Here is a 57,671-nt window from a genome sequence, read left to right on the forward strand (position 1 = left end):
GGAAAGACTGCATCGACAATGCCCATCACTTCGGTGCAACCTGCGTTGCCGGTTTCACCGGCCGCCTGCGCGGAAAGCCGCTGCCTGAGAGCCTGCCCCGTTACAAGGAAATCTGGAGCGAGCTTGCCAAACGCGCAGCGGACAAGGGCGTGAAGATCGCCTTTGAAAATTGCGCCATGGACGGCAACTGGCAGACCGGCGACTGGAACATCGCCCATAATCCGGATGCGTGGGAACTGATGTTCAACGAAACGCCGGACGACAATATCGGCATCGAGTGGGAACCCTGCCACCAGATGGTTTATCTCATCGATCCGCTGCCGCAGATCCACAAATGGGCGGACAAGATTTTCCACGTGCACGGCAAGGATGCGACCATTCGCTGGGATGTCATCCGCGAGCATGGGATTTTCGGCAAGGAAAAATTCGTCTTCATGCGCACGCCGGGCTTCGGCGACAGCAACTGGACGGACATTATTTCGGAACTGCGCCTGGCCGGCTGGTCCGGCTCGATCGACATCGAAGGCTGGCATGACCCCGTCTATCGCGACGCGCTGGAAATGACGGGACAGGTACATGGCCTGAACTATCTGAAACATTGCCGGGGCGGCGATTTTGTCGTCGATCCCACCTGAGGAATGGAAGCCTTTGGGAGAAGGCTTCCAGTAATTGCAGAGACGATAACCAAGAGGAGGAGATTATTATGGGTATCGCGAAATGCATGATCGCCGGTGCGCTTGTTCTGGCAGGCGTATCCGCCGGTGCGATGGTGGCGAATGCGGAAGATGTGACCTTGACCCTGTGGTCGCTGGACAGGGACATCCAGCCGGCACCCAACCTCGTGAACGAGTTTAACAAGCTCAATAACGGCATTAAGATCGAATACCGGCAATTGCAGTTCGATGATGTGGTGAGCGAATCCATGCGCGCCTACTCGACCGGCAACGCGCCCGATATCATCGCCATCGACAACCCAAACCACGCCATGTTCGCCGCACGTGGCGCGTTTCTTGACGTGACGGATATGATTGCGAAGTCGGACGTCATCAAGACGGCAAACTATTTTCCGGGTCCGCTGAAATCCGTAACCTGGGACGGCAAATATTTCGGCGTTCCGAAGGCGACGAATACGATTGCGCTCTATTACAACAAAGACCTGTTCAAGGCAGCCGGTCTCGATGCGGCAAAACCGCCGCAGACCTGGGACGAGCTTGTGGAAGCTGCCCGCAAGCTGACCAACCCCGCCAAGAATGTTTACGGCATCAGCTTCAGCGCCAAGGCCAACGAGGAAGGCACCTTCCAGTTTCTGCCATGGGCGCAGATGGCCGGCGCCACCTACAAAAACATCAATACCGATGGCGCGGTGAAGGCGCTTGAAACATGGAAGACCCTTCTCAGTGAAAAGCTGGCCTCGCCGGATACGCTGACGCGCAGCCAGTGGGATTCCACCGCCACCTTCAACGCCGGCAACGCGGCCATGGCGATCTCCGGCCCGTGGGAAATCGACCGCATGCTCAAGGACGCCAAGTTCGACTGGGGCGTGACGCTACTGCCGGTTCCGACGCCGGACGCGCCGCGGTCTTCGGCCATGGGCGACTATAACTGGGCGATCTTCTCCAAGAGCAAACATCCCGCCGAAGCCTTCAAGGCCATCGAATTTTTCGCCTCGCAGGACAAGGACATGTTCAAGAACTTCGGGCAATTGCCGGCGCGTTCCGATATTCCCGTTCCGCCCACCGGCAACGCGCTGAAGGACGAAGCGCTCAAGACCTTTATCGAGCAGCTCAAATATGCGCAGCCGCGCGGTCCCTCGCCTGAATGGCCGAAGATTTCCAAGGCGATCCAGGACGCTATCCAGGGTGCCCTGTCGGGTCAGATGACGCCGAAGGCCGCGCTCGATCAGGCCGCTGAAAAGATAAAGCTGATCGAAAGCTGATCTGTCTGGGCGGGCGGCCGGGTTCACCCGGCCCCATCCAAGGGGTTCCTCCCGGTGGGGCTGCCTGCTGCTTTATGCAGCGGCGGCCCCGATCGGAGCTTGTGAGGATGTTTCATGAAAAAACTGTTTTCCAGCGTCAGCGACGGTCGTGGTTTCGACCTCATCCTTGTCGCTTTTCCTTTGGGCTTCCTGTTCGTCATGGCGGGCCTGCCGCTCATCTACAACATCGTCATGAGCTTTCAGGAAGTCGACATGTTCAGCCTGGGCACCTTCGTGCGCCCATTTGTCGGTTTCCGCAATTATGTCGATCTCTTCCGGCAGCCTGAAACCCTGCCGATCCTTTTCAACACCGTCACCTTTGTCGTCACCTCGATTGCCGGGCAATTCGCCATCGGCTTCGGTCTGGCGCTGTTCTTCTGGGTGAACTTTCCCGGCGCCACCTGGCTGCGCGGGCTGTTTCTCGTTTCCTGGGTCATGCCCGGCCTCGTCGTCGGCGCGATCTGGAACTGGATATTATCGGGCGATTTCGGCGTGCTGAATTTCTTCCTGCGGGAAAGCGGCATGATCTCAGGCAATATCTTCTGGCGATCGGACGCGAATTTTTCGCTCTGGGCCGTTGTCATCGCCAATATCTGGCTCGGCACCTCGTTCAACATGATCCTTCTTTCTGTCGGCCTCGCCTCCATCCCCGGCGATCTCTACGAAGCGGCGGAGCTGGATGGCGCGAACGCCTGGCAGCGTTTCTACACCATCACCCTGCCGATGATGCGTTCCACCATCGGCGCGATCATCTCGCTCGGCCTGATCTTCACGCTCCAGCAGTTCGATCTTTTCGCCGCCATAACCGATGGCGGGCCCAACAACAGTTCCAACGTGGCGCAATATTGGGCCTGGGATCTGTCGTTCCGGCAATATGATTTCGGCAAGGGCGCGACGATCTCCGTCATCATGATCGTTTTCGTCATGCTGGCTTCCGTCGTTTATGTGCGCTCGACACGGCATGAGGTGCGCGGATGAGTATCACGACCCGCAACCGGTTGATGCTGGCAATCGCCATCGTGCTTGCTGTCATCTATCTCTTTCCGCTCTACTGGATGTATCTGACCTCGCTGAAAAGCGGCTCGGAGATGTTTGCCAACCCACCGGGCTTCTGGCCGGCCGATCCGCAATGGCAGACCTATGCCTATGTCTGGGAAAGCCGCAATATGGGCCGTTATCTGTGGAATTCGGTGCTCATTGCTTCAAGTGCCGTGGCGCTCATCACCGTGCTTGGCGTTGGCTGCGCCTATGTCCTGGCGCGCTATCGCAACGTCTGGGTTGATATCGGCCTCTTCCTCATCCTCATGCTGCAGGTTCTGCCGGCATCCCTGATGATTACGCCGATCTTCGTCGGCTTCTCGCAAGTGGGTCTGCTGGATTATCCCCGCCTGTCGGTCATTCTCGCCATTGCGGCGAAAAGCATGCCCTTCTTCGTGGTGCTGGTGCGCGCAACCTTCATGGCGGTGCCGCAGGAGCTGGAAGAGGCCGCGCTTGTGGACGGCAATTCCCGCGTCGGCGCCTTCTTCAACATCGTGCTGCCGCTTGCCAGAAACGGCATTCTCGTCAGCGCCATTCTCATTTTCATGCAGGCATTCGGGGAATTCGTCTATTCGAAATCGATGATCCAGGCGGCTGAATTGCAGCCTGCCAGTGTCGGCCTCAATTCCTTCATGGGCCCCAACACCAGCGAATGGAACAACATCATGGCCTATGCAACCATGTATGTGACGCCCATTCTTGCCCTGTTCATTCTCTTGCAGCGCCGCATCGTTTCCGGCCTGACATCGGGAGCGTTAAAATGACCCTTCAGATCGAACTTTCCGGCGTAAACAAATATTACGGTGCCTTTCACGCGCTGAAGAACATCCATCTTTCCATCAAGAAGGGCACCTTCGTCGCCCTCGTCGGCCCGTCCGGTTGCGGAAAGTCCACCTTGCTGCGTTCGCTGGCGGGGCTGGAAACCATATCGAGTGGCGACATGCGCATTGCAGGCACTTTGATGAACGGTGTGCCGCCGCGCAAGCGCGATGTGGCGATGGTGTTCCAGTCCTATGCGCTCTACCCGCATATGACGGTGGAGGAGAACCTGACCTATTCGTTGCGCATGCGCGGCGTGGCAAAGGCAGAAGCCCGCAAGGCGGCAGAGGAGGTTGCAGCCACCACAGGCCTGTCAAAGCTGATGAAGCGCTATCCGCGCGAACTTTCCGGCGGGCAGCGCCAGCGTGTGGCGATGAGCCGCGCGATCATCCGCAACCCGCAGGCATTCCTGTTCGACGAACCGCTCTCCAATCTAGACGCGGCCCTGCGTGTGCACATGCGCAAGGAAATCCGAGCGTTGCACGACCGCCTGCACGCCACCTCGGTCTATGTCACCCATGACCAGATAGAGGCGATGACGATGGCGGATCACGTCGTCGTCATGCGCGACGGCGTGATCGAACAGCAGGGCACGCCACTGGAATTATACGACCGCCCGGTCAATCGTTTTGTTGCCGGCTTCATCGGTTCACCGGCAATGAATTTCATTCCGGCAACGGTCAGCCCGGACGGCGCGGCGCTTCAGCTGCGTTTCAGTGAAGGCGAGCCGCAGCAGTCCATCAAAAACCCGGCTCCCTTATCGCCCGGCAAGCGCGTCATCGTCGGTATCAGGCCGGAACACATCCGGCCGCGAACCGCAACCGGCGCGGCGCTGACGTTACCTGTCTCAGCCGTGGAAACCACAGGTTCGGCCACCTTCCTCACCCTTGGCACATCGACCGAAGTGGTCATCGCGATACAGGGACGCAGTGAGGTCAGGAGCGGCGAAGTCGTCGGCCTCGACATCAACCCGACAGACCTGCATTTGTTTGATGAAGAAACCGGAGCCGGCCTCGGAGGCCGGTGAAACGAACCATGGGGCCTATCCGGACCGGACGGCCCTTCGGGCTTTCCGATCCGCAACGAGGCGAAAGCTTCAGCGCCCCATGATAATGTCGAGGATGTTGCGGCGCGCGGTTGCGGAGGTGGCGGTGGCCCGGCCAACCTCGCGGGCGGCGATGGCGGGCGAACCGGAGCCTTCAATATCCACCCACCGACCGGCATGTTCCGTGGATTGACGCTTGAGATAGGTATAGGGCGTTTCGTCCCAGCGAAAGATCTTCGATTTCATATTGTCGAGAATGAAATCTCCGCGGTCCGTTCTCACCGTGAGGATGGCATGGCCATCGCCTTTTTCGTCCCGGACAACGGTGATCAGCAGATCGGAAACCGGGAAACCGGCATCCATAAGCCGTTTCCGTTTCTCCAGCGCGAGGTCCTCGCAGTCTCCCGCGCCGTTATAGGGATACTCCCAATAGTCCTCGTAACCCCACACTTCCATGTCGGAACGCTGGTCGATTTCGACGTTGACTGCGCTGTTGATCGAAACAAGGGTAGCCCAGACATCAGGGGTAAGACTGAGCGGCGGCATTTCCTTGACCGGCTGACATTCATCCGTATGCCGCTTGCAGAAATCGTAATGCCCGATGGGCTGCGACGTGAACTTGCCCGTCTGCATCGAAGGAGACGCCTGCACCGGCGCAGCGAAACCCGCGACGGCCAGAATGAAACATGCTTGCAGCAATTTGATGAGATGGGTCATGTTCGTCTCCTGACGACAGGACCTACCGGTGGCGATTTGAGTTCACATGAAACAAAATGCTCGACTTTTAACGAACCCGATAATTCCGCTCCCGATGGTCCCGACAAGGAGCGGCGTTGCCTGGGATCACGCCCCGGGGAGCCACGGCATCTGAACGGTCAGCAACGGTAAAGTGAGCAGCGGGAACTTGCCACGCCTGGGCGTCCTGCCTATGAAGAGGCCGTCACGCAATAATAATCCACATATTAGAGAACGCTGCATGAGCCTGTTTGCGAAGACCACCCGCGCGGCCGCTGTCATTCTGGCGCTGGCCTGCCTGCCCTCAAATGCCGCAGCGCAGCAGATGGTGGTCGTACCTCCCGGAAACCGCTCCGCCCAACAGCCGGAAATACCTCAGGCTTCGGCGATCAGGACCAGGGCGTTCTCCACGACCTATGAGGAAAAATTCCGCAAGACGGTCGATCTTCTAAACAGCGAACCCGGTCTCCTCGGCAAGATCAGGAAGGCGGGATCGGCCTATGGCATCGACCCGATCCATATCGTCGGCGCCATCGTAGGCGAACACACTTTCAACGTCACCGCCGTGGACCGCCTGCAGACATATTACGTCAAGGCCATTTCCTATGCGGAACTCGATATAAAATTCAGCTATCAGGGCGTTGCCCTGAAGACGTTTCTCGAGCGTCCGGAATTCCGCTCCTGCGCGACGCTTGCCACGACATCCGAGCAATGGAGCTGCCGCGATATCGTTTGGGATGCAAGTTTCCGCGGCAAGGTCGTTGATGGCGTGAGCTATGAAGCGATTTCGTTCCAGCGGGCCTTCTTCCAGCCCTTCTATGCCGGACAGACCTTTGGTCTTGGCCAGATCAGCCCGTTGACGGCGCTGCAGGTCACCGATCTCGTAAACAGAACCAGTGGTCTGCCGAAACTCTCCGCCGACAGGCCGAAAGAGATCTACCGCGACGTCATGGATCCTGACCGGAGCATCATCTACATCGCCGCTATCCTTCGAGATTCCATCGATGCCTACAGGGAAAAAGGCTTCGACATTTCCGGCAATCCCGGCATCACCGCCACCCTCTACAATGTCGGCCAACCCCGGCGTCGCGCCGAACGCCTGCGGACGGCCGTGGATGCAGGCGCAAAGAACCTGCTGCCGGTTGAAAACTACTATGGATGGCTTATCAACGAGCGCCTCGACGTTCTGAGAGGCATCCTCGATGGCAAGGCCATCGACAAGCGAACCACCTCGGATATCGGCGAAAAAACGCGATAACGCACCTGCCGGGAGGATTGCAAATCCGCCTCGCAAAGGATGATGCACGCAAAACGCTTTCCCGACCGCCCGGAATCTGCTACTGCCACGTGCACAAGAATTGACTGATAGTGGGATAATTCCGCGATATGCCTGACGAAGGCGACAGTACCGACGATAGTCGACACCGAACGAGGCTGGCTTGCGTAAAGCGAAGCCAGCCTCGTCCTTTCTTGTTTTCTTCAACGAAACGGGTTTCAACCTCGGATGTTCAGTCCGGGGCTTTTTGCGTTCGCGCCCGTTCCCATAAAGGCCCCTGACCATGGAATTCCTCGCAGATCCAAATATCTGGATCGGCCTCGTTACCCTTATCGTCCTCGAAGTCGTACTCGGCATCGACAACCTCGTTTTCATCGCGATCCTCGCCGACAAGCTGCCGCCGCATCAACGCCACAAGGCGCGGATCGTTGGTCTGTCGCTGGCGCTTGTCATGCGCATCCTGCTGCTGTTTTCGATTTCATGGATCGTGACGTTGACGCGACCGCTATTTCAGGTCGCGGACTTCTCCTTCTCCGGGCGCGACCTCATCCTCATTCTCGGTGGTGCGTTCCTGCTCGCCAAGGGAACGATGGAACTGCACGAACGGCTGGAGGGCGCGCATAAGCCGAAACAGGGCAAGGTCGTCCATGCCGTCTTCTGGCAGGTGATCGTGCAGATCGTCGTGCTTGATGCCGTGTTCTCGCTCGACAGCGTCATCACCGCCGTCGGCATGGTCAACAATCTCTGGGTGATGATTACGGCCGTCTGTGTGGCCATGGCCGTGATGATGGCAGCATCGAAGCCGCTGATGAGCTTCGTGTCGAAACACCCGACCGTGGTCATTCTCTGCCTTGGCTTCTTGTTGATGATCGGTTTCAGCCTGATCGTCGAAGGCTTCGGCTTCCACCTTCCCAAGGGTTATCTCTATGCCGCAATCGGCTTTTCCGTGCTCATCGAGGCGGCAAACCAGATTGGCAGGCGCAATCGCGAAAGACTTATCACCGCCGGTGATATGCGCGAGCGGACGTCCGATGCCATTCTGCGGCTTCTGGGCGGCCGTGTCGGCGAAGAACAGTCCCTTGGCGAGACAGCCGACGTCATCGCGGCACAGGCGGCACGAAGCGACCTGTTCAAATCCGAGGAAAAGGACATGATCCGCGGTGTCCTTACGCTTGCCGAGCGCCCCGTTGTCTCAATCATGACGCCGCGGACGGAAATCGACTGGCTCGATGTCGACGCCGATCACGATACGCTGAGGAACCGCCTGCTGGAACTCGACCATTCCCGCCTGATGCTCGCGCAGGGCAAGCTGGATTCGTTCCTCGGTGTCGCCGCCACGAGGGACTTGCTGCGAGATCTTCTGCATGACGGCAAATTGAACCTAGAGCGCTCGCTGCGCCAACCCCTCGTCGTGCATGAAAGCGCCACCGCGTTGCAGGTCATGGAGCAGCTGCGCAAATCCCCGCTCCAGATGGCCGTCATCGTCGACGAATACGGCACGCTTCAGGGAATAACGACGCCTACCGACATTCTCGAGGCTATCGCCGGCGAATTTCCGGATGAGGGCGAGGAATTGCAGATTTCGGAGCGGGCAGAGGACGGTTCCTGGCTGCTAGACGGCGCCGTCGACGTCAGACGCGTATCCTATCTGCTGGATATCGATCTGGTGGACGAGGACGATCGTTATTCCACCGTCGCCGGCTACATCCTCTGGCGCCTCAATCGCCTTCCCGAGATCGGCGAACGTGTTTCCGGCGACGGGTTCGAGTTCGAGATCGTTTCCTGCTCGGACAGAAACATTGAAAAGGTCCGGGTCTGGAACACCACGCTTCCCGAGGCGTGAGTTGGAAAATCCCGAACCCGCTTCGAAATGGCGACGTGACGTGCAAACTACGGCACGTCTCCACATTTGCATCACCAAGGAAGCGGCCCGACCGGTGAAAACCGTCCTCCGCTCTAGTGAGCGGCATCAATCATGGTAATCCAGCCAGCGGCGCGGCGGGCGGCATCCGCAAGCACAGGTTTCGGCGCCTTGTACCATTCGTTTTCCGGTAGCTCGCGCTTCACGCGCACGAAGCTGATGGCATCGTCGAGCGTCGGGAATTCCACCGGCAATGTCAGATGCAGAAAGAGCGCAACAACGGCGACGGAACGCGAACGGCCGCCGCGGCAATTGATCAGCACGCTGCCGCGCTCGCGCCGGGGATAGGACGGCTTGTCGGGCAGGATCTGTTCGAGCGCCGCCCGCAGGATGTAATGGGCCGCAACCATCTGGGTATCGGGATTTCCATCGCCGTCGATCAGGCCGATCTTGTAATAACGTATTTCGCCGGGTCCATAGACGCTGCCTTCATGATCGGAAACGATCTGCGGCTGCTCCACGAAGTTGAAGTCGAGATTGACGGCGCAATTGACGACGGTGGTGATGCCGTTTTCACGCAAAAGCTTCAGATCGCTGGCGCCTTCCTTACCTGAAATGAAGAGATCGACCCCATAAAGCGGGTGCTGCTCATAGATGCGGCTGAGCTTCGGCAATTCGCCGGTTTCCTGTACGCGGGATAGGGTCTTTTCCGGTTGCGGCATGTCTTGTCTCCATCGGCGCCGATGTGGCGGCCGTCATGTCCTTGCTTGTTCAGGCGTTTGCAGCCGTCTGGCTTGGCGGGATCGCTGCCCTGGCTATGCGGCTTGCGGATATGGATCGCGCCACCCGCTGCAATGTCTGGTAATTCGCCCCCTCGCCCGTGGCGATATAGCCGGGGCAGAGAAAATCGGCCGACCCCTCCGCCACCTTCCCCAAGGTCAGCGGCTCATATGTTCCCCCGGCATTCCTAAGAATGAGGATGGCTGCTGCAACATCCCAGGCGTTGACGCCGAAGCCCGCGGCAGCATCCGTCCAGCCAGCCGCCACATGCGCGATGCTGAGGGCGGCGCTGCCAGGCCGGCGCAGCGTCGAGAAGGTCTCGACAAGCGCACCGAAATTGGAAAGCGCCGCATCCCGCCCATCCAGCCGGAAATCGCGCGAGACCGGATAGCCCGTGATAAGCGTCGCCCGGGTTTCATCTGCAACGCTGCGGGAGCGCAGCCTGTCGCCGTTGAGATAAGAAGCCTCGAGGTCGGCGGAAAACATCTGGTCAGTCACGGGATCGTACACCACGCCGGCAACGGCTTCCCCGCCGATCACGGCGGCGATCGATACGCACCAGAAGGCAAGGCCACGGGCAAAATTTGCCGTGCCGTCAATCGGATCGACATACCATTGCACCTCGCCGTTGCCGATCTGGCCACCCTCTTCGCCCATGATCGCCGAATTCGGCTCCCGTTCGAGAATGACGGCGCGGATCGCGGCTTCGGCGCGTTTGTCGTGAATGGTGACGATGTCGTGGAGATCGACCTTGTAGTCCACGGCCATATCAGAGCGGAATGCCGCCAGCAGCGGATCGCGCACGGCACGCGCCGCCGCTTCGGCGATTTTCATCAGCCGCACCGAGCGGGAAAGCGCCTCCTCATTTCCAGATTTGTTTTCAGTAGAAGAAGGGCTTTGCATCGGCATATCCAGTCTGTTTTTTTCGCAAAGGAGGGACCGGCGCGGCAGGACCGCGCCAGCCGGGATTATTTCCTGTAGTTGACGCGCCAGACATCCTGCCATTCCTCGCGACGATCGAAATCGTTGAGGCCGGTGGCGGACTCGTAACCCATCAGCCTGTCGGCAACCTTCATCAGCCCCGACGGCTCGTCGGCCGGCATCTTGATGTCGATATTGGTCGGCAGCTTGCCGTCCTTCATCTGCGGTGCGATGCCCTCTTCCGTCAGGATATAGTGGACGAAGAGTTTCGCCATGTTCGGGCTTTTGGTCTTGGAGGCGATGAGCCCAAGCTTGATGTAGGTCCAGCCGACCCAGGGATCGAGACCAGTGCAGAGGCCGAGCTTGTAGCCCTTGTCGGCATTGTCGCGGAACTTGGCAGAGCTGAGCAGGCCGAAGAAGGGCTGCTTCTGGCCGGGTGCGCCGACGGCCTCTGCCACCGGGTCATCGCCATCGGTGGCAAGCGGGCCGTTCTGCGCCAGCGCCTTGATCCAGGCTGCGGCCGCATCCTTTTCGATATCCTTGCCAAAATGGGCCTTGTAGGCGGCCGCCACCTTCTCGTTGCCGTGGGCTTCGAGCTGGTTGAACCAGTCCGTATAGGTGCTCTTGCTCAAGGGATCGACCATGGCGACCTTGCCTTTCCATTTCGGCTCGGTCAGTTCCCAGATGTTGGTCACCGGGCATTTATCATAGGCTTCCGTATTGTAAGCCCAGACATTGGCGTTGGTGGAGATTGCCAGCGGGTTCTGGAACTGCGCCGGGATTTTCGCAACCATGTCGCCCGGCAGGTAATTCTCGACAAAACCCGCCGGCAGAAGCTGCGCGAGCGCCGATGGCGCATCGGTGATCAGCACCACGTCGCCCTGCACATTGCCGGACTGGCTTTCGCGGATGATCATTTCCAGCTGGCTGTTGGCGGAAACCTTCACGCCTGTCGCCTTTAACCCGTATTTGGCGCTGAACTTGTCGGCCATCTCCACGATCTTGCCGGTGCTGTCGTAGATATTGATCGGCTTCTCCTGCTTCGCCGCCGCCAAGATCGCATCGAGATCGAAGGTTTCTTCGGCTGCAGCCCCCATTGCGGATATGCCTGCAACGGCGATGGCTATCGCCGTCATCGGTAAAAATCTGCTTCTTCTCATCGTTCCCCTCCCAAGGAAAAGGCAAGGCAGGCTTGCGCCCGCCATGCCGTTATTTTTTGTAGTTCACACGCCAGAAATCCTGCCAGCCTTCGCGCTTGTCGAGGTCGTCGGCCGCCGTTGCGGCATCAAAGGCCATCAACTCGTCGAGATGATCGGCTACCCGCGATGGTTCGTCCGCCGGCAGACCGATTTTCGTGTTGCCGGAGATTTTGCCATCGACCGTCTGCGGCGCGATGCCCTCTTCCGTCATCAGATAGTGAAGGAAGAGCTTTGCAGCATTCGGGCTTTTGGTCTGCCCGGCAATCAGGCCGAAGCCGGGATAGAGGAAACCGGAAAACGGTTTGACGCCGCTGCAAAGACCGAGCTTCAGCCCCTTGGCCTCGTTATCGCGGTATTTCGCCGCCGAGGTGATGACGAAAAAGGGATCGGTCTGCCCCGGAGCGCCCGCCGCATCGGCAACCGTGCTCGAGTCCGTCAGCAGGGGAGCGTTCTCGGCAAAGGCCTTCACCCAGGCAGCCGTCGCGCTTTTTTCGCCCGTTTCCAGCTTCTTGCCGTAAAGCACCTCATAGGCCTTGGCGACATCGGCATCATGATGGGTTTCGATCTGGTTGAACCAGTCGGCATAAAGCGGCTTCTCGAAGAGATCGAGCATGGCAAGCTTGCCCTTCCAACGCGGCTCCGTCAGTTGCCAGATGTTGGTGACCGGGCATTTGTCGTACTTCTCGGTATTGTAGGTCCACACATGCGGATCCGAAACGACCACGAGCGGATCGCGCAGCTTTTGCGGAATATCGCTTTCCATATCCGGTGGCGACCAGCTGGTGGCAATGCCTTCCGGCAGAAGTTCCCCCATGGCGGAGGCGACATCCGTTGCGACGCTGACATCGCCGACGACATTGCCGGCGCGATGTTCGCGGATCATCAACTCGACCTGGGTTGCCTCGTTCACTTTCTTGCCACTTGCCTGCACGCCATATTTGGCGGTGAAGGCCTGCGCGGTGTCGACGATCTTGCCGGTCACCGCATAAACGGTGATCGGTTTTTCCTTCTTCGCGGCGTCGATGAGCGCATCGAGATTAAAGGCGTCCTGCGCGTGGGCAGCACCGCCAAGCGCCAGCGAGAAGACGAGGGAAAGGGCTGAAGCCGCCATCCGCCGCCGCCGCTCGCCACCACATCGGTTCTTGGTCATGATATTCACTGTGTCGGTCCCCCTTTATTTCTTGTAATTCACGCGCCAGAAGTCCTGCCAGGTTTCGCGCGCATCCCAGTCTTCAAGGCTGGTGGCCATGCTGTAGGGCAGAACGCGGTCGAGCACGGCGCCGATACCCGAAGGTTCGTCGGCGGGCAGTTTCACGTCTTTGTTGGTGGACATCTTGCCGTCGATCGCCTGCGGCGCGATGCCTTCAGCAGTCATGACGTAGTGAATGAAGAGCTTTGCAGCATTGGGGCTGTCCGTGCCCTTGGTGATCAGGCCGACACCTGGATAAAGCCAGCCGATCCACGGCTTCAGCTCCTTGCAGAGGCCAAGTTTCATACCCTTGTCGGCATTATCGCGAAACTTCGCCGAGCTGATGAGGCCCATGAAGGGCTGCTTCTGGCCGGGCGTGCCAACGGCTTCCGCCGCCGCTGCATCGGCATCTGTCAGCAGCGGCGCGTTGGCGGCAAGTGCCTTGACCCAGGCCGCTGTCGCGCTTGACTCCGCGGTCTCGAGGTCCTTGCCGTAAAGCGCCTTATAGGCCGCCTTCACCTCGCCATCGCCATGCTTAGCCATCTGGTTGAACCAGTCGACATAGGATGCCTTGCCGAGCGGATCCTGCATCGCCACCTTGCCCTTCCACTTCGGGTCGGTGAGTTCCCAGATGTTGGAAACGGGGCATTTGTCGAAAAGCTCGGTATTGTAGGCCCAGACATTGGCGCTGGTGACGACGGTCAGCGGATCCTGATATTCCGGCGGAATATTGCCGGCGAGATCCGGCGGCAACCAGCTTTCGACAAAGCCCATTGGAATAAGCTGTGCCATCGCCGCCGGGGCATCGCTGATGATCGAGACGTCACCCTGAATATTGTTGGCCCGCGCCTCGCGGATAACCATCTCCAGCTGCGCTGTTGCCTTTACCTTCGCACCCTCCGCGCCCACGCCATACTTCTTGGCGAAATTCTTCGCCATTTCCACGATCTTGCCCGTGCTGTCATAGACGGTGATCGGCTTTTCCTTTTTGGCAGCCTCGATCAGGGCGTTGAGGTCAAAAGGCTCCCCCGCCTTCGCCACGCCGCCAAACGTCGCTAGAATTGCCGTTGCACACAGGAGACGGCTAAGGCCGCCCGTCATTTTCCGCTTCATACTGCTCCTCCTTCAGCAAGCGATTGTCAGTCTTTTCGTCGTTTTCAGTTGTAGCTACTGCTCCTCAGCACGGCGTCCGCTTCCGTAATCCGTTGCCCCTTGGCGTCGAACACATGCAGGGCGTCGGGAGGCACGTGGAAAAACACACGGTCGCCACTATCGACGCGCGGCAGGGCATGGGTGGTCAGGAACAGCGTGTGGTTCTCGCTCCTCAATTCGAGAATCCAGCTGCCGCCCGTCGGAAGCACGCCGGTCACCGTCATTTCACCGAAGAGGCTGCCCTGCGGCACATCCTCAGACTTTGCCGTGTAACCCATCGCCTCCGGTCGCATGCCGACAGAGGCGATGCCGCGCAACTGCGGATAACGCGTTGCAAAATAGGCCTCCGCATTATCGGCGATATCAGACACGCCGGGCTGGCCGAAGGTCAGGATATTGATCGGCGGGCTGCCGACGAATTCGGCGACGAAGCGGTTGGCCGGACGGTCGTAGATATCGTTCGGCGTTCCCATCTGCTGGAGCGTGCCCTCGTTCATGACGGCGATGGTCGTTGCAAGCGTCATGGCCTCCCACTGGTCATGCGTCACGAAGACGATGGTGGTCTTGAACTCCTTGTGCAGCCGCTTCAGCTCGGCGCGCATTTCCAGCCGCAGCCGGGCATCGAGGTTGGACAGCGGCTCATCCAGAAGCAGCACACCGGGATTGACGGCAAGCATGCGGGCCAGCGCCACACGTTGCTGCTGCCCACCGGAAAGCTGTGACGGATAACGGTCGCGGTACTTGGCAATGTCGAGCGCCTGCATGACGCGCTCGACGCGTGCCTCCCGCTCGGCTTTCGGCAGCTTGCGCAGGCGCAGGCCGAAATCAGTGTTGCGCTCGATGGTCAGATGCGGCCAGAGCGCGTAGCTCTGGAAGACAAGCCCCATTTCGCGCTTTTCCGGCGGCACGAATATGCCGTCATTGACGGAGTCTATCACCCTGTCGCCGACGCGGATTTCACCGCCGGAGAGGTTTTCAAGGCCCGCGATCATGCGCAGCGTTGTGGTCTTGCCGCAGCCGGAAGGGCCGAGCAGGCACATGAATTCGCCGTCGCGGATTTCGAGATCGAGATCGGAAACCGCATTTGCGGAATTCACGCCGTAGTTCTTCTGCGCCCCGCGCAGGTTGATGGTAGGCATCAGCTTCCAAGTCCTTCTGCAAGATTTGTGCGGGTCAGCTTCTGGGCCAACAGGGTACCGAAATAGGCAATGCCTGCGATGATCAGCACCACGGCGTTTGCGGCCTGCGTATAGTGGTAGTCGACCAGCCGCAGCGAATAGGTGGTCAGAACATCCGTGCTCGGCACCGCGAGGATCACGAAAAGGCTCAAACCCTTGATGCCCGAGATGAAGGGCAGGAGAACCCCCGTCACCAGCGATCCCTTCTGGATCGGGATGACGATCGAGACCATGCGGCGGAACCATCCGGCACCAGCGATCTGTGCTGCCTCTTCCGGGTCCTTGCCAAGCTGTGTCATGGCCGAGATACCGGCGCGCGAGGCATAGGGCATCTGGTCGGCGATCAGTGCCAGGATAAGGATCGTCACCGTGCCGTAGAGCGCCGGCATCGGCCCGCGCGGAACCGCAAACAGCGAGAGATAGGCGGCGGCAAAGGCGATGCCGGGCACGAGATAGGGCAGGAACGTGACCTGACGCAGATAGACCGAAAGGGCGCGCACCGGCGTGCGGATGACGACATACCCGACCAGAAGGCCGAGGACGCCAGATGTGAGCGAGGCAAGACCAACGATCATCATCGTGTTCTTCGCGGCCGCCCACAGATCGGGGCTTAAAAGAACGCCGGTCTGCAAGGCCACCGTGTTGAGATTGCTGCCGATCCAGTAATCGAGCGTGAAATTGTCGAACGTGAATTTGGCCGGCATCTTCATGACGGTCGAGAGAGCGAGGGTAAGCAAAGGCAGGCCGACGCTGAGAATGAAGACAGCGGCCGCAAAGCCCGTTGCAGGAAGACGCATTTTGCCGAGGCGGCTTTGCCGGTTCATCGACCCCTTCGAGCCGATCGTCACGAAACGGCGGGCTTCGCGAACCAGGCGGGCATCGATCATCAGCGTGATGATGCCGATGAGCATGATCGAGGCCGCTACGACACCCGCAACACCGGTCTGGCGCGAGGCGATGCTGCGGAACAGCGATGTCGAGAGGACCTCGAACTTCACGGGAAGCCCGAGAACATAGGGTACGCCGAATTCGCCGAGGCACTTTGCAAAGATCAGCACCATGGAAGAGAGCAGCGCCGGGCGCATCAAGGGCAGGATCACCTGCAAAGCCACCTGATAACGATGAGCGCCGAGAATGCGGGCCGAATCCTCCAGCTGCGAGTCGAAGCGGCGCAGGGCCGAGCCGAACAGCAGGATGACGAAGGGTGTGTAATGCAGGGCAAGGATGATGGTGATCGGGAAGCGCCCATAGGCCACCCAGTCCGGCGGTGTCAGGCCCATCGCCTCGAACCAGCCGGGTTGGCCGCCAACGGTGCGGTTCTTGAACAGCGTCGTCCAGGCGAGAGCGAAGGTCCATGCGGGCAGCATGTAGGGCACGATCAGCGCGGTCGCGAACCAGCGGCGACCGAACATGTCCGTGCGGCTGATAAGCCAGGCAAGCACCGTGCCGATAACAAGCGAAAGCGCAATCGCCCCCAAAGCGACGGTGAGCGTATTGAAGAGCGGATGCCAGAAAAGATCCGTTGCGACGGGCGAGAAGAACGCCCTGTCGAGATAATAAAGCGTGAGGTCACCGACATCCTTGCCAAGACGCCGTTCGTGGCCGAACTGGACACGGACGGCATCCAGAACGATAGAGATGATCGGAACGACGATCAGATAGGTGAAAAGTAACGCCGTCAGCACGCCGATGAGCGTCGTCGGCTCCCTGAGCGCGACCTTGAGGCGATATCGCCAGGCCTGCCATGCCGAGGGCGCGGTCGCCGGGGGACGCCCCAGTGCCTCCGCCTTCGTTGATTCGCTTAAAAGAGCCATTATTCCTCCCCATATGGCCGCAACATCGCTCCGACACGCCGGCAAGCATCTGCCTGCGCGCAACCTGTGGAACAGGCGGCGCGTGCGTCGAACATGAGCAATGCGTCAATACTTCAGCAGCGGGCACATCAGGCCCGCGAGCAACGATGATCCAGCTCCTCCCGGAAACATCGCCGGCAAGCAAAACGTGGAATAAATATTCCATATAGCGCTTAACCTTGGAATGCATGATCCATCCTAAACGGCATTTTGTCAACGAAAAAATGCACACGTGATCATTGCTATATACCATTGTTTTTAAACTGTTTTATTGAACGTGTTTTGCAAATTTTTATATCGACGTACGAGCAATCATTTTTTCCCACAGAATGAGAATGGAAAGGGCGATATATTTGCCGGCGAAAGCGAGAACCGCCTTCCCTCAGCAAGAGCGCTTCGCACCTGAAATATTTCGATTGGAATAGTCGGCCCTTATGGCCTGTGATATCAGACATGAGGTTTTGCAACGGGGAAGTTGAATGGCGAGAGGGTTCGTGACGGCCGAAGAGGTGGCGAAAAAGGCCGGTGTCTCGCGCTCCGCCGTCTCGCGCACATTCACCCCCGGCGGCAGCGTATCGAAGGCCGTCCGGCGCAAGGTGTTGAAAGCAGCGCATGAGCTTGGCTACCGCGTCAACCGTCTGGCCCAGGGCCTCAACAATGACCGATCCAATCTCATCGGGGTAGTCGGTGCCAATCTCAGCTCGCCGTTTATTTCAAAGCAGCTCGACCTCCTCAGCATCGGCCTTCTGCGTCGCGGCTTGCAATGCCTGCTGCTGAATGCGGCCGATGCACGCAAGGATATCGCGCCGCTGATCGAACTGCTTTTCGAGTTTCGCGCCCAGGCCATCGTCGTACTCTCCGGCGAGCCGCCAGCCTCTATCGTCGACGAATGCATTGCCAATGGCGTGCGCCTCATCCTCATCAACCAGCGCCTCGACCGGACCGATACGAACATGGTGCTGAGCGACGATTCCCACGGCGCCGATCTCGCCGCCATGCGGCTTGTGGCGGCTAAATGCCGGAAGGTCGCGGTCGTTTCCAGCGGCAGCCAGACACCGGCACAGCTGCGCCGCGCCGGCGCTTTCACCCAGCGCATGAGCATCGAGGGTATCGAGGTCGTTCCGTGGTCGGGCGGTCCGACGAGTTATGACAGCGGCTATCAGGCAGGCTGCGAGTTGCTGACGGACAAGACGATAGACGGCGCCTTCTGCGTGACCGATCTGCTGGCACTCGGCTTCATGGACGCAGCAAGGCTGGAGATGGGTCGCCGAATTCCGGAAGACCTGTCGATTGTCGGTTTCGACGATATTCCGCAGGCGGGTTGGAAAAGCTATCAGTTGACGACCGTTGCCCAATCCTTTGACGCGCTGACCGAGAAGGTCCTGACCGCCCTTGACAGCGACGAGCCCGAGACCCGGCTTCAGGTCGTGCCCGTTGAGATGGTCGAGCGGATCACCGCGCGCTAGAAGCGCACTCCCGGGCAAAACCACAGCGTCTTTGCTGGAATGGCTTCAACCCGCCTGCTTGATCCGGCTTTCGATCAGGAGACCGCTTTCATCGAGGATCGGATGGGCGACGGCGGCGATATGGGCGTTGATGCGCTTCAGATCGCGCAGCATGTCGAGATGCACGGAGCTTGTCTGGATGCTGTCGGTCAGGCCGTCGCGCAGGCGCTGGAGATGTCGCTCCGATGACTGTTTTTCCAGCCGGCGCACGTCTTCCTTCACCTCCACCAGCCGACGGGCAAGGTCGGCATTGCGGGTGGCGAAAACGGATTGCGCCATGCGGATATTGTCGAGCGTGACGGAGAAAAGACGTTCCAGCTCGCTTTTGCCATCATCGGAAAATCTGAGGCCGAGATTGATCTTCTTGGCGATTTCCGGGCGGATGCCTTTCTCGATTATATCGCCGATATGTTCGAGATTGATGGCATATTCAACGATATCCATCGCACGTCGCTGATCCTTCTGGCACAAACCATCCTGGCCATCCTGGCCCACCTTCGAGACATAGACCTTGATGGCATGCTGGATACTATCCACCCGACCTTCCAGCGTGCTGATATCATTGAGTTTGGAAAGATCGCTGTCGCGCATGGCGTCATTCGCCTGACGCAGCATGCGCTCGATCAGGTCGCCAACCAACATGACCTCGCGGCTTGCACCGGCAAGCGCCGCAACCGGTTGACCCAGATCATGACTGTCGAGATAGCTACGGCGGCTTTCGGCTCCCTCTTTTTCCGGCAACAGCGCGGTCGTCATCCGCAGCAACAACGGTGATAGCGGCCATGCGATCGCGGCAACAGCAAGATTGAAAAGGAGATGCGCATCGACCGCTAGATTGGCGTGCGAGAAAGGCGACATGTCGAGCAGTGCCGCACCGTATCCGGCAAGAGGCAGGGCTGCGACACAGCCGGTCGTCCGGACGATGAGGTTGCCAAGCGCAACCCGGCGTGCCGCAACCGGCGCCTTCAACGTCGCCAGCACCGGCGGAACGGCGCCGCCGAGATTGGCGCCGAGCACCAGCACGATAACGAGGCTTGTTTCGATGCCGCCGCTTGCCGCAAGCGAGAGTATGAGGACGACGATGGCAAGGCTCGATGATGCCAGCACGGCCAGCACCGCGGAAAAGATCAACGCGACCGGCCAGGCATTGCCGAGCATGGAAATGAAGAGGTTCAGCGCCGGCGACTGCCGGATCGGATCCGTCGCCGCAGAAAGAAGATGCAGGGAAAGCAGCATCAGGCCGACACCGGCAAGGGCAGCACCGGCACCCTGCCGCTGCACAGACTTTCCACGCAAAAGGATGACACCGGCAAGGATCAACATGGGCGACAGCCAGCCAAGACCGAGCGCGACAATCCACGCGGTCGTTGCGGTGCCGACATTGGCGCCGAGCAGTACGATCTGCGCCATCGCCGGTGCGATGAGATCTTTTTCAACGAAGGAGGCAACCATCAGCGCCGTGGCTGTCGAACTCTGCAGTGCAATCGTCGCCACGAGGCCAGCGATGAAGGAGCGAAACCCACCCCGTGTACCGGCGGCAAGCCCGATGCGAAGCTTGGCGCCGAAGGCACGCGACATTCCGTCCTTGATCTGCCCAAGGCCGAAAAGCAGCAGCGCCACCGCGCCGAACAGATTGATGCTGACAACGACCGATTCCACTAGATCACCTCGCCTGTCCTGCTTGCCGCCACTCTTCCCCGAGGGGACGTTGATTTGCCCCGTTCACATCGCGGATTGCGTCGAAAAAACCTACGGATCACACCGCAACGGATTGGAGTTGCGGTGTGAGACGGAGCTCCAGATGCCGCAAACCGCCTTCTGCACGATCGAGAAACAGCCCAAGGGCACCGAAGAAGATTTCGATAAAACTCTTAACCGAACCGTCGTGATGATCGGGCTTGCGGCCAAAACACTCCGCCAGCGCCCGATAGAGGGAAAGCCGTTGCGGCTCGATATGCGCAAGCGCCAGGCCCGCGCCCTGACGCAGGCAATACCAGTCAGCAATAAGCTCGAACATCGGCAGATCGGAGGACAGCTCGGCATCATGCGAGGCAAGGCTTTTTTCACCAAGCAGGCCGATAACCTCGGATATGGTTTTATCCGCAATCGCCGCCACGATCCCGGCTGGCCACTCCTTGGTGAAATAACGATGCCTGATAAGCGCGCGTTTGTGGCCAAGCAGGAAATCACCATAATTGCCGGCCGCAAATGCGCGGTCCTCATCCTCGCCCGCAAGTGCCGTTTCCTGCGCATACCCCCGGCAAATGCGGCTGTTTATCGGCAGCGCGGCCATTTCCACCGTCTCGACGGAAATCTCGTGCTGCTGGGGATGCACAATCTTGAAGGCGGGCGGAAAGGCAACCAGAGACGGCACGGCGATATTGGTGAGCGAGGTTTCCACCTCCCCGCGCCGGGTTACGCCTTCCACATGCAGATGTCCGCTGAAATGGACTTGGAGCCCGGCCTCAACCAGCGCATCCTCAACCGCCTTGCGCGGCGTACGGCGCACGACGTTGGTTTCGCCGAACAGCGCACTTTCGGCGCCGCTTGCGCCATCAAAGGGATCGAGCGCCGGATAGTGCGAAAAGCCGAGCAAAGTCTTGCCGAGCGCCTGCGCCCTTTCGCGCACATCGGCAATCCAGTCGATGATGAAGGGCTTGCAGCGCAAAAGCGCATTCCAGCCGCCAGAGGTACTGTCGGTGAAAGCCGCTTCCTCACCCGTCTCGAAAGTGCCGTCGAGCGGTTCGAAAATATTGGCGTCGATCATGAGCAGCCAGAGGCCCGGCTCCGGCTCAACCAGATAGGACGCGTCCATTAGCCGGTAGATATTGGTGCCATCGGGGGAACACACCTCGTAGAGACGGTCTTCCGCCGCATCGGAAAGCCCGAACGGTGTTTCCCAATGCAGATAGTCCGGCTGGCGGAAATAGCCAAAGGCCGCCATCGGGCCAAGGCCCATCGGATAGCCTTCGCAATACATCCGGTCGCTGATCACGACCCGATTACCGGCCCGCCGCGCATCGCTTGAAACGGAAAGGCATTTGCCGTTCTCCGTCAGAAACTCCTTGGTATGATGCCGGCCACGCGGGCCGAAAATATCGTGGTTGCCGGGCAGCGCATAAAAGGCGGTGCCATGGGTATCACGATGACGCTCCAGAATACCCTTCAGCGTTTCGGATGTCGCGCGCTGGCCGTCGTCGGTATAGTCGCCAAGCAGCACCACATGGCGAATGCCCCGCTGCCGCACTTCTTCGAGTGCAGCATGCAGCGCATCGGCGCTTTCGTTGAAAACACGGGTGGATTCGCGTGTATCCGACCAGCTACGCATGGTGATGCGTTCCCCATCGACCTCTATGCCGGGAAAACCGAAATCGGCCGCCGTGTCATGGAAATGGGCGTCGGCAATGACGGCGACGGAAGGAAGCGTGCGTTTCAGCATGGTTGGACAGTCTTTCTGCCGTCGACCATATCGATCCAGTCGGAAGCGCGGCGGGCAGCAGCATAAAGCATCGGCTTCGGTGTCTCGAACCATTCGTCCGGCCGCAATTCCCGCTTCGTGCGGATCACAGCCAGTGCATCGTCAAGGGTAGGGTAAAGATGCGGCTGCTGCTTATGCAGGAAAAGCGCGACCAGCGAGACCGAGCGGCTGCGACCGCTGCGGCAATTGACGAGCACATTGCCGCCATCGGGAAACGGATAGGTTTCGCGCTTCGGCATGGTCTGCCGCAACGCGCCGTCGAGAATATAATAGGCCCCCAACATCATCGTGTCCGGACTGCCTTCGCCGTCGATAAGACCGAGCTTATAATAACGGATATCGCCATACCCCACCGCGCACCTGTCGCCATCTTCCGCCGCCGCTGGCACGAGATTGATATCCAGATTGACGGCGCAGTTGACCACGGTGGTAATGCCGTGCCGGTGAAGGAGCCCAAGGTCGCTCGCACCATCGCTGCCGCCGATATAGAGCGCAACGTTACGCGGGCCGAGCCCTTCCGCAATCAGGCTGATCGCAGGCCGGGCATAAACGGGTCCATCCATCTCATTCCTCCACATGCACCAAGCACCCTTCACGGACGGGCGCTCGTCTAAATTCAAGCCGATACGGCCCGCTGCCGATCTGACGGCTGCCGCTCTGTCAAAGGTATCTTCGATGCCTGGCTGACGCCGCTTGCAACACCGCTGGCTGCGGCCAGCACCGGCCCACCATCTTCAAGACTACCGATCTCCAGGAAAGGGCAGACGTCGCCGCCAGCTTCGCTGACGAGTAGCAGTCCCGCAAGACAATCCCATGAATTCATGTGCAATTCGAGATAGGCATCGGAGCGACCATCGGCCACATAGGCAAGCGCGAGCGCACCGGAACCGGCGCGGCGGACATTGGTACCCATATCGAGCAGGTTCTTGACGACATCGAGATAGGTGGCATTCGCGATACGCGTCGACCAGCCCATTTCGATTGAGGCCGCATCGAAACGTTCCGTCTGCGCAACCTGGATCGGCTGCCCGTTACGCGTCGCCCCCTCACCACGTCGGGCGAAATAAAGTTCATTCAGAGCCGGATTATAGATAGCGCCGATTTCGGTTTGCCCGTTTTCGACATAGGCGATGGAGATGCAGAAATGCGGAATGCCGCGGGCGAAATTTGCGGTGCCGTCCACGGGATCAACGACCCAGACGCGATCACCGATCACACCGCCGCCCTCCTCGCCGAAAAAACTGTCCTCGGGAAAGCAGGCCGAGATCGCGCCGCGAATATGCGCTTCGGAGGCTGCATCCGTCACCGTCAGAAAGTCCTGCGGGCCCTTCATCGAGAAGCTGCGTGTCGCCTCGCCCTGAAAGCCTTTCAGCACCAGTTCCCCGGCGGAAAGAATAACGCTGCGGCACAGTTCGGCACGGGCTGCCAACGTATCCGGATAAGGCATCAGGTCCATGCGAAATAACCATCTCTCAAAAGATTGAACACGCGTTCATATTGCACACGTGTTCAGTCTTTTCAAGCGTGATTTTGCGGCGGGCGGTCCGCTGGAGTTCATACCAGTCCCTCAAACGTCCAGACAACCGGTTTAGCCCAAAATCCCCCAGACGCGATGGAACGGTTTTGCACTGCGGGAGTTTCCATATCGCAACCCAAGCAGGAGGAAGAAAAATGGATCACGCCAATCACGTACGCCTCGTTGAAACCGAACTGACACCGTCGGTTCTGGAAGGTGCAACAGTTTACGGCGCAGATGATCACAAGGTCGGCAAGGTCGATCATGTCCATGGCGTCGGCGCGGCCAGCACCGCAATCATCGACGTCGGCGGCTTTCTCGGCATCGGCGCAAAGCCTGTCGCAGTACCGCTCAGCGATCTCGATTTCATGCGCGATGAAGACGGCGATGTCCACGCGGTCACCTCGTGGACCAAGGATCAGCTCAAGGAAATGCCTGAGCACCGCCACTAATCTTTAAAAGAACGCCCGGCTACCAGCCGGGCGTTCTTTTTTCTCCTGTCGTGCGACCCCGCCCATACCCCCATAAGATCGGCTAAGGCCCGATTGTTCTGCCGACCGATGGAACGCTTAAGCGTATCGAGCATTTTCATGGCGCTCAAAAAATTCGGGCGCAATGCAGTTCAGGGGGACAGTGATTGAACAACCAGATACAGGCCACTCCGCTGAGCATCGACGACGTCACCGTCATCGATGACGAGAAGGTCAAAAAAGCAGTTACAGCAGCCGCTCTCGGTAACGCGATGGAGTGGTTCGACTTCGGCGTATACGGCTTCGTCGCCTATGCCGTCGGCAAGGTCTTCTTCCCTGACGCGTCACCCGCCGTTCAAACGGTGGCGGCGCTCGCAACCTTCTCCGTCCCCTTCCTCATCCGCCCATTGGGGGGCGTATTTTTTGGCGCCATGGGCGACAAATTCGGGCGTCAAAAAGTCCTCTCCCTGACAATCATCATCATGGCCGCGAGCACCTTCTGTATCGGCCTCATCCCCGGTTATGCCACCATCGGCATATGGGCACCCATTCTGTTGCTGTTATGCAAGCTTGCCCAGGGGTTTTCCGTTGGCGGCGAATATACCGGTGCGGCCATTTTCGTGGCGGAATACGCGCCTGACCGGAAGCGCGGTTACCTTGGAAGCTGGCTCGACTTCGGCTCCATCGCCGGCTTCGTGCTTGGTGCGGGGCTTGTCGTGCTGCTCAGCACCGCGATGGGTGAAGCCAAGTTCCTCGACTGGGGCTGGCGCATTCCGTTCTTTCTGGCGGCACCCCTCGGGCTGATCGGACTTTATCTGCGCCACGCGGCAGAAGAAACACCAGCCTTCACCGAACGCCTGCAGCGCTCTGAAGAAGAAGACCGGCAGTCGTTGAAAGAGCGCCCCATGGTTCCCATCGCCGAGATTGTGAGCCAACATTCCCGCTCGCTGGCAATATGCATAGGCATGGTCCTCGTGACCAACGTGACCTATTACATGCTGCTCACTTACATGCCGACATATCTGTCGAAGACACTGAATTACAGCGAGGACCATGGCGTCCTCATCATCATCGCGGTGATGGTTGGCATGCTGTTCGTGCAGCCCGCAATCGGGCTTTTGAGCGACCGGATCGGACGCAGGCCGTTTCTGGCGGTTGGCAGCACGGCGATCCTGTTTCTTTCACTGCCGGCATTTCATCTCATCGCCAGCGGACAGGTTGTTCAGATTTTCTTCGGCCTGCTCATCCTGGCGGTCGCACTTAACTGCCTGATCGGGATCATGGCATCCACCCTGCCGGCCCTCTTCCCGGCCCGCATCCGCTACAGCGCGCTGGCTATCGCGTTTAATATCTCGATCATCGTTGCCGGGCTCACGCCGACACTCACCGCATGGTTGGTGGAGGTAACGGGAAATATCTATATGCCGGCCTACTATCTCATGGTCGCGGCCGTCTTCGGCATTGTGACGACATTTTTCCTCAAGGAAACCGCCAACCGGCCGCTTTATGGCGACACGCCGAATGCATCCAGCCGAAAGGAAGCGAAGTCGCTTCTTGCAGAGCAATATCTGCACATCGAGAAAAGCGTCGAGGAGATAGACGACGAACTGCTCAAACTTGAAGAACAGAAGGAAATTCTTCAGGCAAAACGCAACCAGCTGGTTGGCAGGCATCCGGATCTGACCTGAGCGGGATATCCAGTCCTGAGGCAGGATGCGCGGCGATGCATTTGCACCCCGCGCATCCCTCAAACGTCAGACGGCGAGGAACCCGCCATCGATGGGCAACACCGCGCCGGAAATCATGCTGCTATCATCTGACAGAAGCAGTGCGATGCTCTGTGCCACGTCTTCGGCCTCGGCAAAGCGCTGCAGCGGATGGCGAACCATCATTGGTGCGCTCTTGGCCGGATCGTTCCATGCTTCGGCAGCCAGTTCAGTGAGCGTGATTGTTGGTGCAACGGCGTTGACACGGATGCCGTGCGGCCCAAGTTCCTTGGCGAGAACGCGGGTTGCGCCCTCAAGCCCCGCTTTCGAGGCCGCGTAGCAGAGATGATCCTGAAAACCGCGATGACCGGCAATTGACGTGATGTTGACGATTGCGCCGCCGCCACCCTTTGCGACGCGAGCACGGGCGAATTCCTGGCAGGTGACGAGCGCGGCACGCAAATTGATGCCCAGCACAGCCTCATAACCTTCGTCGCTCATATCAAGCACGCTTTCGAGCACGTTGATGCCGGCGCTGTTGATGAGAAAATCGCAAGGACCCGCTTCGGCCATCGCGGCCCGCGTTGCAGCCACATCGGCGAGATCGACGCGGATTGAGCGGCCGCCGATTTCGCTTTTCAGGCTGTCCAGATCGGACTGGGTCCGGCTGATTGCCACGACCTCAGCACCGCGCGCGGCCATCAGGATAGCGCAGGCACGGCCGATGCCCTTGCCTGCGCCGGTGATGATGACGGATTTTCCGGAAAACTGCATGGAATCCTCTTTATTTTGCGGCCAGGACGGCCGGACGATGGAAGCGTGTGGCGCTTCAGGAATGGTTTGCGGAACGAATGGCGCGCGCCACATTCTGCAGTGCCAGAAACGCGTCGTAGCGTGACTGGTGCACTTGGCTGAATGCAGCGTCCGGTACCGAATATTTGGCAATACGCGACATGGCGGGCATTGCGGAAATCAGGTCGGGATAGGCCTTGGCGGCAACCGCGCCGAGCATCGCCGATCCGAGAAGCACCGGCTCCTCGCATTCAGTGAGTTCAACCGGAAGCCCCGTCGCATCCGCCAGCAATTGTCTGGCAAGCGGATGAGCGCCCGCGCCGCCGCTGACACTGATCGTTTCCACGGGAGCGCCATGACGCGCCTGCGTCTCGATGATCTGGCGAAGCCCGTAACCGAGGCCGAGAAGCCCCGCCACGTAAAGCGCGACAAGCGAATCCACCCCCGTCTCGGTGCCGTAACCGGCAATGACGGCACGGGCATGAGGATCGGCGAAGGGCGCACGGTTGCCGAGGAACTCCGGCACCACGTGAAAATTCTCGGCAAGCTTCACGGCAGCGGAAGCAGACGTGGCCAAAGCCAGTGCACGGTCGGCAAGCCATGCAGGTAGTGACTTGCCTTCTTTTTCGGAAAGCGCCTTTGCCTCTGAAAATGCCGGGTGCAATTGCACCAGATAATCAATGGCCGCACCGGCGGCGGATTGGCCGCCTTCATTGAGCCATGCGCCGGGAACCATGGCGGAATAATAGGGACCCCAAACACCCGGCACGAAAGCCGACTCCGAGGTGGTTGTCATGGTGCAGGAAGAGGTACCAAAGACGTAACCGAGGCACCGCGAAGCGTCGCCGCCCGCAGCCACCGTACCGACACCCCCGGCATGCGCATCGATCAGACCGGCGGCAACGGCGGTTCCAGCAACCAGCCCCATGGCTTTTGCGGCTTCATCGGTCAAACCAGTACCCAGCGCCGTGCCTGGATGAACCACGCTTTCACCGATACGGCGGAATCCCTGCTCCGCCAGATCGCCAAGCCCGATGCGGGTGAAATATTCCGCATCCCAACGTTCCTCATGGGCGAGATAAGTCCATTTGCAGGTAACCGTGCACGCGGAACGATCGAGCGCGCCTGAGGCTTTCCAGGTCAGGAAGTCCGTCAGGTCGAAGAAGTGCTCGGCGCGCGCATAGATATCCGGCCTGTTTTCGCGAAGCCAGAGCAGCTTGGGTGTCTGCATTTCCGGGGAAATCCGACCGCCGACATATTTCAGAACGGCATGTTCGCCCGCATTGATCCGCTCCGCCTGTTCGACGGCGCGGTGATCCATCCAGACGATGATATCGCGCTCGGGATGATCCGATGCACCGACCGGAAGGGTCTCATCCTCAGGCCCGCGCACCACGAGAGAGCAGGTGGCATCAAAACCGATGCCAACCACGGCTTCGGGATCTATGCCGGCGTGCGAGACACTTTCCCGCACGCTATCGCAAACGGCTTTCCAAACCTCACCACTCGATTGTTCGGCTATGCCGCCGTCTTCGCGATGCATCGTGATCGGGCGCTTGGCGGTAGCCAGAAGCCTGCCCGCCACATCAAAGACACCGGCACGGGCAGAGCCGGTACCGACATCGACGCCAATCAGGTAGGAAGCCATTTGCGATACTCCTTGGGAGTGTAGTTTAAACGCGGTCGAAGTTGGTGGGCAGCACCAGCATGTCGCGGATGGTAACGGTGCGCTTGCGGGTCAGCATGTAAACGACCGCATCGGCCACTTCACTCGCGTCGATGAGGCTACCCGATTCCTTGGCCTTGCGAAGATTTTCTTCCGGCCAGTCTGCCAGAAGGGCCGAGACGACCGGGCCGGGAGAGACCTGCGCGACGCGCACACCATGCGGGATCATCTGGCGACGCATGCCCTGCACGAAGCTGGTGATCGCCCATTTCGAACCCGAATAGACCGGCTCCCAATAGGTCGGGAAATGCCCGGCGATCGAGCAGGTGACGATGATGTCGCCGGTCTTGCGCTCCGACATGTGCGGCACGACGGCCTGTACATTCTTCATCACGGCATTGACGTTGAGGTTCAACATCTTGTCGATGGCTTCCGGCGTGGTTTCGGTGAGATCGCCACCGATATAGGTGCCTGCGTTGCAGTAGAGAATGTCGATGTGATCGACCTTCTCAAGGATTTCCGGGATCATGGCATTGCAGCTATCTGCATCCAGAAGGTTCGTGACCTGCGCGATGGCGCGCTTGCCGAGTTTGCCTACAAGTTCATTCAAGGCTTTCTCGTTCCAGTCGACCATGACGACGGTTGCACCGTTTTCCAGCAGCGCCTCGGTGGTGGCGAGGCCAATACCGGACGCGGCGCCGGTGATGACCGCGATCTTGCCTTGCAGCAATTCAGACATTTAATTCTCCTGCTTCTTTGAAGATATGACGTGTGGGCTCAACGCCAGTCGCGCCCGATATAGATGGCGAGCAGAATGATCGCGCCCTTGATGACATCCTGCAGATAAGGGTTGATACCCATGAGATTGAGGCCGTTATTCAGGATGCCGAGCAGCACCGCGCCGATAAGGGTACCAAGAATGAGCCCGCGTCCGCCGGCAATCGCCGTGCCGCCGAGAACCACGGCCGCAATGGCATCCAGCTCGAAACCGACACCCGCATTGGGCTGTCCGCTCATAAGCCGGCCGGTCAGAATGAGAGCTGCAAGCGCTGCCGTCACGCCTGAGATACCATAGACGGCAAGCTTGACGCGCCGGGTCTTGACGCCGGAGAGGCGCGCGGCCAACTCGTTGCCGCCGAGTGCATAGACGTGACGACCGAAAGCCGTACGCTGCAAAAGCACCCAGGCCACGGCGTAAATCACCACCATGATGATAACAGGCACCGGCACGACGCCAACGCGGCCGACGCCAAACCAGGAAATCCAGCTCGGAATGCCGCTGACGGGATAACCGCCGGAGTAAATGAGGCCGAGACCGCGCGCCATTCCCATCGTCGCAAGCGTGACGATGATGGCCGGCATCTTGCCCCAGGCGACAAGTGCTCCGTTGAAGATACCGATGCCAAGTCCGATGAACAGCCCGGCCGGCAAGGCGAGCGAGGCAGGCAGGCCGGTATTCACCATCAGGCCGGCAGACAGCGTGCCGACAAGCGCCATGACCGCGCCGACCGACAGGTCGATGCCGCCCGTGAGGATGACGAATGTCATGCCCACGGCCAGAATGCCGACGACTGAAACCTGTCGCAGCACGTTCATGATGTTGTTCACGCTGAAGAAATTGTCGCTCGCAAGACCCATCAGGATCGATACGACAATCAGGCCCGCCAGAGGCAGGGCGAGTGGCGAGCGCAGCATGCTGCCAAGGCCGAAACCGCTCGTCTTTTCGGCAATGCCGGTATTTGCATCAAGCGACATGTTCAACCCTCCCGGTGGTGGCGTTTGTCATTATTGTTTCTGAATTGATGTCTGCGCCCTCGACGGTGGCGACGATGCCCCCGGAGCGGAACACGCAGACGCGGTCCGACATGCCGATCACTTCCGGCAGCTCCGAAGAGATCATGATGATCGAATAGCCCTTGGCTGCGAATTCGCGCATCAGCGCATAGATTTCCGCCTTCGCGCCGACATCGATGCCGCGCGTCGGTTCGTCGAAGATCAGGACGCGCATGTCATGGTTCAGCCAGCGGGCGATAACGATCTTCTGCTGGTTTCCACCGGACAACGTGTCCACGCGGGCATAGGGTCCCTGTGCCTTGACCTGAACCTGCGCCATCGCCTTTTTCGTATGTTCCAGCTCTTTTTTCAGGTCGATAAACCAGTGAGCCTTCTGGTACTTGCGATAGTTGTTGAGGGAAATGTTCTGCAGGATGGAGAAACTGGTGATCAGACCCTCTTCCTTGCGGCTTTCCGGCAGCAGGCCAATGCCGCGCATCAGCGCCTCATCCGGGCCGGAAAAGCGGGTCTCGACGCCATCGACCTTGATCTTGCGGCGCGAAGCGGAATGAGCGCCAAGCATGGCCAGCACCGTTTCCGTGCGCCCGGAACCGACAAGCCCGGCAAAACCGAGTATCTCACCTTGCCGCAGGGTAAAGCGCGAGACCGGCCCGCCTTTTTTCAGTTGAAGCTCTTCGACCTCGATCACGTTGCGCGCAGCTGTATCGATCTTCGGTTTGGGTGGAAAATTGGCCTCGATGCGCCGGCCGACCATCATCTCCACCAGACGGTCATTATCGACGTCAGAGGTGAGGCAGGAGCCGATGAGTTCACCGTCACGCAGAACGGTGATGCGGTCGCAGATCTCGAATATTTCCTCGAGATGATGGGAAATGAAGATGATTGCGACACCCTGACGCCGCAGCTCGCGCATGACCTTGAAGAGATGCTCGGTCTCGGACGGGGTAAGCGTCGCAGTCGGCTCATCGAGAACGAGAATACGGGCATCGAGCGAAAGCGCCTTGGCAATTTCCACGAATTGCTGCTGGGCAACGGAAAGGCGGTGCACCGGCACATCGAGCGGAACGTCCACGGCCAGACGGCTCATGATTTCGGCGGCACGTTTACGCATCGCGCGCTTGTTGAGCAGGCGCAGCGGTCCGCGGATTTCGCGTGCCAGAAACATGTTTTCGACCGCATCGAGATAGGGGATCAGGCTGAATTCCTGAAACACGATGCCGATACCGGCGGCAATCGCCTCGTCGTAATTGGCGAAGCGGCGGTCCTTTCCGTCAATGCGAATCGTGCCCTCCGAGGGCTGCAAAATGCCGCACAGGATTTTCATCAATGTCGACTTGCCTGCGCCGTTCTCTCCCAGAAGCGCATGCACCTCGCCGGCGCGCGCCTGCAGGTCAACGCCGCGCAGGACCTCGATCTTGCCGAAGCTTTTTCTTATTCCATTCAGTTCCAGCATTTTACCCTCCTCGATGGTCGGGACATGTCCCGCCCCCACACGAGGCGGGGACGGGACCTGGGGAGGAATTCTTACCAGCTGAAGTCGCCGGCGTTCTTGCTGTCAACGACCATGACGTCGATCGGTACTTCCTTCGGAACGACGCGGGCGCCCCACTTCTGGGCAAGCGCCATGGCAAGGCCAACGCGCACCTGGTCACGCGGGAACTGCGCGGTCGTTTCGATAAAGGGCGTACCGTCAGCAATCGCCTTCACCGCTTCGGGAGCACCATCCACCGAGGTCAGCTTGATGTCCTTGCCGGAGCCCTGGATTGCGGCCAGCGCGCCCATGGCACCGCCATCATTCACCGAGAAGATACCGGCGAGGTTCGGACGGGACTGGATCATGTTTTCAACGACGCCGAGCGCAACGGAGCGGTCCTGACGACCATTCTGCGTGTCGACAAGCTTGATATCGGCAAATTCGGCAAGCGCTGCCTTGCAGCCTTCGACGCGCTGGAGGATCGGCACGACCGGAATACCGTCGAGGATTGCGACTTCACCCTTGCCGCCGAGCGCATCACCGAGATGCTTGCAAGACTTGTAGCCTGCGTCACGGTTCTTTGAGCCGACGAAGGTGTCGACCGGACCGTTTGCGTTGGCGTCGACAGCAACGACAATCACGCCGGCAGCTTTGGCAGCGTGCACGGCGGCTTCGATGCCGGCGCTGTCGGTCGGGTTCAGAAGCAGGATGTCGATCTTCTGCTGCAGCATATCTTCCACGTCGGAAATCTGCTTTGCCACATCGTGGCCGGCGTCGGTGACGACAACATCAGCGCCGATGCTTGCCGCGGCTTCCTTCAGCGCTTCCTGCATGGACACGAAATAGGGGTTATTCAGTTCCTGGAACGTCATGCCGATTTTCAGCTTGTCCTGGGCCAATGCCGGAGCGGCCATCATTGCAAGTGCGGCCGATGCCATCAGGAACTTGGATTTCATTCTCATAGTAACTTCCTCCCGTTTGGAAAATCTGGGCAATAAGAGCCCGTTTCCGGACAGCCCTCTGCCCGAATTGGTGAAAAATCCGCGATGTATCTTGGTTTAATCCGCCATGACCGCTGCCTTCTGGGCCGCGAATACCGTACGAAACCTCGATGGCGACATTCCCTTAAGCTTCAGGAAATGCCTGTTGAAATTCGAAAGGTTTGAAAAGCCCACGTCGTAGCAGACTTCCGCCACCTTCACGTCCTGATCCACCAGAAGCATCTGGCAGGCCAGATCGATGCGCAGCTGATTGCGATAGCGCACCAAAGTCGTTCCCGTATGTCGCTTGAAGGCACGGGAAAAGGCACTCTGGCTCTGGCCAACCATGTCGGCCAGATCGATTTCCTCGACCTGTTCGGTCAGGTGCTGGCGCAGATGCGACAAGGCGCGGTTGATGCCGCTATCGCCGATGCCCGTCAGGTCCAGCTCGTAACTCAGGCTCGCCAGCACCTCGGGCGCCGGCGCATTGACCAGCAGATCGAGAATTTCCCAAAAAATCGCAAGACGCTTCAACCCCTGCGCCTCGATCAAACGCAGTATCAGCGGGCGAACGCGATCGCTGGTCTCATCGTCGAACAGAATGCCGCGGCGGCTGCGGTCCAGAAGGGCGCGAACTACCTCCATCTCGGACATGGAAGCGCAGGCATCCTCGATAAAAGCCTCAGGAAACTGGATGACGAGAGAGCGCGTGGGAACAATCTCGTCCGGCTCGATCTCGCTGATCCAGTTTTGGGGGAGATTTGGGCCAGTCATGATTAGCTGGCCCGGGCCGAAGCGACCGACGAAATCGCCGATGTAAAACGTGCCGGACGTCGCCACGACCAGATGAATTTCATATTCGGGATGGTAATGCCAGCGCACGGTGCGGAACGGATAGCCATGCCGCCAGGCGGCGAAGGATTCGCCCTTGCGGATATGTACCAGTTCCAGATCGGGCTGCATCGATGTTTCCTCCCATCGGTCACGTCCGCCGTATTCGCGGAGCAAAGCCATTCCTCTTTATGGCTCGTCCCAGGCGTTGATGGGGAGCATATGGCCTGCGGCACATTTACTTCCACATCATACCGGGGAAATTACCGATACTTTTTTGACTGTTTTTTGTCAGAAATTGAAGAGTGCCGTACATAGGCTGACAACTAAGCCAGCGGTTGCGCCCATTTTTTCGCGCAGTTGCACGTCATACGCCCAGAAAATGCGCATCTTAAAGATCGATGTGATGAATTTTTAAAGCTCGACCCGCCGATCACCGGCAGGTCGAGCTTATACTTTTCCGAAGGGTTTTTGACGCCCCTGCATCGGCAGGCGGCTTGCCGGAAGGGATTATTGCGGCATCAGAATTTGCAGCTTCACGTCCGTTTCCCTTGCCTCCACCGCACGGTCAAAACCGGCAATGCTGTCTTCGAAGGGAATGGTTGCGGAGATCAGCGGCTTCAGATCGACCTTGCCGGACGCGATGAGAGCGACCGCACGGTCATACACATTGGCGTAGCGGAAAACCGTCTCCACCCGCAGCTCTTTTGCCTGCAAGCCAACGATATCGACCGGCACAGGATCGACCGGCATACCGACGAGGACGATGGCGCCGCCGGGACGTGCGAGTTTCGCCATGCCGAGCACGGCGGGTGCAGCGCCAGAGCATTCGAAAACGACATCGCAACCCCAGCCGTCCGTCGCATCAGCCACGGCCTGCGACAGGTCACGTTCGCGGATGTTGACGGTCTCGATGCCGTCATAGGCTGCGATGATATCCAGCTTCGGCTGGGCAAGATCGGCAACGATCACCTTTGCGCAACCGCCGGCGAGCGCCGCCAGCGCAACCATCATGCCGATCGGACCGGCACCCGTCACGATGGCAACATCGCCGGGCTGAATACGCGCCCTGAGCGCTGCCTGCATGCCAATGGCGAAGGGTTCCACCATGGCGCCTTCGGCAAAGGAAACGTTGTCGGGCAACTTGTATGTAAAGGCGGCGGGATGAATGACTTCCGGTGTCAGGCAACCGTGAACGGGTGGCGTTGCCCAGAAGCTGACCGCCGGATCAACATTGTAAATGCCAAGTTTGGAAGCGCGCGAGGTCGGATCGGGAATGCCCGGCTCCATGCAGACGCGATCACCCGCCTTCAGATGCGCAACCTCGGCACCGGTCTCGATTACCGTTCCGGAAGCTTCATGGCCCAGCACCATCGGCGCATGCACAACGAAATGGCCGATTTTGCCATGGGTATAATAATGGACGTCCGAGCCGCAAATCCCGACGGTATGGGTACGGATGCGCATATCCTTGGGTCCGAGCTTGCCGGGAATGTCGAACTCCCTGAGCGCGAGCTTTCCTTTTTCTTCCAGCACCAGTGCTTTCATCTCATCCTCCGTAGTTTGCGAAAGGCCTCACAGCGAATTCAAACAGCGTGATGCGGTGCAATTTCGACAAAAGTAAACAGAAATCCGCCGGATCGGCCGGTTTTTCTTCAAGGAGGAAAAACTGTATCGATGAGCCCGCAATTTCTTATCATCCCTGGCGCGTTAACGAGTCTACGGGGGAGAGAGACAGCACGATTCGCTCAGCGCGCTTCGGGGAATATCGCCGGCTCAAGGTTACCCACTCAGCCGGAACGAGATTGACCCTGATGTGTACGCAGGACCGACGACAAGCGGATCAGCGTGTGATCCTCAGCCCTTCCAGAAAGGTGCGGAAACTGTCGACGGCGCGTTTCGAGGTCGTTTCGGGGTGGTCGGAATTCGCTATCCACTGGGCTGCACTGCTGCTCGCCGCATTGATGAAACGCGCACAGGCCTCCGGATCAATGTCGACGATCGTCCCTTCCTGCTTCAGCGCATCGAGACTTCGCGCAACGGCCGAGATACAGCCATTGGCATTTGGCCAGCGTGAAGGGTCGCCGAGAACGGCTGGCCCATCACGGAACATGATCCGCTGGATTTCTGGCTCCAGGGCCATGAGAATGTAACCGACATTTTCCTCAACAAAACCCTCCCACCGCGTCGCGGCCCTAGACGAGATGTCACAGAGCCTTTTCGTCATCTCGGCGTCGATCTCACCCACAACCGCCTGCAGCAGGCCTTTCTTGTCGCCAAAATGGTGATAGAGCGCGCCGCGGGTCAGCCCTGCTTCGGCAGTGAAGTCGTCCATCGAAGCTTCGGCATAGCCGATGCTACCAAATGCCTTGCGGCCAGCGACCAGAAGCTTCGCCCGCGTCTCGGCAATCATTTCACTGCGAGGTTTGCGCATTTTTTCTCCGAATTCTACATACGTCGCGTATACTAGTTGACATACGCGACGTATGCAATTATTTCATTTGCATACGCCACGTATGTTTGTGGTGGGTATTCCCTAAACAAGGTGCATCCCGATGTCTAATCCATATAGAGAAATTTTCCGGGCTCCGGGCGCCAAAGGCTTTTCCGCCGCAGGCTTCTTTGCCCGTCTTCCGATTGCGATGGCACCGATCGGCATCGTCGCCATGCTTTCCCAGACCCATGGTGAATATTGGCTTGCCGGCGCGGTCTCGGCAACCTTCGCGCTGACCAATGCCGCCGTTGCGCCGCAGATTTCCCGATTGGTGGACCGCAAGGGCCAGAGCAGCGTCCTTGTCCCGGCCACCATCATATCGGTCATCGCCTTTGCTATCCTGATTATCGCGACCAACCAGAGATGGCCTGCCTGGACGCTCTTTCTTTCGGCCTTCCTCGCCGCGGCCATGCCGAGCATTCCCGCGATGATGCGCGCCCGCTGGACGGAAATCTTCCGTGACCGGCCCGAACTGAACACTGCTTTTGCATTTGAATCCGCCGCCGACGAACTTGTCTACATCGCCGGCGCCTCGCTCTCCGTCGGTCTCGCGGTCTCACTCTTTCCGGAAGCAGGTATGATGATCAGCACCGCCTCGCTCGCGCTCGGTACCTTTGCCTTCCTGTTGCAACGATCGACCGAACCCAAGGTACGCGCGGTTGAAAGCGGCAGCAGGCAACATTCGGCTATCCGGCTGCGTTCGGTCCAGATCATCACGGTCGCCCTGATCTTCGTCGGCTCGACTTTCGCCACAGCTGAGGTAAGTGCCGTTGCCATCACCAAAGAACTCGGTCAACCGGAAGCTGCCAGCCTCGTGATCGGCGTCTATGCCATAGGCTCGTTTGTCGTCGGCCTGCTTCTGGGCGCGATCAACCCCAAAATGCCGCTGCAACGGCAATTGCTGATCGCCGTCAGTGTCCTTGCGCTCACCGCGCTGCCGCTCCTCTTTGCAAGCACGACAGTTGCCCTGCTTGCCTTCGCCGTATTCCTCAGCGGCGTTGCAATTTCTCCCATCTTCATCACTGCATTTGGCCTGATCGAGCGCCGCGTGCCGGAATCGATGCTGACGGAAGGCGTGACCTGGGTGATGACCGGCATCGGTATCGGCATGGCGCTCGGCGCCTTCATTTCCGGCTGGGTGATCGATAATTTCGGCCCGAGCAACGGCTTCTGGGTATCGATTGCCGCCACCCTTTCGACAGTCACCATTATCAGCCTCGGTCAGCGCAGCCTTTCTGGAGAGACCAACCGCTCTGCGACGACAAACGCAGCGCAGCCTGCCGAGTAAAGCACAGGAGCATGAAGCGCGCGCCGGCGCGCTTCATGGCATATCCGGCCGACGCAAGGCACAATCGGCATGAAAAGCTGCGCGCTATGTCGCCAAATAAAACAGTCTGGCATTGCGGTGGCCGATCGATGCCTGCTCGTCGGGCGAGAGCGTCGAAAGAAGCTCACTCGTCATACCGATCCATTCCGGTAGACCCGAGCCGAGATCGACCACCGGCCAATCGCCGCCCCAGACCATTCTCTCAGGTCCGAACAGGTTGAGCACGGTTTCCACATAGGGTGTCACGCTTTCCAGCGTCGCGCATCCCGGTGCACAATAGGCGGTGATGCCGGAGAGTTTGACGAAGAGATTGGGCAACGTCGCCAAGTCGGCCATACGCTCGCTCCACTCCCGAAAATCGTTTCCGGCAATGTCCGGCGTGCCGCAATGGTCGAGCATGAAGCGCACATCAGGGCAGGCCCCGACAAGTTCGGCGGCAATGGCAAGCTGGCGGGAATGAAAACACAGATCGACCGGCCATCCGGCCTTTCCAATCGTGCGCACGTTTCGTCGGTAATTTTCCTCGCGGCTGAGGTCATCGGGCATGATGTGGAGAATGCGCCGGAAACCGACCACGTTGAGGTGGCGGCACTCCTCCAGCCAGGCTTCGAAACCATTATCCGTTTCCGGTCGGCAACTGGCGATCTGGCCGAACATCGGCAAGACACCCTCGCCGATCATGCTGGCGATGAGGCGAGCCTCGGCCTGATAGTCGCCGTCATCCACCCCGCTTTCCATGAAGATCGTGCCGACGACGCCACATCCCTCGACAAGCGCTGCGTAATCAGCCCGGGTGAAGCTTCCCGCAAGGCTGGGCTCCCCTCGTGTCCAGACATAACCGAGCTTGCCTCGCAAGATCAGATGCTGGTGAGTATCGATCAGATCCATGGCGTCCTCCTCCCTGTCGTTGCGGTCCATTTTCGAGGGCGAGCGCGTCGAAACCCGCCCAGGCGGCGTCCGGCACAGCCGTTTCGAAAATAGACAGGTTGCGCAAAAGGCTGTCCGGTTTTGCCGTGCCTATCAGGACACTTGCAACATCGGCATTTTGCAGCGGAAAATGCAGGGCAGCGGCCGCAAGTGCAACCCCGTGCCCGGCAGCGTGGGCCTCCATGGCGCGCACCCGCTCCATGACATCGGCTGCTGCTTCACTATAGTTGAAAGTCGCACCCGGCCTTGCACCCGTCGCAAGAATGCCAGAGTTGAAGACGCCGCCGATGACGAGCGAGGTGCCGGTTTCCGCACAACGCCCCAGCAGCTTTGCTGCAGCCGACCGGTCGAGCAGCGTATAACGACCCGCCAGAAGAATGCAGTCGATCTCGTCTATCTCCATGAGATTCAGGCAGGCCGGAACCTCATTCACGCCAAGACCGAACGCGCCGATCCGGCCTTTCGCCTTCAACTCGTGCAGGGCCTCGATGCCGCTTTCGGTGAATATCCTGAAATGATGGCGATAGGCCTCTTCCCCAAGCGTGGTCTCCTCCAGATCGTGGACATAGAGAATATCCACTGAACCGAGACCAAGCCGGGCGAGGCTCTGCTCATGCGATCGCATGATGCCATCATAGCTGTAGTCGTATTCCACCACGAAAGGCAGCGCTTCGACGAAACCGTAATCAGGCGTAACACCGTCTTCAGCCGGCTTCAGCAGCCGCCCGACCTTGGTCGAAAGCACAAAGGAGCTGCGCTCCTTTGTCTGGAGAAAATCGCCGAGGCGGCGTTCGGAAAGGCCCTGCCCGTAATAGGGTGCGGTATCGAAATAGCGGATACCGGCGTTCCAGGCGGCTTGCAGCGTCGCCATCGCTTCTTCGCGGCTGACGCTGCGATAGAGATTACCGATACCGGCCGCGCCGAAGGAAAGTTCGCTCAGCGACAGCGCCGTGCGACCAAGTTTGCGGGTTTTCATGCGGCACCCTCCTCGCGGCGAAGCTGGCGCTCAATGGTGCGGATGACGCCGCGGAGTTCGCCGAGCCCCTTCATGCGGCCAATGTAGGAATATCCGGGATTGGTCTTTTTGGTGATGTCATCACCCAGCAGATGGCCGTGGTCAGGCCGCATTGGAATATTGGTGCGGCGGCCAGCCTTGGCGGCGGCCCGCTCCTCGCGCAACAATTCCTCGATGACTCCAATCATGTCCGTTCCGCCATCCAGATGATCGTCCTCAAAGAAGGAACCATCCGCTTCAACGGTCACATTCCGAAGATGGGCGAAATTGATGCGGGGCGCGAACTCCCGTGCCATCGCCACAAGATCGTTGTCGCTGCGGGCGCCGTAGGAGCCGGTACAAAGGGTGATGCCATTGTTCGGGCTTTCAACGGCCGAGAGGATGGCGCGGATATCGGCAGGTGTCGAGACCACGCGCGGCAGGCCGAACAGGGAGAACGGTGGATCATCAGGGTGGATGCCGAGATGCACGCCCACCTCTTCCGCCACCGGCACGACCTCTCTCAGAAAGGCCAGAAGATTGCCCTGCATGGTCGCGCTGTCGATGCCATCGAACGAAGCAATCAGTGCGGCGATGGATTCGCGCGTCTGCACCAGCGCGCCGCCCGGCAGGCCGGCGATGATGTTACGCTCGAGAAGCGACTGGTCATCTTCGCTCATTTGCGCAAAACGCTCTTCGGCTCGGGCCACGAGTGCAGGATCGTAATTTTCAGCAGCACGAACACGCTTCAGGATGAAGACGTCATAGGCGACGAAATCCGCCATTTCGAAGCGCAGCGCCAATCCGGTCTTGCGTGCCTGCCAGCGCAGGTTCGTGCGTGTCCAGTCCACCACCGGCATGAAATTGTAGCAGACGACGGGAACGCCCGCGCGGCCGAGACGGGAGAGCGTATCTTTCCAGCGCGCTATCGCCTTCGGCGCATCGGCGTCGCCGCGCTTGATGGACTGTTCCATCGGAATGGATTCGCAGACACTCCATTCCAGGCCGGCCGCCTCGATCATCGCCTTGCGTTTGGCGATCTCTTCGGCCGGCCAGGCCGTGCCGTCGGGGATCTGGTGCAGCGCCGTTACAACGCCGCTGGCGCCGGTCTGCCGCACATGCTGCAAGGTGATGGGGTCCGATTCACCGAACCAGCGCCAGGTTTCCTTCATATTCTACTCCTCCGAAAAATGCCGTTCGATGGCGCCGAGCGCGCCGTATTGGACGATGTCGCGATAGGCCGCCCGAAGCGCCGTTACGAATGCCTCATCCGCCTGCCATTCAGGCCCGAAGACGCGACGGAATGTTAAAAACCGGTCGATGACCGCGTCCTGCTCTTCGCCGTTGCCGGTGGGTGCACTCCATTCGGAAAATGCCGGATCTGCCATGACAATTGCTTCTCCCCGCTCGTTCAGCGCTGCGCAGGACCGTATCCACATGGCAACCGCAAAAAGAGCAGCCGTATTCGGCGCGCCTGCGGCACGCAGCTCCGCAAGCGGCGCGAGAATGCGTTGCGGCACTTTCTGTGAAGCGTCAGAGGCGATCTGGGCGGCGCGATGACGAAGAGCGGGGTTGGCGAAACGCTGGCGCAGACCGGCAACATAGTCCGGGCCACTGACGGCCGGGCTCAATGTCGAACCAACCTCCCGCCAGTAACGGTCGACGTAACCGCGTACACGCGCATCGGCATAGATATCGGCGATCGTCTCAAGCCCGCTGCATTGGCCGATTGCGGCCATGGCGGTGTGAGCGCCATTCAGCATCCTGAGCTTCATATGCTCATACGGCTCGACCTCATCAACGATTTCGGCACCTGACAGCTCGATGCCGGGGCGACCGTGCGGAAAGCGATCCTCGATTACCCAGCGGAAGTAGGGTTCCGCAATTACCGGCCAGGCATCCTCGCAGCCGAGACGCGCCGTCACACGCTCGCGGTCGGTTGCGGTGGTGGCGGGCACGATGCGGTCCACCATGACGCAGGGGCAGGAGAGATTTTCCGCGATGAACGCAGCGAGTTCATTGTCGGTGAGATCAGCCATCTCCACCAGAAGACGGTGCAGGATGCGACCGTTGGACGGAAGATTGTCGCAGGAGAGCAAAGTCAGCGGCACAGCCCCGGCGGCCCGCCGGCGTCTTGTCGCTTCCAGCAGAAAACCGAGCGCGGAGCGCGGCTTTTGCGGATGCGCCAGATCATGAACGACATCGGGATGGTCACGAAGAAGCGTGCTCGCCGACAAATCGGCGAGGTAACCCTTTTCCGTCACCGTCAAAGTGACGATTCTGACCCGCGGATCGGTCATGGCTTGCAGCAGCCGCTCCGGATCCTCAGGGGCGACGATGGTCTCGAGGATTGAACCGACGATCCGCAGCGTTTCGTTTTCACCGTCACGCAGGCAGAATGTATAGAGATTGTCCTGCGGCGCGATGGCATCGCGCGTATCGGGGCTGCGCAGCGAGGCAGCGACTATGCCCCAGCCGGTTTCGCCACGCGCCAGGCAATCATCGATGAAGACGGCCTGATGGGCGCGGTGAAAAGCGCCAACGCCGAGATGCACAATGCCCGGTGTCACCGCTTTGCGGTCATAGGCGGGCAAAAGGACGTCTTTTGGCAGATGCGGCAACGCAAGGGACGAGAGGCGTTCTGTCATGGTCATTTATCTCCGTATCTCAGCCGAATTGCAGGCCGCCATTCATGTCAACGACAGTGCCGGTCATGAAGCCGGACAGCGGCGAGGCGAGGAAACGTACGGTATGGGCCACCTCTTCCGGCTGGCAGAACCGCCCGACGGGAATGGCCGCAAGCTGGCGCTGGCGATCTTCCTCTGACAGTTGCTCCATGATCATCGGCGAAACCACATAGGCCGGCGCGACTGCATTGGCGGTGACGCCGAAAGGGGCAAGTTCGCGAGCGGACGAATAAGTGAGGCCCACCAGCGCCGATTTCGAGACCGAATAGGCCGTGCCCGCCGTCAGGCCGCCGGACTTCCAGGCATAGGACGAGATGTTGATCAGCCGCCCCCAGCGGTTTTCCTTCATGGCGGGAACGACGGCCTGCGTCAGCAGCAGGGCGGCATCGAGATTGACGGCCATTAGCCTGTGCCAATCATCAAGCGTGGTCGCTCCCAGCTTGTGCGGCGACAGCACGCCGGCATTGTTGACGAGAATGTCGATGACCTCGAAACGGTTGGCGACATCCTTCATGACGGCCTGCAGCGCCGTCGCATCGCCGAGATCGACGGCGACGGGATCACAAGCACCGCCGAACCCCTCCGCGAGCGCCGCAACAGCCTCGATGTCGCGATCGAAGGCGACCACCCTCGCCCCTTGCGCGACCAGCGCCGCAACCACGGCACGGCCGATGCCGCCACAAGCGCCCGTCACGAGCGCCGTCTTGTGTTTCAGTTCCATTCTGTCTCCTCCACGTCCACTATCAAATGGACAAATGCTTGCGCTCTTCTTCAGGCAACTGTTCGTAGATCACGAAAACCATATCCAGATGCGTCACCAGCGCCTTTTCCGCACCTTCGGCATCGCCACGGTCGAGAGCATCCACGACTGCCAGATGCTCTTCGATGACGGCGGGCAATCGTTCCGGCTTTGCCCAATAGCGATGGAACCGCGACAGGGTCACCTTGGCGGCAAGGATCGCCTGCCAGACGCCTTCGCGACCGGAAAACGTGCCGAGCAGGCGGTGAAACGCCTCGTCGGCATGAAAGAAGCCGGATGCGTCGTTGGCGGCAATCACTCTTTCCTGCTCGGCGATGACGTCGCGCATCGTACGGCTCATTTCTTTCGTCCATTTCGGCGCGACTTCGCGCAGCAAAGCCACTTCGAGTGAACGGCGGATAAAATGGCTGTCCTGAATTTCGCCAAGCCTGATCGGCGCAACAAAGCTGCCGAGTTGCGGATAGACGTCCACAAGCCCCTCTTCCGACAGGCGCTGGATCGCGGCACGCACCGGGGTGCGCGATACCGAAAACTGACGGCAGATCGAGTTTTCACTGATCGGCGCACCGGGTGCGAGGCGGACCTCGACGATCGCCTGACGCAACGCCGCATGAACCTGATCGGCAACCGAGCCATAACGATTGACCACAAGCTCCACGCTTTCGATTCCGGAGCCGGGGGCCTCTTGATGAGCGCCGCGCCCAGTGAAACCGGCAGTGGTGTTTTTCGTCATGAACGCTCCCCTTCAAAAGGCCGTCGTGAAAATCTCATTGCTACTTGGATACAAGTATACTAGTGTCCATGGTGCTTACGCAAGTCGGCTGTTGGGAGAAAGAGCGATTAAGGGAGGTTCCAGTCGCTTTTTTTAAGGAGCAGGCCGTTTCATGGAGGAGAAAAACATGACGTATTTCATGCGCAGCCTCGTCGCTGCCGCAATCATCGGCGCGGGAGCGTGCGGTGTCGCGCAGGCGGCGGACGCCAGCAAGATCGCCCTCGTTCCGGGCGGTCCGCACCCTTATTTCGCCGCCTGGGAACAGGCCGGCAAGGACGCGGCCAAGGACTTCGGCCTGGCTGGCGCCGACTATAAGGTGCCGCAGAAATGGGAACTGGCACAGCAGAACCAGCTTCTCGAAAGCCTTCTGAGCCAGGGTTATAACGGCTTCCTGATTTTCCCCGGCGATCCCGTCGGCGCGGTCTCGACAGCAGAGGAACTGACCGGCAACGGCGCGAATGTGATTGCTGGCGCCGGCTGCTTCAAGGACCCCTCGCCCGCCGCCTTCTGCCTTGGTACCGACACCGGTAATTCCGCTTATCTCGGCACCAAGGAGCTGATCAAGGCGATGGGAACGGGCAAAAAACGCATCGCCCATTTCACCGGCTTCCTTGTGGACCCCAACACCCAGCTTCGTATCGATGCCGTGAAAAAGGCCGCTGACGAAGCCGGCGCCGAGGTCGTTCAGGTCATCGCCGATATCGACGCGCCGGAACCGGCGGAAGAAAAGATCAGCGCCTACCTGGCCGCCCACGCTTCCGAAGTGGACGGCATCGTGACCACGGCCTGGGTTCCGGCGGTCGTTGCCTCCAACGCACTGCGCAAGATCGGCGACAAGCGGATCCACATGGTCGGCATCGACCACGACGAAGTCGTGCTGAAAGCGATCAAGGACGGTTTCGTCGACGGCACGATGCTTCAGAACCCCTATGGCCAGGGTTATATCGGCGCGTTTGCACTGAGCAAATTTCAGGCCGGCTGCAAGGTGAAGGAAGATGCGCCGTTCAAATCCAATGCGCTGACGACCAAGTTCATCGATTCCGGCACCGCCTATGTCGATGCCGCCAAGGTGGACAACTACATCGATGCCATGCGCGCCGAGACCAAAAAGCTGCTCACCAACTTCGATACGACCTATCTGAGCTGCAACTAATCATGCCTTGAGCGATTGCCGGGCGGCAAACGACCGCGCCCGGCAATCTGCCCCGCCAGAAAATATTCTTTCAGGCCGCAGCGCAATGACCAGGCGACCCGCGCAGGCGCTTCGGGCGCACCAATACCGGGACAGTTTCATGACCGTGAACGATACTTTGCTCACAAAGGGCTCGCAGGAGGGCGACAGACGAATGGGGTCCAGCCTTTCGCAAGGCCGCTTTTTTCTGACCAATGAATTCGGCCTCATTCTGCTGATCGTCGTCTTCGCCGTCATTTTCGGCGTCGCGGCCAGCGGCTTCCTTTCGCCTTTCAATCTGTTCACGCTTGGCCGCAGTGCCGCGATCAACATCATGATCGGCCTGTCGATGATGGCGGTGATCGTGACCGGGGGCCTCAATCTTGCCGTTGGAGCGATCGGCGTCTCGGCGGCCATGGCCTGCGGTTATCTGATCGAGGTGCTTGGCGTGCCGTGGCCGCTCGCCCTCATTGGCGGTCTCGCCACCGGCGCGGCGCTCGGTTTCGTCAATGGCTGGACCGTGATCCGCACGGGGCTGCACAGCTTCATCATCACGCTTGCCACCATGAGCATCTTTTTCGGCGTGATGATCTTCCTGACGCGCGCCGAGGCCTACCGTGGCCTACCGCCGATCTTCGCAGCCTTCGGAAAAATGAAGCTCGCGACCTATTTCTCGCCGCTGCTTCTCGTCACGCTCGCAACTGCTCTTGCCCTGTCCTTTCTATACCGGCGCACCGTTCTTGGCCGCGAAATGCTGGCGGCAGGCGCACGCCCGGAAGCGGCGGAACTTTCCGGCATTCGGGTCGACCGTATCTTCATTGCCTGTCACATGCTGTCGGGCCTGCTTGCAGCACTGGCCGCCCTGATGCTGGTGACGCGCACGGGCGCCGCCATCCCTTCCATGGCAGGCCAGCTTGGGCAGGACTGGCTTCTGCCAGCTTTTCTCGGCCCGGTTCTCGGTGGCACGCTTTTGCAGGGCGGCAAGGTTTCGGTGCTCGGAACCTGTCTTGGCGCACTTTTGGTCACCATGCTCACCAGTGGCCTGCTGCTGCTTCAGCTCGGTGAATTCTGGGTCCAGACATTTCTCGGCCTGCTGCTGTTGCTCGCGGTTTTGATGGACAAGGCGCGGCGAAGCTATCTCGCCCGACGCAACCTGGCTTGAGGACTGGACGATGACGACCGACAACACCCTTCTACGCCTTGCCCGAACCGACTGGTTCGGCCCCCTATTGGTCACGGTGCTGGCAATCGCGCTTATCCGCGGCTTCAGCCCCAACTTCCTCTCTTCCTTCAACATCCAGATTCTGCTTCTTGCAATCGCGGTCAATGCGCTCATCGCCTTTTCCCAGATGATCATCATTGCCATTGGCCAGATGAACCTGTCCGTGGGCGCAATCGGCGGACTGGCTGCAATCTCCTTTGCGGGACTGATGCAGGTCTGGGGGCTTCCGGCACCGGTGGCCGCCATTGCCGCGGTGCTGATCGGTGTTCTCTGCGGCATGCTCAGCGGTCTGCTGATTGCCATCACCGGCATTTCCGCCTTCGTCATCACACTGGCGACGCTGTCGATCTACAAGGGTATCAACCTTGGCATCACCCGGGCGGAGCCGTTCTACGGCGTGCCGGAATCGGTAAAAGCCTTCGGCTCGGCGCTGCTCGTCGGCCCGGTTCCGTGGCTCGCAGCACCCACCATCATCATTGCATTCGCGCTGTGGTTCATGCTGCGCCGCCGGCCGATAGGCCGCTTCATCCTTGCCATTGGCGGCAACAGCCATGCGGCAGAGCTTTCCGGCATTTCGATCCGCACGACAATGATTGTGGCGCACGGCATTTCCGGCCTTCTGGCGTCGGTCGCCGGCATTCTGCTCGTGTCCCGCCTGCAGATCGGCCAGCCTTCCATTGGTGACGACTGGCTCATCCTGTCCTTTGCCGCACCCGTTATCGGCGGCGCCGTACTGGCTGGCGGGCATGTCAGCGTGGGGGCGACCCTGCTCGGCGTCGTCATCGTCGCCATCATCACGCAGGCACTGGTGCTGTTCTCCATCGATCCGTTCCTCGTGCAGGTGATGCTCGGCGCAATGATCCTCGCCGCCGTTGGCATCAACCGCCTGCGCGAAACGCATCTCGGCAAAAAGACAGGAAAGGCCTGACATCATGGACAAGCAACCTGTTTTTCAGGCGCGCAACATCGAGAAAGTGTTTCCCGGCGTTCGGGCGCTCAAGGGCGTCAATCTCTCGCTGGAGCCGGGATCGATCCACGCATTGCTCGGTGAAAATGGCGCCGGAAAATCGACGTTGATCAAGGTCATTACCGGCGTCCACCATCAGAGCAGCGGCCAGATCCTTGTCGATGGGCAGGAAGTGCGCTTCGGCAACCCGCGCGAGGCCATTGCCCGCGGCATCGGTGTCGTCCATCAGGAACGCAACCTCATCCCGCGTTTCTCGATTGCCGAGAATATCCACATGGAAAAGCTCGGGGCGCACTATCTCAAACCCATCGACTACGCCGCGCTGAACCGCGACGCACGCCGCTGGCTGCAGGCTCTCAATCTGGAAGTCGATCCGGCGATGCCGGTATCCGAGCTTTCCGTTGCGCAAATGCAGCTCGTGGAAATTGCCAAGGCGCTTTCCCTGCAAAGCCGGGTTCTTTTGCTCGACGAACCCACGACATCGCTGACCCCGAGCGAAACGGACAACCTCTTCCGCATTCTGCGCCGCCTGCGCGATGATGGCGCAAGCCTCGTCTTCGTCAGCCACAAGCTGGAGGAGGTTCTCGACATTTGCGACCGGGTGACGGTGCTGCGGGATGGCGAAAACGCCTGCGAAAGCCGGTCGATGGAAGGTCTCGGACGCCAGGACCTGGTGCGCCTGATGATTGGCCGTGCCGAAGGCGGCGGTGGCTGGCGCAAACGCGCGGTCGAGCACAATCCGTTGGTGCTTGAACTCAAAGGTGTTTCTACCGCAATCGGCCATCGCGATATCAGTCTTTCCGTGCGCAAGGGTGAAATCGTCGGCCTTTACGGGCTGGTGGGCGCTGGGCGCACCGAATTGGCAAAATCGATCATGGGCAAATTCGCCGTCACGGAAGGCGAAGTCCGGATCGAAGATCGCCCGGCCCGCATCCGCTCCGTTGCCGAAGCCATCCACGAATACGGCGTTGGTTATGTCAGCGAGGACCGCAAGGGTGACGGCCTCATTCTCCAGCATTCCGTTCTCGCCAATGCGGGCGTTCCCATCTGGCGCAAGCTCTCAAACGCATTCGGCGTGCTTTCCGACAGCCGCATCCGTGCGGCGGTCACCCCTTTCCTGCAGAAACTTGAGGTGAAGACGCCGAGCCTAAACCAGACCGTGGGCAATCTTTCCGGTGGCAACCAGCAGAAGATCAGTGTCGCCAAGTGGCTTGCCGCCGACGTCAAGCTGCTGATTGTAGACGAACCTTCTGTTGGCATCGACATCAAGACCAAGGCCTATCTGCATGATCTGCTGCGCGAGCTTGCAGACGGCGGCACCGCCATTCTCGTCATTACCAGCGACATGCCGGAAATGGTGGCACTTGCCGACCGAATCGTCGTCATGGACCGCTATAGAGTTAAAGGCGCGGTCGAAAACAATGGCGTCTATGCCGATATGAGCGAGAGTATCATGGGCTTGATCCATGATGCGGAGCGCGAAACGGCCCTTTCACGTCAGGCATGACGCACGGCCTGCCGAAGTGTCATCGCAAAAACCGCGCGCTGTTCCGGTAGGGCGTCAGGTACCATCGGACGGCTGCTCGAAATCTCTCCCGGCACGACGCCTTCTGCTGGGCGGGACGGCGTATTTCTGGGTGTAGCAACGGGTGAAATGGGCAGCGGTCGAGAACCCTGTCAGCAAGGCCACGTCAACGATCGAAAGCGAGGTCTGCTGCAGCAGCTCATCCGCCTTTGCCAGCCGAAGACCGCGGTAAAAATACATCATGGACTGGTCGAAATGGCTGGAAAACAGGCGGTGGAGCTGGCGAATACTGCTGCCGCACAATTGCGCCAGCTGCTCCGGCGACAGGGGATCCGCAACATGGGTCGTCATGAGTTCAATGGCAGCTTCGAGTACTGGGTGGTGGACGTTGAAACGTTGCCCGGCGCGGCCCAACTGAGGCTCATCGGCCGGTCTCAAACGCGGATGTATGAACCATTCGCTGACATCACGCGCGAAGGCAGAACCATGGTCTTTCGCAATAAAAGCTCCCATCATGTCAATGGCGGCAACGCCGCCCGCGCAAGTGTAGCGATCGCGATCGATGACGTAGAGCGCACGCTCGATCAGGAGATCGCTGGCATATTCACTAAGCGGATCGATGTGGGTCCAGTGAACGGTAAAACGTCTGCCCGTCATCAGACCGGATTTGGCAAGGATCGCCGCGCCGCCGGAAATGCCTCCTAGCTTCACACCCCGCTGGTTGAGCGTACGCAGGTTGCGCACAAGTGCCGGATCTTCATAAAGCATGGGATTTCCGCCCGCGACGATGAAGACCAGATCCAGCTTCTCCGACAAAGCCTGCGAAACGGGCGCGGTGTCGAAACCTCCGCCTGACGTGGATGCGCCAAACCCGCCATTCGCCGAGTAAAACCGGCAATGGTAGAGCGTTTTGCCGGCAAGGTGATTGGCCGCGCGCAGCGGCTCAACCGCCGCAGCCAACGACATCAGCGCATAACCCTCAATGAGTATGAACCCGATCGACATCGAACCTTCGGCGTGCATGACCTGCTCCAAGACAATCCCCAGGGCAGCTTAGCCGACTTGGCCAAATTGGACAATAATGCGTCCGTCACGGATAAAAAAATCGTGCGGTATCGCGCTATAAAATTGTACAACCGCCCTGTTTTCGAGGAACACAGATTTGCGCTATTCGGCTCTCCAGGTTTTCAAACAGGCCCTGACCGGCCACAAGGGCTGGCGCCCTCTGTGGCGGAACCCCGATCCGCAGCCTCATTACGACTTCATCATCGTCGGCGGTGGCGGACATGGGCTTGCAACGGCCTATTATCTAGCCAAAACGTTCTCCAAGTCCCGGATCGCCGTTCTGGAAAAAGGCTGGCTGGGATCGGGAAACATCGGGCGCAACACCACGATCATCCGGTCAAACTATCTGCTGCCCGGAAACGAGCCATTCTACGAGTTTTCGATGAAACTCTGGGAAGGGCTTGAACAGGAGTTCAATTTCAATGCGATGGTAAGCCAGCGCGGCATTGTGAACCTGTTCCACACCGACGCCCAGCGCGACGCCTACCGCCGTCGCGGCAACGCCATGCTGCTGGCCGGTGCGGATGCCCAGTTGCTGGCACAAGACGATCTCCGCGCCATGATCCCGTTTCTCAATTTCGACAATGCACGCTTTCCGATCAAGGGCGGTCTTTACCAGCGCCGCGCTGGAACTGCCCGCCACGATGGCGTTGCCTGGGGTTATGCGCGTGGCGCCGATCTGGCAGGGGTCGATCTTATCCAGAACTGCGAAGTCCAGGGATTTCGCATCGAGGATGGAACGATCAAGGGCGTGGAAACCAGCCGTGGCTACATCGGTGCCGGAAAGGTCGGCGTCGCCGTGGCGGGATCGACCGGCCGTGTTATGGCCATGGCGAGCATGCGTCTGCCGATTGAAAGCCATGTGCTGCAAGCCTTCGTTTCGGAAGGGCTGAAGCCGACCATACCCGGCGTCATAACCTTCGGAGCAGGCCATTTCTACGTCAGCCAGTCCGACAAGGGTGGCCTGGTCTTCGGTGGCGATATCGACGGCTATAATTCCTATGCCCAGCGCGGCAATCTGCCCGTGATCGAAGATGTCGCCGAGGGCGGCATGGCGCTGATGCCGATGATCGGCCGGGCGCGCCTGCTGCGCATCTGGGGCGGCATCATGGATATGTCGATGGACGGTTCACCGATCATCGACCACACGCCGGTGAAGGGCCTCTATCTCAATGCCGGCTGGTGTTACGGCGGCTTCAAGGCGACGCCGGCCAGCGGCTATGCATTCGCGCATCTGCTGGCCACCGATACCCCGCATGATACGGCCAAGGCCTACCGCCTCGACCGGTTTGAAAAGGGCTATGTCATCGACGAAAAGGGCGCCGGTGCCCAACCGAACCTTCACTGAGGCTTGAACAATGCTGATCCCTCACCCACTGCTCGGGCCGCGCGACGCTCAGGAATTCACCTATCTCGGCGATGCCGCCCTGTTGCGTCGCCCGGACGGAATGGCCGAGAGCGCTGCGAAAGACTTCAACGATTATGTCTATCTGCGCGACAATCCCGCCGGCCTGCATCGGGAACTGTGGTTTCACGAACAGGGTGATCGCAGCTGGCTCGTGGTCACGCGAAACACCGTCACCCATGAAATCCTCGGAGCGGAACTCGCAAACGAGGTAGCGCTCCGTCAGAAGGCAGATGAAGCATGAGACTGAAGGACGGCTTGATCGACCGCAGCAAGGTGCTGCATTTCACCTTCGATGGAAAGAATTATCAGGGGCATCCTGGCGACACGCTCGCCTCTGCACTTCTGGCAAACGATGTCCGCCTGATGGGGCGCAGCTTCAAATATCATCGCCCCAGAGGCGTGATCTCTGCCGGCTCAGAAGAGCCGAATGCGCTGGTCGAATTGCGCACAGGATCGCGGCTGGAGCCTAATACCCGCGCCACGACGGTCGAACTGTTCGACGGGCTGGAGGCGAAAAGCCAGAACCGCTGGCCGTCCCTGTCTTTCGATGCCCTTGCGATCAATGACCTGTTTGCCGATTTCCTGACCGCAGGCTTTTACTACAAGACGTTCATGTGGCCGAAGGCGTTCTGGGAAAAGCTCTATGAGCCCGCCATTCGCAAGGCTGCGGGACTTGGAAGCCTGTCGATGAAACCGGACCCCGACAGTTACGACAAGGGGTTCCTTCACTGCGATCTTCTGGTCATCGGCGCCGGAGCGGCCGGTTTGGCTGCTGCCCTGACCGCGGCGCGTGCCGGTGCCAAGGTTATTCTGGCGGACGAGGACAATCGCCTCGGAGGTCGCCTGCTTGCAGAGAGCCACCTGCTCGACGGCGCCCCTGCAACCGACTGGATCGCGACGCTCGAGGCGGAGTTTTCAACCCTGCCGAACCTGCGCGTCATGCGCCGCACCACGGTTTTCGGCTCATTCGACCATGGCATATTCGGTGCGGTCGAGCGGGTTTCCGACCATCTTGCCGCACCCAAGGGCGTACGCCAGTCCCTCTGGCGCATCACTGCAAAGCGCACGATGCTTGCCGCCGGGGCAACAGAGAGGCATATCCCGTTTAAAAATAACGACCGGCCGGGGATCATGCTTGCCGGTTCGCTGCGTGCCTATGCCAACCGCTGGGCTGTCAGTCCGGCAGGCAGGGTCGTAATCTTCACCAATAACGATGACGGCCATCGGACCGCTGTCGACCTGGCTGCGAAAGGCGTCGAGATCGCCGCAGTCATCGATCCGCGCCCTGATGCGCGGGCGCTTGCGGAATACCGCCTGATTGCAGGGGCGACAGTTACCGGCAGCAAAGGCAGGCTGGGGCTGGTTTCCATCGATGTCCGCAAGGGTGGCTATGACGAAACCATCGATTGCGGTGCGCTTGGTATCTCCGGGGGCTGGAACCCCAATGTTCATCTTACCTCGCATCAGCGCGGTCGCCCGTTCTGGGATGACGGGCTACAGGCATTCCTGCCCGGCGACGTACCCTCGCATATGCTCGTTGCGGGGGCGGCGGCCGGTAAAGGCAGCACGGGGGCGGCGTTGATCTCCGGTGCATCCGCTGCCATAACGGCTCTGGAGCAAATAGGGATTGCCGCATCCAGGCCAGCCCTGCCGGAGGCCGAGGATGCGGAAATCGGCATCAAGCCCCTGTGGCATGTGCCGGGGAAAGGGCGAGCCTGGGTCGATTTCCAGAACGATGTCACAGTCAAGGACATCAAGCTCGCCCATCAGGAAAACATGCGGCCCATCGAGCATCTCAAGCGCTGGACGACGCTTGGTATGGCAACTGACCAGGGCAAGACATCCAATGCCACCGCTTTAGCAATCATGTCCGAACTGACGGGCAAATCGATACCGGATACGGGTACGACGATTTTTCGCCCCCCCTATACACCGGTTTCAATGGCGGTACTTGGCGGCGGCGACACCGGCGCACATTTCCGTCCGCGCCGCCTGACACCCAGCCATGCCTGGGCTGAAGCGCATGGCGCTGTTTTCGTCGAAGTCGGTCAATGGATGCGTGCCCAATATTTCCCTCAAGCCGGGGAGACCCATTGGCGGCAATCCGTCGACCGCGAGGTCCTGGCCACCCGAAAAGGCGTCGGCATCTGCGATGTGACGACGCTTGGCAAGGTGGATGTTCAGGGCGCCGATGCGGCTGAATTTCTCGATCGTCTCTACTGCAATGCAATGAAGAGCCTCAAGGTCGGCATGGTCCGTTACGGCCTGATGCTGCGGGAAGACGGCCATGCCTATGATGACGGCACCTGTGCACGTCTGGGTGAGGATCATTATATCGTCACCACGACCACGGCCCAGGCCGGCCCGGTCTATCGTCACATGGAATTCGCCCGCCAATGCCTGTGGCCGGAATTGGATGTGCAATTGATCTCGGCAACGGATGCCTGGGCACAGCTCGCAGTCGCCGGTCCGAACGCCCGCCGCCTTATCGAACGCATTGTCGATGGTTTCGACCTTTCCAAGACAGCCTTTCCCTTCATGGCCTGCGCCGAACTGACGGTTTGCGCGGGATTGCGAGCACGGCTGTTCCGGATCTCGTTTTCAGGGGAACTTGCTTACGAGATTGCAGTCCCCGCCCGCTACGGTAATGCCCTGATGTCCCGGCTGATGGAGATCGGCGCGGATCTTGGAGCCACCGCCTACGGGACGGAAGCGCTTGGTGTCATGCGTATCGAAAAAGGCCATGCTGCCGGAAACGAGTTGAACGGCCAGACGACGGCGCAGATGCTGGGCATGGGCAGGATGGTTTCGGCCAAGAAAGACGCGATTGGTACCGTCATGACTCGCCGCGAAGGGCTTGTCGGCGAAAGCCGGGTGCTCGTCGGCCTGCAGCCGCTTGCGGCAACGGACCCTGTGGTGTCAGGTTCACATCTGTTTACCCGCGGCGCCAGCCAGAATACTGAGACCGATCAAGGCTGGATCACATCCGCCTGCTATTCGCCTAACCTCGGTTTCAGCATCGGTCTTGGTTTCCTTGCCGATGGTGCAAACCGTATCGGAGAGATCATCGTCGCGGCCAACCCCTTGCAGGGACAGTCGGTCGAATTGCGTGTGGTCTCGCCCCATTTCATCGACCCTGAGGGAGAGAGACTCCGTGCCTGATTTGAAGCCGACAACCGCACTCGGCGCGCAAACTTCGCGGCGCGCCCGCCATGGCACGCTGCGACTTGAGGAAAATTCGGGGCTTGCCCTCGCATCGCTCAGCCTGCGCCGCAACGTCAAAGAACCGGTGCCCTTTGACCTCACCTTGCCGGGTCCCGGAAAATGGGTCCAGCAAGGCCCGGTTTCAGCTTTTTGGACGGGGCCGGGCCAATGGCTGATTGAGGCCGCAGACCGGGCCGAAACGGATTTCGCCGCAGAACTCACGAGCCTTTGCCCTTCCTGTTCCGTGACGGAACAGACCGATGGCTTCGTCGCCTTCGAAATCGAGAGCGACGCAGGCGAGGCGCCGATTGTCGCGCTCATGCAGAAGCTGGTGAACCTCGATCCCTCGGCATTCGGGCAAGGGGCCGCCACGCGCACAGGCATGGAACATATGAGCGTTTTCGTCATCCGGCGCGCGCCGGACCGCCTTGCCATCCTCGGCATGCGCTCCGCTGCGGAAACACTGTGGCATGTGATCGAGACTGCGATCCGTCGTCAGGCGGAACTTCTTGGCGCTGCCGCATAAAGCGGGACTGCAACGCGACCAGGCCAGACTGCCGTGAATCGGCCTGGCTAGCGACAAACAGAGTATTTTCATTCCCGCTATGGAAATACCGTCTTCCGCCCCGCTTTCCTTGCGGTTGGATGACGAGTTTTGTTCTGGCGAGCTGGGGAAAAAGCTTCGTGGATATCGACAGGGCGTAAATTATGGTGCTCCAAGGAATGGCAAAGCCTGACGCAATCTCTTCAAACGGACGACAGGCAAATTCTAAGGGACGCCAATGTTTGCATTCACACCTTTCCTTCGCGGCACCGTCGTAATGTCCGTAGCCATTACTGCGCTTCATGCCGGTAGCGCTTTGGCTGCCGAAATCGATCCCGCATTCTATGATGCGGCCCTGTGCAATCCGCCCTATTCGATGACATCGGCGACCGAAATTTATAATGCCGCCGAAAAGCTTGCAAAGGCCGATACATCGTCTTTGGGTGCGGCTATCTACAAGCTTCCGAGCCAGATCGGCCGCGATGGGTTTGAAAGTGACGAAGTCTTCTTCGCCAACGGTGCAGTCGGTGTTTTGATCAAGGGCCAGCGTGCCGATGCTCTGGCAGCGAAATATGATTTGAAACCGGAAACCTCAGACCTGATGGGTACATCGAGCAAGGGTTATGCCCGGCAGCTTCCGCAAGACCAGCAGCCGCCTGAAGGTCTGGCTGGACCGGGAAAAGTCTCGATTGTGGCGCGCGAAGGTGCGGCACTTGGCGACAAGACACTGTTGGCGTGTGAATTCGCAGCGAACTGATGGTGGCGAAGCACTGCCAATCCTAACGCCTTGATTACCAAATGTAGTTGCCGCCCGAATACCCCTTCTACAGCTCTTCTGCTGGCGGGCGCGGCTACATCTTCATATCGAGGTTTGTTTCATACGCCAGCCTGATCGCCCAGGCCGGCGCCGCTCGGAACGATCTCAGGATTTCGCCTGAGCGCCCTCATGGAAATGGATAGGGGCGTGGTGCAGATAATGCGCGACCTTTCGCTTGGCGGCGATATCGGTCCAGACGAACCGGACATTGTCCTCCGTCAACCCGGTCGCCGTGGCGATCTCGGTTGCAGGCATGCCGTGTTCCAGACCGTAGAGGCAGATATCCATCTTGTCGTAGGGAAGCGCGAAATAGAACTCTTCCTGCGTCTGGGGCATGGAATAGGTATCCGTTGTCGGCGGGCGGGAGCGGATTTCCTGCGGGACGCCGAGATGGGCCGCGAGTTGATAGACCTGTGATTTGTAAAGATGGGCGATCGGCTTGATGTCGGCAGCGCCGTCGCCGTTCTTGACGAAGAAGCCCTGGTCATACTCCAGCCGGTTCGGGGTTCCGAGCACCGCGAAGTTCAGGCGGTCGGCGTGATAATATTCAAACTGCTTGCGCGTGCGCTGCTTCATATTCGTTGCCGCAACGATGCCGAGATAGGCTTTTGCGGAGAGACGAACCTTGCGCGTTTCGCCCGATGGCGAACGGACGACCAGCGAGGAAATATTATAGGCGCCGGTGCTCATGGCGTTGTCGAAAACGACCTTGGAGGCCCAGCCCGGCCCGTATTCAGGGACAACCTCGCGGATGAAGCCATCGCGCCTTTCATAACAACCCATGGCGGCAAGCGAAGGGCCGATATCTTCCAGCACGCAGTCCATACCCAGCTTCGTCGCCAAAGCCTGCCCCAAGCGCAGGCTTTCCGGGTCGGAATCGTTTTCCGGCATGAACAAGCCAATAACATTTGCTGCCCCAAGCGCATGGACGGCGAGTGCGGCGCAGACGCTGGAGTCGATGCCGCCGGAAATGCCGAGCACCAGCCCGCGCTTGCGCAGGTTGAAACGAAGCGACTGTCGGATTTTTTCGGCGATACGCTCTACCTCCGCCGCCGCATCAAGTTCAAGCGGCGAGAAAGGCAGGCTCTGTGAATTGTTCGTCATCGATTGTTCTCCGTATCTTGAGCAGCGAGGCGGCGACTGACCTTGCCGGTATCCGTCGTCGGCAGGAAATCGCGAAATTCAACCAGTGTTGGCACCATGTGGGTTTCGAGGTGCAGAGCGCAGTAGCGCATGACGTCTTTTGCGGTGATCGCCTCGCCGGATGCGATCACGATCGCCTTCACCGCCTGACCGAAAACCTCATGCGCAACGCCGACGACCAATGCGTCCGAGACGCCTGGCATGGCTTGCAGAACGGCCTCGACCGCCTGCGGCGCAACCTTTTCGCCACGCGACTTGATGATATCGTCCTTGCGGGCAACGAAGGTGAGATAACCCTCGGCATCGCAGGTAAACAGGTCGCCGGTGTGAAGACGCGTCCGGCCCGTTGCGGCACCAACGCGCAGCGCGCGCGCTGTGGCAGCCTCGTTGCGCCAATAACCACGCATGACGTGCGGCCCGCTGACCACGAGTTCGCCGACCTCTCCGGGCAACAGGCTGTCTCCGTCCTCGTTCACCACCGCGATGGCGGTGCCCGGAATGGCAATGCCGACAGAACCGCGCTTCCTGTCGAGGTCTTCCGGCGGCAGAAAGCTGATACGGGTACACTCCGTCTGGCCATACATGCAAAACAGGTGCACATGCGGCAGAAAGGTCCGCAGCCAGTCGCTATGGGTGGGCGAAAGGGGTGCGGCGGCAGCGGTGACGTAGCGCAGGCTTTCAAACAGCGCCGGCGACAGATCGCGCGTCTGCATCATGATGGACAGCATGGTCGGTACCAGCGCGAAGCCCGTGATCCGCTCGTCGCGGATACGCTCGAAAATCAGATGCGGATAGGCGAACGATTTCTCGATTACCAGCGTGCCACCGACGAAAACGCTGGAAAGCAGCTGGTTCAGGCCATATCCGAACGAAAGCGGCAATACGCCGAGCAGAATATCTTCCGTCCTATTGTCGAGATAGGAGGTAATCGAACGAACGGCCGCATGCATGTTATCATGCGCCAGCATCACGCCCTTTGGCTCGCCCGTGGAGCCCGATGTGTAAATGATCACCGCCAGATCGGTATCCGGCAGGTTTTGCGGCAGCGCGCCTATCGGTTCCTCGAGCATCGCGTCAAAATCGACACCATCGGCCGTTGGGTTCGGCGCACCGCAAACGATGCGCAACAACGGGGAAGAACCGGCCGCATCCGAAACGACCTTCTCCAGCCGGGCCTCGGCAACCACCGCAAAGGGCGTGCAACTGTCCAGAATTTGCGAAAGGCGCGCGGCCTTGGACGATGGGTTGATGGGGCAGGCAACGGCGCCCGCCATCCAGCAACCGAAAACCGCAACCGCCATGCGCCAGCCATTGTCCAGCACAAGGACGACACGGTCTCCCGGGTTCGCGCCTCGCGCTATCAGAGCGGTGGCGAAAGCCTCGCTCATCGTCTTGAGTTCGCCGTAACTCA

Annotated in this window: 49 protein-coding genes and 1 pseudogene (2 of these 50 cut by a window edge); 20 read left to right on the top strand and 30 right to left on the bottom strand. The window is 59.6% G+C overall.

Annotated features, from left to right (window positions below; genetic code table 11):
• The 5 genes from CRO62_RS05985 to CRO62_RS06005 all read left to right on the top strand — a co-directional run.
• Positions 1 to 635 carry the 3' portion of a sugar phosphate isomerase/epimerase family protein gene (locus CRO62_RS05985; RefSeq protein ID WP_097099565.1) on the top strand. The gene continues 268 nt to the left of window position 1, outside the view, so 635 of the gene's 903 nt are visible here — the last part of the coding sequence; its start codon lies beyond the left edge, outside the window; its stop codon occupies positions 633 to 635.
• 68 nt (positions 636 to 703) lie between these two features.
• Positions 704 to 1,936, top strand: a complete 1,233-nt coding sequence (locus tag CRO62_RS05990; protein ID WP_097099566.1) for an ABC transporter substrate-binding protein — start codon at positions 704 to 706, stop codon at positions 1,934 to 1,936.
• 114 nt (positions 1,937 to 2,050) lie between these two features.
• Positions 2,051 to 2,953 (top strand): carbohydrate ABC transporter permease, encoded by a 903-nt coding sequence (locus CRO62_RS05995; RefSeq protein ID WP_097099567.1) that lies wholly within the window; start codon positions 2,051 to 2,053, stop codon positions 2,951 to 2,953.
• Positions 2,950 to 3,777 carry a carbohydrate ABC transporter permease gene (locus tag CRO62_RS06000; RefSeq protein ID WP_003518166.1) on the top strand — a complete coding sequence of 276 codons (828 nt, stop codon included), beginning with the start codon at positions 2,950 to 2,952 and terminating at the stop codon, positions 3,775 to 3,777. Before CRO62_RS05995 ends, CRO62_RS06000 begins: the two co-directional genes overlap by 4 nt.
• Positions 3,774 to 4,859: an ABC transporter ATP-binding protein gene (locus tag CRO62_RS06005; RefSeq protein ID WP_097099568.1), complete on the top strand. Its 1,086-nt coding sequence runs from the start codon at positions 3,774 to 3,776 to the stop codon at positions 4,857 to 4,859. The genes CRO62_RS06000 and CRO62_RS06005 overlap by 4 nt, the downstream gene beginning before the upstream one ends.
• 69 nt (positions 4,860 to 4,928) lie before the next feature.
• Here the strand turns inward: CRO62_RS06005 and CRO62_RS06010 are convergent, their stop codons facing one another.
• On the bottom strand, positions 4,929 to 5,594 hold the full coding sequence (locus tag CRO62_RS06010) for a transglutaminase-like cysteine peptidase (protein WP_097099569.1): 666 nt from the start codon (positions 5,592 to 5,594) through the stop codon (positions 4,929 to 4,931).
• Positions 5,595 to 5,853: 259 nt separating this feature from the next.
• Between CRO62_RS06010 and CRO62_RS06015 the strand changes: the two genes are divergently transcribed.
• Positions 5,854 to 6,870, top strand: a complete 1,017-nt coding sequence (locus CRO62_RS06015) for a DUF1402 family protein (protein ID WP_097099570.1) — start codon at positions 5,854 to 5,856, stop codon at positions 6,868 to 6,870.
• Between the two features lie 301 nt (positions 6,871 to 7,171).
• The gene (locus tag CRO62_RS06020) at positions 7,172 to 8,731 is read left to right on the top strand and encodes a TerC family protein (protein WP_097099571.1); all 1,560 of its coding nucleotides are present in this window, start codon (positions 7,172 to 7,174) and stop codon (positions 8,729 to 8,731) included.
• 113 nt (positions 8,732 to 8,844) lie between these two features.
• On the opposite strand, the gene CRO62_RS06025 is transcribed toward CRO62_RS06020, so the two are convergent.
• The 7 genes from CRO62_RS06025 to CRO62_RS06055 form a co-directional block, all read right to left on the bottom strand.
• On the bottom strand, positions 8,845 to 9,471 hold the full coding sequence (locus CRO62_RS06025; RefSeq protein ID WP_097099572.1) for a dual specificity protein phosphatase family protein: 627 nt from the start codon (positions 9,469 to 9,471) through the stop codon (positions 8,845 to 8,847).
• A 49-nt stretch (positions 9,472 to 9,520) separates the two neighbouring features.
• The gene (locus CRO62_RS06030; protein ID WP_179784466.1) at positions 9,521 to 10,438 is read right to left on the bottom strand and encodes an inositol monophosphatase family protein; all 918 of its coding nucleotides are present in this window, start codon (positions 10,436 to 10,438) and stop codon (positions 9,521 to 9,523) included.
• A 59-nt stretch (positions 10,439 to 10,497) separates the two neighbouring features.
• Positions 10,498 to 11,586, bottom strand: a complete 1,089-nt coding sequence (locus CRO62_RS06035; RefSeq protein ID WP_035200115.1) for an ABC transporter substrate-binding protein — start codon at positions 11,584 to 11,586, stop codon at positions 10,498 to 10,500.
• Positions 11,587 to 11,659: 73 nt separating this feature from the next.
• A complete protein-coding gene (locus tag CRO62_RS06040; protein ID WP_097099573.1) occupies positions 11,660 to 12,760 on the bottom strand; it encodes an ABC transporter substrate-binding protein in 1,101 nt (366 codons plus the stop codon).
• Positions 12,761 to 12,823: 63 nt separating this feature from the next.
• Positions 12,824 to 13,951 (bottom strand): ABC transporter substrate-binding protein, encoded by a 1,128-nt coding sequence (locus CRO62_RS06045; protein ID WP_019566893.1) that lies wholly within the window; start codon positions 13,949 to 13,951, stop codon positions 12,824 to 12,826.
• 44 nt (positions 13,952 to 13,995) lie between these two features.
• On the bottom strand, positions 13,996 to 15,129 hold the full coding sequence (locus CRO62_RS06050) for an ABC transporter ATP-binding protein (RefSeq protein ID WP_097099574.1): 1,134 nt from the start codon (positions 15,127 to 15,129) through the stop codon (positions 13,996 to 13,998).
• On the bottom strand, positions 15,129 to 16,982 hold the full coding sequence (locus CRO62_RS06055; RefSeq protein WP_003518186.1) for an ABC transporter permease: 1,854 nt from the start codon (positions 16,980 to 16,982) through the stop codon (positions 15,129 to 15,131). Before CRO62_RS06055 ends, CRO62_RS06050 begins: the two co-directional genes overlap by 1 nt.
• 518 nt (positions 16,983 to 17,500) lie before the next feature.
• Here CRO62_RS06055 and CRO62_RS06060 point away from each other — a divergent pair.
• Positions 17,501 to 18,487: a LacI family DNA-binding transcriptional regulator gene (locus CRO62_RS06060; RefSeq protein ID WP_003518188.1), complete on the top strand. Its 987-nt coding sequence runs from the start codon at positions 17,501 to 17,503 to the stop codon at positions 18,485 to 18,487.
• 45 nt (positions 18,488 to 18,532) lie between these two features.
• On the opposite strand, the gene CRO62_RS06065 is transcribed toward CRO62_RS06060, so the two are convergent.
• The 4 genes from CRO62_RS06065 to CRO62_RS06080 all read right to left on the bottom strand — a co-directional run bounded on the left by CRO62_RS06065 (position 18,533) and on the right by CRO62_RS06080 (position 23,460).
• Positions 18,533 to 20,185 (bottom strand): Na/Pi cotransporter family protein, encoded by a 1,653-nt coding sequence (locus CRO62_RS06065; protein ID WP_097099575.1) that lies wholly within the window; start codon positions 20,183 to 20,185, stop codon positions 18,533 to 18,535.
• A gap of 97 nt (positions 20,186 to 20,282) precedes the next feature.
• Positions 20,283 to 21,965, bottom strand: a complete 1,683-nt coding sequence (locus CRO62_RS06070; protein ID WP_097099576.1) for a metallophosphoesterase family protein — start codon at positions 21,963 to 21,965, stop codon at positions 20,283 to 20,285.
• On the bottom strand, positions 21,959 to 22,567 hold the full coding sequence (locus CRO62_RS06075; protein ID WP_097099577.1) for a dual specificity protein phosphatase family protein: 609 nt from the start codon (positions 22,565 to 22,567) through the stop codon (positions 21,959 to 21,961). Before CRO62_RS06075 ends, CRO62_RS06070 begins: the two co-directional genes overlap by 7 nt.
• A 53-nt stretch (positions 22,568 to 22,620) precedes the next feature.
• The gene (locus tag CRO62_RS06080) at positions 22,621 to 23,460 is read right to left on the bottom strand and encodes an inositol monophosphatase family protein (protein ID WP_097099578.1); all 840 of its coding nucleotides are present in this window, start codon (positions 23,458 to 23,460) and stop codon (positions 22,621 to 22,623) included.
• A gap of 215 nt (positions 23,461 to 23,675) precedes the next feature.
• Between CRO62_RS06080 and CRO62_RS06085 the strand changes: the two genes are divergently transcribed.
• Both CRO62_RS06085 and proP read left to right on the top strand, forming a co-directional pair.
• Complete coding sequence (locus CRO62_RS06085; protein WP_097099579.1) at positions 23,676 to 23,972, top strand: PRC-barrel domain-containing protein; 297 nt, start codon at positions 23,676 to 23,678, stop codon at positions 23,970 to 23,972.
• A 185-nt stretch (positions 23,973 to 24,157) separates the two neighbouring features.
• Positions 24,158 to 25,678 carry a glycine betaine/L-proline transporter ProP gene (proP, locus tag CRO62_RS06090; protein ID WP_179783975.1) on the top strand — a complete coding sequence of 507 codons (1,521 nt, stop codon included), beginning with the start codon at positions 24,158 to 24,160 and terminating at the stop codon, positions 25,676 to 25,678.
• Between the two features lie 66 nt (positions 25,679 to 25,744).
• On the opposite strand, the gene CRO62_RS06095 is transcribed toward proP, so the two are convergent.
• The 9 genes from CRO62_RS06095 to CRO62_RS06135 all read right to left on the bottom strand — a co-directional run bounded on the left by CRO62_RS06095 (position 25,745) and on the right by CRO62_RS06135 (position 35,667).
• Positions 25,745 to 26,470: an SDR family oxidoreductase gene (locus CRO62_RS06095; RefSeq protein ID WP_097100400.1), complete on the bottom strand. Its 726-nt coding sequence runs from the start codon at positions 26,468 to 26,470 to the stop codon at positions 25,745 to 25,747.
• Between the two features lie 55 nt (positions 26,471 to 26,525).
• Positions 26,526 to 28,136 (bottom strand): FGGY-family carbohydrate kinase, encoded by a 1,611-nt coding sequence (locus CRO62_RS06100; RefSeq protein ID WP_097099580.1) that lies wholly within the window; start codon positions 28,134 to 28,136, stop codon positions 26,526 to 26,528.
• A 25-nt stretch (positions 28,137 to 28,161) separates the two neighbouring features.
• Positions 28,162 to 28,893: an SDR family oxidoreductase gene (locus CRO62_RS06105; protein WP_013762241.1), complete on the bottom strand. Its 732-nt coding sequence runs from the start codon at positions 28,891 to 28,893 to the stop codon at positions 28,162 to 28,164.
• Positions 28,894 to 28,931: 38 nt separating this feature from the next.
• Positions 28,932 to 29,909 carry an ABC transporter permease gene (locus CRO62_RS06110; protein WP_019566881.1) on the bottom strand — a complete coding sequence of 326 codons (978 nt, stop codon included), beginning with the start codon at positions 29,907 to 29,909 and terminating at the stop codon, positions 28,932 to 28,934.
• Positions 29,899 to 31,401: a sugar ABC transporter ATP-binding protein gene (locus CRO62_RS06115; protein WP_013762240.1), complete on the bottom strand. Its 1,503-nt coding sequence runs from the start codon at positions 31,399 to 31,401 to the stop codon at positions 29,899 to 29,901. Before CRO62_RS06115 ends, CRO62_RS06110 begins: the two co-directional genes overlap by 11 nt.
• Positions 31,402 to 31,472: 71 nt before the next feature.
• On the bottom strand, positions 31,473 to 32,384 hold the full coding sequence (locus CRO62_RS06120; protein WP_097099581.1) for an ABC transporter substrate-binding protein: 912 nt from the start codon (positions 32,382 to 32,384) through the stop codon (positions 31,473 to 31,475).
• Positions 32,385 to 32,480: 96 nt separating this feature from the next.
• Entirely contained in the window at positions 32,481 to 33,365 is an 885-nt protein-coding gene (locus tag CRO62_RS06125) for an AraC family transcriptional regulator (RefSeq protein WP_003518205.1), read from the bottom strand.
• Positions 33,366 to 33,743: 378 nt separating this feature from the next.
• Positions 33,744 to 34,781, bottom strand: a complete 1,038-nt coding sequence (locus CRO62_RS06130; protein WP_097099582.1) for an NAD(P)-dependent alcohol dehydrogenase — start codon at positions 34,779 to 34,781, stop codon at positions 33,744 to 33,746.
• Between the two features lie 295 nt (positions 34,782 to 35,076).
• Positions 35,077 to 35,667, bottom strand: coding sequence for a TetR/AcrR family transcriptional regulator (locus CRO62_RS06135; RefSeq protein WP_179784468.1), 591 nt, complete (start codon positions 35,665 to 35,667; stop codon positions 35,077 to 35,079).
• Positions 35,668 to 35,788: 121 nt separating this feature from the next.
• Here CRO62_RS06135 and CRO62_RS06140 point away from each other — a divergent pair, with 121 nt between their 5' ends.
• The gene (locus CRO62_RS06140; protein ID WP_097099583.1) at positions 35,789 to 37,015 is read left to right on the top strand and encodes an MFS transporter; all 1,227 of its coding nucleotides are present in this window, start codon (positions 35,789 to 35,791) and stop codon (positions 37,013 to 37,015) included.
• 84 nt (positions 37,016 to 37,099) lie between these two features.
• Here CRO62_RS06140 and CRO62_RS06145 read toward each other — a convergent pair whose 3' ends face one another.
• The 6 genes and pseudogenes from CRO62_RS06145 to CRO62_RS06170 form a co-directional block, all read right to left on the bottom strand.
• Positions 37,100 to 37,942, bottom strand: a complete 843-nt coding sequence (locus CRO62_RS06145; protein ID WP_097099584.1) for an amidohydrolase family protein — start codon at positions 37,940 to 37,942, stop codon at positions 37,100 to 37,102.
• A gap of 22 nt (positions 37,943 to 37,964) precedes the next feature.
• Positions 37,965 to 38,957, bottom strand: a pseudogene (locus tag CRO62_RS06150) (aldo/keto reductase); the annotation flags it as partial.
• Positions 38,954 to 40,147, bottom strand: a complete 1,194-nt coding sequence (gene uxuA / locus CRO62_RS06155) for a mannonate dehydratase (protein WP_097099585.1) — start codon at positions 40,145 to 40,147, stop codon at positions 38,954 to 38,956. The pseudogene CRO62_RS06150 and the gene uxuA, both read right to left, overlap by 4 nt.
• A gap of 3 nt (positions 40,148 to 40,150) precedes the next feature.
• Positions 40,151 to 41,623 carry a mannitol dehydrogenase family protein gene (locus CRO62_RS06160; RefSeq protein ID WP_097100402.1) on the bottom strand — a complete coding sequence of 491 codons (1,473 nt, stop codon included), beginning with the start codon at positions 41,621 to 41,623 and terminating at the stop codon, positions 40,151 to 40,153.
• 19 nt (positions 41,624 to 41,642) lie between these two features.
• Positions 41,643 to 42,383 carry an SDR family NAD(P)-dependent oxidoreductase gene (locus tag CRO62_RS06165; RefSeq protein WP_097099586.1) on the bottom strand — a complete coding sequence of 247 codons (741 nt, stop codon included), beginning with the start codon at positions 42,381 to 42,383 and terminating at the stop codon, positions 41,643 to 41,645.
• 22 nt (positions 42,384 to 42,405) lie between these two features.
• Positions 42,406 to 43,155 carry a GntR family transcriptional regulator gene (locus tag CRO62_RS06170; RefSeq protein ID WP_003518215.1) on the bottom strand — a complete coding sequence of 250 codons (750 nt, stop codon included), beginning with the start codon at positions 43,153 to 43,155 and terminating at the stop codon, positions 42,406 to 42,408.
• A 151-nt stretch (positions 43,156 to 43,306) separates the two neighbouring features.
• Between CRO62_RS06170 and CRO62_RS06175 the strand changes: the two genes are divergently transcribed.
• From CRO62_RS06175 to CRO62_RS06190, 4 genes are all read left to right on the top strand, one after another.
• The gene (locus CRO62_RS06175; protein ID WP_097099587.1) at positions 43,307 to 44,347 is read left to right on the top strand and encodes a sugar ABC transporter substrate-binding protein; all 1,041 of its coding nucleotides are present in this window, start codon (positions 43,307 to 43,309) and stop codon (positions 44,345 to 44,347) included.
• A gap of 139 nt (positions 44,348 to 44,486) precedes the next feature.
• The gene (locus tag CRO62_RS06180; RefSeq protein ID WP_019566870.1) at positions 44,487 to 45,527 is read left to right on the top strand and encodes an ABC transporter permease; all 1,041 of its coding nucleotides are present in this window, start codon (positions 44,487 to 44,489) and stop codon (positions 45,525 to 45,527) included.
• A 10-nt stretch (positions 45,528 to 45,537) separates the two neighbouring features.
• Complete coding sequence (locus tag CRO62_RS06185; RefSeq protein WP_097099588.1) at positions 45,538 to 46,515, top strand: ABC transporter permease; 978 nt, start codon at positions 45,538 to 45,540, stop codon at positions 46,513 to 46,515.
• A gap of 4 nt (positions 46,516 to 46,519) precedes the next feature.
• The gene (locus CRO62_RS06190; protein WP_097099589.1) at positions 46,520 to 48,061 is read left to right on the top strand and encodes a sugar ABC transporter ATP-binding protein; all 1,542 of its coding nucleotides are present in this window, start codon (positions 46,520 to 46,522) and stop codon (positions 48,059 to 48,061) included.
• 54 nt (positions 48,062 to 48,115) lie between these two features.
• On the opposite strand, the gene CRO62_RS06195 is transcribed toward CRO62_RS06190, so the two are convergent.
• A complete protein-coding gene (locus CRO62_RS06195; RefSeq protein ID WP_097099590.1) occupies positions 48,116 to 49,102 on the bottom strand; it encodes a GlxA family transcriptional regulator in 987 nt (328 codons plus the stop codon).
• A 139-nt stretch (positions 49,103 to 49,241) separates the two neighbouring features.
• Between CRO62_RS06195 and CRO62_RS06200 the strand changes: the two genes are divergently transcribed.
• The 5 genes from CRO62_RS06200 to CRO62_RS06220 all read left to right on the top strand — a co-directional run bounded on the left by CRO62_RS06200 (position 49,242) and on the right by CRO62_RS06220 (position 55,057).
• Positions 49,242 to 50,492 carry a sarcosine oxidase subunit beta family protein gene (locus tag CRO62_RS06200; protein ID WP_097099591.1) on the top strand — a complete coding sequence of 417 codons (1,251 nt, stop codon included), beginning with the start codon at positions 49,242 to 49,244 and terminating at the stop codon, positions 50,490 to 50,492.
• Between the two features lie 10 nt (positions 50,493 to 50,502).
• On the top strand, positions 50,503 to 50,793 hold the full coding sequence (locus CRO62_RS06205; protein WP_003518230.1) for a sarcosine oxidase subunit delta: 291 nt from the start codon (positions 50,503 to 50,505) through the stop codon (positions 50,791 to 50,793).
• A complete protein-coding gene (locus tag CRO62_RS06210) occupies positions 50,790 to 53,714 on the top strand; it encodes a sarcosine oxidase subunit alpha family protein (RefSeq protein ID WP_097099592.1) in 2,925 nt (974 codons plus the stop codon). The genes CRO62_RS06205 and CRO62_RS06210 overlap by 4 nt, the downstream gene beginning before the upstream one ends.
• On the top strand, positions 53,707 to 54,282 hold the full coding sequence (locus CRO62_RS06215) for a sarcosine oxidase subunit gamma (protein WP_097099593.1): 576 nt from the start codon (positions 53,707 to 53,709) through the stop codon (positions 54,280 to 54,282). The genes CRO62_RS06210 and CRO62_RS06215 overlap by 8 nt, the downstream gene beginning before the upstream one ends.
• Positions 54,283 to 54,538: 256 nt before the next feature.
• Entirely contained in the window at positions 54,539 to 55,057 is a 519-nt protein-coding gene (locus CRO62_RS06220) for a hypothetical protein (RefSeq protein WP_097099594.1), read from the top strand.
• 165 nt (positions 55,058 to 55,222) lie between these two features.
• Here the strand turns inward: CRO62_RS06220 and nadE are convergent, their stop codons facing one another.
• Entirely contained in the window at positions 55,223 to 56,221 is a 999-nt protein-coding gene (gene nadE / locus CRO62_RS06225; protein WP_097099595.1) for an NAD(+) synthase, read from the bottom strand.
• On the bottom strand, positions 56,218 to 57,671 hold the 3' portion of the coding sequence (locus CRO62_RS06230) for a class I adenylate-forming enzyme family protein (protein ID WP_097099596.1). It continues 79 nt past the right edge of the window; only the last 1,454 of its 1,533 coding nucleotides appear in the window; its start codon lies off the right edge, out of view — the gene reads right to left on this strand; it ends in the stop codon at positions 56,218 to 56,220. The genes nadE and CRO62_RS06230 overlap by 4 nt, the downstream gene beginning before the upstream one ends.

Origin of the sequence: Rhizobium sp. AN6A (genome assembly GCF_900215635.1) — a bacterium.
Classification (GTDB): Bacteria; Pseudomonadota; Alphaproteobacteria; order Rhizobiales; family Rhizobiaceae; genus Agrobacterium; species Agrobacterium tumefaciens.

Excerpts from the sequence above, each read along its gene's own strand:
- CRO62_RS06075 (WP_097099577.1), bottom strand. The coding sequence starts at position 22,567 with ATGGATGGACCCGTTTATGCCCGGCCTGCGATCAGCCTGATTGCGGAA.
- CRO62_RS06015 (WP_097099570.1), top strand. The coding sequence starts at position 5,854 with ATGAGCCTGTTTGCGAAGACCACCCGCGCGGCCGCTGTCATTCTGGCG.
- CRO62_RS06040 (WP_097099573.1), bottom strand. The coding sequence starts at position 12,760 with ATGGCGGCTTCAGCCCTTTCCCTCGTCTTCTCGCTGGCGCTTGGCGGT.
- CRO62_RS06125 (WP_003518205.1), bottom strand. The coding sequence starts at position 33,365 with ATGCAGCCCGATCTGGAACTGGTACATATCCGCAAGGGCGAATCCTTC.
- CRO62_RS06175 (WP_097099587.1), top strand. The coding sequence starts at position 43,307 with ATGGAGGAGAAAAACATGACGTATTTCATGCGCAGCCTCGTCGCTGCC.
- CRO62_RS05995 (WP_097099567.1), top strand. The coding sequence starts at position 2,051 with ATGAAAAAACTGTTTTCCAGCGTCAGCGACGGTCGTGGTTTCGACCTC.
- CRO62_RS06180 (WP_019566870.1), top strand. The coding sequence starts at position 44,487 with ATGACCGTGAACGATACTTTGCTCACAAAGGGCTCGCAGGAGGGCGAC.
- CRO62_RS06055 (WP_003518186.1), bottom strand. The coding sequence starts at position 16,982 with ATGGCTCTTTTAAGCGAATCAACGAAGGCGGAGGCACTGGGGCGTCCC.
- CRO62_RS06070 (WP_097099576.1), bottom strand. The coding sequence starts at position 21,965 with ATGCTGAAACGCACGCTTCCTTCCGTCGCCGTCATTGCCGACGCCCAT.
- CRO62_RS06030 (WP_179784466.1), bottom strand. The coding sequence starts at position 10,438 with ATGCCGATGCAAAGCCCTTCTTCTACTGAAAACAAATCTGGAAATGAG.
- CRO62_RS06005 (WP_097099568.1), top strand. The coding sequence starts at position 3,774 with ATGACCCTTCAGATCGAACTTTCCGGCGTAAACAAATATTACGGTGCC.
- CRO62_RS06185 (WP_097099588.1), top strand. The coding sequence starts at position 45,538 with ATGACGACCGACAACACCCTTCTACGCCTTGCCCGAACCGACTGGTTC.
- CRO62_RS06110 (WP_019566881.1), bottom strand. The coding sequence starts at position 29,909 with ATGTCGCTTGATGCAAATACCGGCATTGCCGAAAAGACGAGCGGTTTC.
- CRO62_RS06205 (WP_003518230.1), top strand. The coding sequence starts at position 50,503 with ATGCTGATCCCTCACCCACTGCTCGGGCCGCGCGACGCTCAGGAATTC.
- CRO62_RS06195 (WP_097099590.1), bottom strand. The coding sequence starts at position 49,102 with ATGCACGCCGAAGGTTCGATGTCGATCGGGTTCATACTCATTGAGGGT.
- CRO62_RS06115 (WP_013762240.1), bottom strand. The coding sequence starts at position 31,401 with ATGCTGGAACTGAATGGAATAAGAAAAAGCTTCGGCAAGATCGAGGTC.
- CRO62_RS06130 (WP_097099582.1), bottom strand. The coding sequence starts at position 34,781 with ATGAAAGCACTGGTGCTGGAAGAAAAAGGAAAGCTCGCGCTCAGGGAG.
- CRO62_RS06095 (WP_097100400.1), bottom strand. The coding sequence starts at position 26,470 with ATGCAGTTTTCCGGAAAATCCGTCATCATCACCGGCGCAGGCAAGGGC.
- CRO62_RS05990 (WP_097099566.1), top strand. The coding sequence starts at position 704 with ATGGGTATCGCGAAATGCATGATCGCCGGTGCGCTTGTTCTGGCAGGC.
- CRO62_RS06210 (WP_097099592.1), top strand. The coding sequence starts at position 50,790 with ATGAGACTGAAGGACGGCTTGATCGACCGCAGCAAGGTGCTGCATTTC.
- CRO62_RS06060 (WP_003518188.1), top strand. The coding sequence starts at position 17,501 with ATGGCGAGAGGGTTCGTGACGGCCGAAGAGGTGGCGAAAAAGGCCGGT.
- CRO62_RS06120 (WP_097099581.1), bottom strand. The coding sequence starts at position 32,384 with ATGAGAATGAAATCCAAGTTCCTGATGGCATCGGCCGCACTTGCAATG.
- CRO62_RS06190 (WP_097099589.1), top strand. The coding sequence starts at position 46,520 with ATGGACAAGCAACCTGTTTTTCAGGCGCGCAACATCGAGAAAGTGTTT.
- CRO62_RS06085 (WP_097099579.1), top strand. The coding sequence starts at position 23,676 with ATGGATCACGCCAATCACGTACGCCTCGTTGAAACCGAACTGACACCG.
- CRO62_RS06170 (WP_003518215.1), bottom strand. The coding sequence starts at position 43,155 with ATGACGAAAAACACCACTGCCGGTTTCACTGGGCGCGGCGCTCATCAA.
- CRO62_RS06080 (WP_097099578.1), bottom strand. The coding sequence starts at position 23,460 with ATGGACCTGATGCCTTATCCGGATACGTTGGCAGCCCGTGCCGAACTG.
- CRO62_RS06025 (WP_097099572.1), bottom strand. The coding sequence starts at position 9,471 with ATGCCGCAACCGGAAAAGACCCTATCCCGCGTACAGGAAACCGGCGAA.
- CRO62_RS06145 (WP_097099584.1), bottom strand. The coding sequence starts at position 37,942 with ATGGATCTGATCGATACTCACCAGCATCTGATCTTGCGAGGCAAGCTC.
- CRO62_RS06165 (WP_097099586.1), bottom strand. The coding sequence starts at position 42,383 with ATGGAACTGAAACACAAGACGGCGCTCGTGACGGGCGCTTGTGGCGGC.
- CRO62_RS06020 (WP_097099571.1), top strand. The coding sequence starts at position 7,172 with ATGGAATTCCTCGCAGATCCAAATATCTGGATCGGCCTCGTTACCCTT.
- CRO62_RS06100 (WP_097099580.1), bottom strand. The coding sequence starts at position 28,136 with ATGGCTTCCTACCTGATTGGCGTCGATGTCGGTACCGGCTCTGCCCGT.
- CRO62_RS06220 (WP_097099594.1), top strand. The coding sequence starts at position 54,539 with ATGTTTGCATTCACACCTTTCCTTCGCGGCACCGTCGTAATGTCCGTA.
- CRO62_RS06105 (WP_013762241.1), bottom strand. The coding sequence starts at position 28,893 with ATGTCTGAATTGCTGCAAGGCAAGATCGCGGTCATCACCGGCGCCGCG.
- CRO62_RS06050 (WP_097099574.1), bottom strand. The coding sequence starts at position 15,129 with ATGCCTACCATCAACCTGCGCGGGGCGCAGAAGAACTACGGCGTGAAT.
- CRO62_RS06000 (WP_003518166.1), top strand. The coding sequence starts at position 2,950 with ATGAGTATCACGACCCGCAACCGGTTGATGCTGGCAATCGCCATCGTG.
- CRO62_RS06045 (WP_019566893.1), bottom strand. The coding sequence starts at position 13,951 with ATGAAGCGGAAAATGACGGGCGGCCTTAGCCGTCTCCTGTGTGCAACG.
- CRO62_RS06035 (WP_035200115.1), bottom strand. The coding sequence starts at position 11,586 with ATGACGGCGATAGCCATCGCCGTTGCAGGCATATCCGCAATGGGGGCT.
- CRO62_RS06135 (WP_179784468.1), bottom strand. The coding sequence starts at position 35,667 with ATGCGCAAACCTCGCAGTGAAATGATTGCCGAGACGCGGGCGAAGCTT.
- uxuA (WP_097099585.1), bottom strand. The coding sequence starts at position 40,147 with ATGAAGGAAACCTGGCGCTGGTTCGGTGAATCGGACCCCATCACCTTG.
- CRO62_RS06140 (WP_097099583.1), top strand. The coding sequence starts at position 35,789 with ATGTCTAATCCATATAGAGAAATTTTCCGGGCTCCGGGCGCCAAAGGC.
- CRO62_RS06160 (WP_097100402.1), bottom strand. The coding sequence starts at position 41,623 with ATGACAGAACGCCTCTCGTCCCTTGCGTTGCCGCATCTGCCAAAAGAC.
- CRO62_RS06010 (WP_097099569.1), bottom strand. The coding sequence starts at position 5,594 with ATGACCCATCTCATCAAATTGCTGCAAGCATGTTTCATTCTGGCCGTC.
- nadE (WP_097099595.1), bottom strand. The coding sequence starts at position 56,221 with ATGACGAACAATTCACAGAGCCTGCCTTTCTCGCCGCTTGAACTTGAT.